The 57,671-nt window shown below is 61.8% G+C and carries 41 protein-coding genes, 5 tRNA genes and 2 pseudogenes (1 of these 48 running past the window's edge); 18 read left to right on the top strand and 30 right to left on the bottom strand.

Annotated features, from left to right (window positions below; all coding sequences use genetic code 11):
• A protein-coding gene (gene rne / locus ACIPZG_RS23890) for a ribonuclease E (protein WP_400717478.1) crosses the window boundary here: on the top strand, positions 1-1,154 show its 3' portion. It extends 2,122 nt beyond the left edge of the window; only the last 1,154 of its 3,276 coding nucleotides appear in the window; the start codon falls outside the window, past its left edge; it ends in the stop codon at positions 1,152-1,154.
• Between the two features lie 234 nt (positions 1,155-1,388).
• Here rne and murB read toward each other — a convergent pair whose 3' ends face one another.
• The 8 genes from murB to ACIPZG_RS23850 all read right to left on the bottom strand — a co-directional run bounded on the left by murB (position 1,389) and on the right by ACIPZG_RS23850 (position 8,230).
• A complete protein-coding gene (gene murB, locus ACIPZG_RS23885; protein WP_400717476.1) occupies positions 1,389-2,408 on the bottom strand; it encodes a UDP-N-acetylmuramate dehydrogenase in 1,020 nt (339 codons plus the stop codon).
• Positions 2,405-2,869: a low molecular weight protein-tyrosine-phosphatase gene (locus ACIPZG_RS23880; RefSeq protein ID WP_400717474.1), complete on the bottom strand. Its 465-nt coding sequence runs from the start codon at positions 2,867-2,869 to the stop codon at positions 2,405-2,407. The genes murB and ACIPZG_RS23880 overlap by 4 nt, the downstream gene beginning before the upstream one ends.
• The gene (gene kdsB, locus ACIPZG_RS23875) at positions 2,869-3,633 is read right to left on the bottom strand and encodes a 3-deoxy-manno-octulosonate cytidylyltransferase (RefSeq protein ID WP_400717472.1); all 765 of its coding nucleotides are present in this window, start codon (positions 3,631-3,633) and stop codon (positions 2,869-2,871) included. Before kdsB ends, ACIPZG_RS23880 begins: the two co-directional genes overlap by 1 nt.
• A complete protein-coding gene (locus tag ACIPZG_RS23870) occupies positions 3,630-3,815 on the bottom strand; it encodes a Trm112 family protein (protein ID WP_003247142.1) in 186 nt (61 codons plus the stop codon). The genes kdsB and ACIPZG_RS23870 overlap by 4 nt, the downstream gene beginning before the upstream one ends.
• A gap of 44 nt (positions 3,816-3,859) precedes the next feature.
• Positions 3,860-4,867 carry a tetraacyldisaccharide 4'-kinase gene (gene lpxK / locus ACIPZG_RS23865; protein ID WP_400717470.1) on the bottom strand — a complete coding sequence of 336 codons (1,008 nt, stop codon included), beginning with the start codon at positions 4,865-4,867 and terminating at the stop codon, positions 3,860-3,862.
• A complete protein-coding gene (locus ACIPZG_RS23860; RefSeq protein WP_008096452.1) occupies positions 4,867-5,301 on the bottom strand; it encodes a biopolymer transporter ExbD in 435 nt (144 codons plus the stop codon). The genes lpxK and ACIPZG_RS23860 overlap by 1 nt, the downstream gene beginning before the upstream one ends.
• Positions 5,298-5,933, bottom strand: coding sequence for a MotA/TolQ/ExbB proton channel family protein (locus tag ACIPZG_RS23855; protein WP_400717538.1), 636 nt, complete (start codon positions 5,931-5,933; stop codon positions 5,298-5,300). The genes ACIPZG_RS23860 and ACIPZG_RS23855 overlap by 4 nt, the downstream gene beginning before the upstream one ends.
• A gap of 68 nt (positions 5,934-6,001) precedes the next feature.
• Positions 6,002-8,230, bottom strand: coding sequence for a DNA internalization-related competence protein ComEC/Rec2 (locus ACIPZG_RS23850; protein WP_400717468.1), 2,229 nt, complete (start codon positions 8,228-8,230; stop codon positions 6,002-6,004).
• 142 nt (positions 8,231-8,372) lie between these two features.
• Here ACIPZG_RS23850 and ACIPZG_RS23845 point away from each other — a divergent pair.
• Positions 8,373-8,870: pseudogene (locus tag ACIPZG_RS23845) on the top strand (DUF2062 domain-containing protein); the annotation flags it as partial.
• Positions 8,871-8,882: 12 nt separating this feature from the next.
• On the opposite strand, the gene ACIPZG_RS23840 reads toward ACIPZG_RS23845, so the two are convergent.
• From ACIPZG_RS23840 to ACIPZG_RS23830, 3 genes are all read right to left on the bottom strand, one after another.
• Positions 8,883-9,662 carry an ABC transporter permease gene (locus ACIPZG_RS23840; protein ID WP_027919460.1) on the bottom strand — a complete coding sequence of 260 codons (780 nt, stop codon included), beginning with the start codon at positions 9,660-9,662 and terminating at the stop codon, positions 8,883-8,885.
• Positions 9,659-10,591, bottom strand: coding sequence for an ABC transporter ATP-binding protein (locus ACIPZG_RS23835; RefSeq protein ID WP_008096463.1), 933 nt, complete (start codon positions 10,589-10,591; stop codon positions 9,659-9,661). Before ACIPZG_RS23835 ends, ACIPZG_RS23840 begins: the two co-directional genes overlap by 4 nt.
• A gap of 135 nt (positions 10,592-10,726) precedes the next feature.
• Positions 10,727-11,350: a glutathione S-transferase gene (locus ACIPZG_RS23830; RefSeq protein WP_400717466.1), complete on the bottom strand. Its 624-nt coding sequence runs from the start codon at positions 11,348-11,350 to the stop codon at positions 10,727-10,729.
• 265 nt (positions 11,351-11,615) lie between these two features.
• Between ACIPZG_RS23830 and ACIPZG_RS23825 the strand changes: the two genes are divergently transcribed.
• Positions 11,616-14,063, top strand: a complete 2,448-nt coding sequence (locus ACIPZG_RS23825; protein WP_400717463.1) for an acyl-CoA dehydrogenase — start codon at positions 11,616-11,618, stop codon at positions 14,061-14,063.
• A gap of 89 nt (positions 14,064-14,152) precedes the next feature.
• Positions 14,153-14,563 (top strand): PA2817 family protein, encoded by a 411-nt coding sequence (locus ACIPZG_RS23820; RefSeq protein ID WP_400717461.1) that lies wholly within the window; start codon positions 14,153-14,155, stop codon positions 14,561-14,563.
• Positions 14,564-14,574: 11 nt separating this feature from the next.
• Here ACIPZG_RS23820 and ACIPZG_RS23815 read toward each other — a convergent pair whose 3' ends face one another.
• The gene (locus ACIPZG_RS23815; RefSeq protein WP_400717458.1) at positions 14,575-16,101 is read right to left on the bottom strand and encodes a hypothetical protein; all 1,527 of its coding nucleotides are present in this window, start codon (positions 16,099-16,101) and stop codon (positions 14,575-14,577) included.
• Positions 16,102-16,405: 304 nt separating this feature from the next.
• Here ACIPZG_RS23815 and ACIPZG_RS23810 point away from each other — a divergent pair, with 304 nt between their 5' ends.
• The 3 genes from ACIPZG_RS23810 (at position 16,406) to ACIPZG_RS23800 (ending at position 18,360) form a co-directional block, all read left to right on the top strand.
• Positions 16,406-16,951 (top strand): fimbrial protein, encoded by a 546-nt coding sequence (locus tag ACIPZG_RS23810; RefSeq protein WP_400717455.1) that lies wholly within the window; start codon positions 16,406-16,408, stop codon positions 16,949-16,951.
• Positions 16,952-17,016: 65 nt separating this feature from the next.
• Positions 17,017-17,742, top strand: a complete 726-nt coding sequence (locus tag ACIPZG_RS23805; protein WP_400717453.1) for a molecular chaperone — start codon at positions 17,017-17,019, stop codon at positions 17,740-17,742.
• Positions 17,743-17,820: 78 nt separating this feature from the next.
• Complete coding sequence (locus tag ACIPZG_RS23800) at positions 17,821-18,360, top strand: fimbrial protein (RefSeq protein ID WP_400717450.1); 540 nt, start codon at positions 17,821-17,823, stop codon at positions 18,358-18,360.
• A gap of 49 nt (positions 18,361-18,409) precedes the next feature.
• Here ACIPZG_RS23800 and ACIPZG_RS23795 read toward each other — a convergent pair whose 3' ends face one another.
• The 4 genes from ACIPZG_RS23795 to ACIPZG_RS23780 all read right to left on the bottom strand — a co-directional run bounded on the left by ACIPZG_RS23795 (position 18,410) and on the right by ACIPZG_RS23780 (position 29,549).
• On the bottom strand, positions 18,410-22,276 hold the full coding sequence (locus ACIPZG_RS23795) for a sugar-binding protein (protein WP_400717448.1): 3,867 nt from the start codon (positions 22,274-22,276) through the stop codon (positions 18,410-18,412).
• 75 nt (positions 22,277-22,351) lie between these two features.
• Positions 22,352-25,198, bottom strand: a complete 2,847-nt coding sequence (locus ACIPZG_RS23790; RefSeq protein WP_400717446.1) for a hypothetical protein — start codon at positions 25,196-25,198, stop codon at positions 22,352-22,354.
• A 1-nt stretch (position 25,199) separates the two neighbouring features.
• Positions 25,200-27,665, bottom strand: coding sequence for a hypothetical protein (locus ACIPZG_RS23785; protein WP_400717444.1), 2,466 nt, complete (start codon positions 27,663-27,665; stop codon positions 25,200-25,202).
• A 69-nt stretch (positions 27,666-27,734) separates the two neighbouring features.
• Complete coding sequence (locus tag ACIPZG_RS23780) at positions 27,735-29,549, bottom strand: hypothetical protein (RefSeq protein ID WP_400717442.1); 1,815 nt, start codon at positions 29,547-29,549, stop codon at positions 27,735-27,737.
• Between the two features lie 296 nt (positions 29,550-29,845).
• On the opposite strand from ACIPZG_RS23780, the gene ACIPZG_RS23775 reads away from it, so the two are divergent.
• From ACIPZG_RS23775 to ACIPZG_RS23760, 4 genes are all read left to right on the top strand, one after another.
• Positions 29,846-30,415: a hypothetical protein gene (locus ACIPZG_RS23775; RefSeq protein ID WP_400717440.1), complete on the top strand. Its 570-nt coding sequence runs from the start codon at positions 29,846-29,848 to the stop codon at positions 30,413-30,415.
• Positions 30,416-30,417: 2 nt separating this feature from the next.
• Positions 30,418-35,523 (top strand): RHS repeat domain-containing protein, encoded by a 5,106-nt coding sequence (locus ACIPZG_RS23770; protein ID WP_400717438.1) that lies wholly within the window; start codon positions 30,418-30,420, stop codon positions 35,521-35,523.
• 216 nt (positions 35,524-35,739) lie between these two features.
• Positions 35,740-38,256, top strand: a complete 2,517-nt coding sequence (locus ACIPZG_RS23765; RefSeq protein WP_400717436.1) for a fimbria/pilus outer membrane usher protein — start codon at positions 35,740-35,742, stop codon at positions 38,254-38,256.
• A gap of 45 nt (positions 38,257-38,301) precedes the next feature.
• Entirely contained in the window at positions 38,302-39,384 is a 1,083-nt protein-coding gene (locus tag ACIPZG_RS23760; RefSeq protein WP_400717433.1) for a fimbrial protein, read from the top strand.
• Positions 39,385-39,480: 96 nt separating this feature from the next.
• Here ACIPZG_RS23760 and ACIPZG_RS23755 read toward each other — a convergent pair.
• From ACIPZG_RS23755 to ACIPZG_RS23735, 5 genes are all read right to left on the bottom strand, one after another.
• Positions 39,481-39,556: transfer RNA gene (locus tag ACIPZG_RS23755), tRNA-Gly, on the bottom strand.
• A 54-nt stretch (positions 39,557-39,610) separates the two neighbouring features.
• Positions 39,611-39,686 (bottom strand) — tRNA-Gly (locus tag ACIPZG_RS23750).
• Between the two features lie 3 nt (positions 39,687-39,689).
• A tRNA-Glu gene (locus ACIPZG_RS23745) sits at positions 39,690-39,765 on the bottom strand.
• A 92-nt stretch (positions 39,766-39,857) separates the two neighbouring features.
• Positions 39,858-39,933, bottom strand: a tRNA-Gly gene (locus ACIPZG_RS23740).
• Between the two features lie 2 nt (positions 39,934-39,935).
• Positions 39,936-40,011, bottom strand: a tRNA-Glu gene (locus ACIPZG_RS23735).
• A gap of 318 nt (positions 40,012-40,329) precedes the next feature.
• On the opposite strand from ACIPZG_RS23735, the gene ACIPZG_RS23730 reads away from it, so the two are divergent.
• Positions 40,330-41,097 carry a hypothetical protein gene (locus ACIPZG_RS23730; protein WP_400717430.1) on the top strand — a complete coding sequence of 256 codons (768 nt, stop codon included), beginning with the start codon at positions 40,330-40,332 and terminating at the stop codon, positions 41,095-41,097.
• Positions 41,098-41,204: 107 nt separating this feature from the next.
• Here the strand turns inward: ACIPZG_RS23730 and ACIPZG_RS23725 are convergent, their stop codons facing one another.
• Both ACIPZG_RS23725 and ACIPZG_RS23720 read right to left on the bottom strand, forming a co-directional pair.
• Positions 41,205-41,687, bottom strand: coding sequence for a GAF domain-containing protein (locus tag ACIPZG_RS23725; protein ID WP_400642833.1), 483 nt, complete (start codon positions 41,685-41,687; stop codon positions 41,205-41,207).
• On the bottom strand, positions 41,688-42,575 hold the full coding sequence (locus tag ACIPZG_RS23720; RefSeq protein ID WP_400717428.1) for an ATP-binding protein: 888 nt from the start codon (positions 42,573-42,575) through the stop codon (positions 41,688-41,690).
• Positions 42,576-42,746: 171 nt separating this feature from the next.
• Here ACIPZG_RS23720 and ACIPZG_RS23715 point away from each other — a divergent pair, with 171 nt between their 5' ends.
• A complete protein-coding gene (locus ACIPZG_RS23715; RefSeq protein ID WP_400717425.1) occupies positions 42,747-45,104 on the top strand; it encodes a response regulator in 2,358 nt (785 codons plus the stop codon).
• On the opposite strand, the gene ACIPZG_RS23710 is transcribed toward ACIPZG_RS23715, so the two are convergent.
• The gene (locus tag ACIPZG_RS23710) at positions 45,094-45,582 is read right to left on the bottom strand and encodes a glutathione peroxidase (RefSeq protein WP_400717422.1); all 489 of its coding nucleotides are present in this window, start codon (positions 45,580-45,582) and stop codon (positions 45,094-45,096) included. The genes ACIPZG_RS23715 and ACIPZG_RS23710 overlap by 11 nt on opposite strands.
• A gap of 2 nt (positions 45,583-45,584) precedes the next feature.
• The gene (gene msrB, locus ACIPZG_RS23705; protein ID WP_400717419.1) at positions 45,585-45,986 is read right to left on the bottom strand and encodes a peptide-methionine (R)-S-oxide reductase MsrB; all 402 of its coding nucleotides are present in this window, start codon (positions 45,984-45,986) and stop codon (positions 45,585-45,587) included.
• A 168-nt stretch (positions 45,987-46,154) separates the two neighbouring features.
• Between msrB and ACIPZG_RS23700 the strand changes: the two genes are divergently transcribed.
• Together ACIPZG_RS23700 and htpX are read left to right on the top strand one after the other, a co-directional pair.
• On the top strand, positions 46,155-47,366 hold the full coding sequence (locus tag ACIPZG_RS23700) for a pyridoxal phosphate-dependent aminotransferase (protein WP_400717416.1): 1,212 nt from the start codon (positions 46,155-46,157) through the stop codon (positions 47,364-47,366).
• Positions 47,367-47,819: 453 nt separating this feature from the next.
• Complete coding sequence (gene htpX, locus ACIPZG_RS23695) at positions 47,820-48,707, top strand: protease HtpX (protein ID WP_317659123.1); 888 nt, start codon at positions 47,820-47,822, stop codon at positions 48,705-48,707.
• Positions 48,708-48,874: 167 nt separating this feature from the next.
• Here the strand turns inward: htpX and ACIPZG_RS23690 are convergent, their stop codons facing one another.
• Positions 48,875-49,522 (bottom strand): thiopurine S-methyltransferase, encoded by a 648-nt coding sequence (locus ACIPZG_RS23690; protein WP_400717414.1) that lies wholly within the window; start codon positions 49,520-49,522, stop codon positions 48,875-48,877.
• 101 nt (positions 49,523-49,623) lie between these two features.
• Here ACIPZG_RS23690 and ACIPZG_RS23685 point away from each other — a divergent pair, with 101 nt between their 5' ends.
• Complete coding sequence (locus tag ACIPZG_RS23685; RefSeq protein ID WP_400717412.1) at positions 49,624-50,391, top strand: DODA-type extradiol aromatic ring-opening family dioxygenase; 768 nt, start codon at positions 49,624-49,626, stop codon at positions 50,389-50,391.
• A 170-nt stretch (positions 50,392-50,561) separates the two neighbouring features.
• On the opposite strand, the pseudogene ACIPZG_RS23680 reads toward ACIPZG_RS23685, so the two are convergent.
• Both ACIPZG_RS23680 and ACIPZG_RS23675 read right to left on the bottom strand, forming a co-directional pair.
• Positions 50,562-52,281, bottom strand: a pseudogene (locus tag ACIPZG_RS23680) (DEAD/DEAH box helicase).
• 389 nt (positions 52,282-52,670) lie between these two features.
• On the bottom strand, positions 52,671-53,426 hold the full coding sequence (locus tag ACIPZG_RS23675; protein ID WP_400717410.1) for a spermidine synthase: 756 nt from the start codon (positions 53,424-53,426) through the stop codon (positions 52,671-52,673).
• Positions 53,427-53,544: 118 nt separating this feature from the next.
• On the opposite strand from ACIPZG_RS23675, the gene ACIPZG_RS23670 reads away from it, so the two are divergent.
• The gene (locus ACIPZG_RS23670; RefSeq protein WP_400717408.1) at positions 53,545-54,891 is read left to right on the top strand and encodes a class II 3-deoxy-7-phosphoheptulonate synthase; all 1,347 of its coding nucleotides are present in this window, start codon (positions 53,545-53,547) and stop codon (positions 54,889-54,891) included.
• Here the strand turns inward: ACIPZG_RS23670 and ACIPZG_RS23665 are convergent.
• Together ACIPZG_RS23665 and ACIPZG_RS23660 are read right to left on the bottom strand one after the other, a co-directional pair.
• On the bottom strand, positions 54,872-56,092 hold the full coding sequence (locus tag ACIPZG_RS23665; RefSeq protein ID WP_400717405.1) for a winged helix-turn-helix domain-containing protein: 1,221 nt from the start codon (positions 56,090-56,092) through the stop codon (positions 54,872-54,874). The genes ACIPZG_RS23670 and ACIPZG_RS23665 overlap by 20 nt on opposite strands.
• Before the next feature lie 191 nt (positions 56,093-56,283).
• Positions 56,284-56,502, bottom strand: a complete 219-nt coding sequence (locus tag ACIPZG_RS23660) for a DUF1127 domain-containing protein (RefSeq protein WP_008092683.1) — start codon at positions 56,500-56,502, stop codon at positions 56,284-56,286.
• Between the two features lie 96 nt (positions 56,503-56,598).
• On the opposite strand from ACIPZG_RS23660, the gene ACIPZG_RS23655 reads away from it, so the two are divergent.
• Positions 56,599-57,450 carry a LysR substrate-binding domain-containing protein gene (locus ACIPZG_RS23655; RefSeq protein ID WP_400642818.1) on the top strand — a complete coding sequence of 284 codons (852 nt, stop codon included), beginning with the start codon at positions 56,599-56,601 and terminating at the stop codon, positions 57,448-57,450.
• Positions 57,451-57,671 lie beyond the last annotated feature (221 nt).

Raw genomic sequence — 57,671 nt, 5'->3', positions numbered from 1 at the left:
AGCGAGCCCCGCGTGAAGAACGTGTAGCCCGCGAAGAGCGCGCCCCACGTGAAGAACGTGCACCTCGCGAAGAGCGCGCACCACGTGAAGAGCGTGCACCTCGCGAAGAACGCGAACCACGTGAAGAACGTGCACCTCGCGAAGAGCGCGCTCCACGCGAAGAGCGTGCGCCTCGCGAAGAACGCGCCCCACGTGAAGAGCGTGCTCCACGCGAAGAACGTCAACCGCGCCCGCCGCGTGCAGCCGAACAGGCTGACGAACTTGCCGAAGAGCAACTGCCGAACGAAGAGCTGCTGCAGGACGAGCAGGAAGGCGCCGATGGCGAGCGTCCACGTCGCCGCTCCCGTGGCCAGCGTCGTCGCAGCAACCGTCGTGAACGCCAGCGCAATGCCAATGGCGAACTGATCGAAGGCAGCGAAGACGAAGGTAGCGAAGAGCAGCCGCAACAGCACCAGGCCACCGAGCTGGGTGCCGAACTGGCTGCCGGCCTGGCCGTCACTGCCGCTGTCGCCAGCAGCAACATCAGCGCCGATGCCGAGGCGCAAGCCAACCAGCAGGCCGAACGCGCCACCGCCGAAACCGCTGTGACCGACAATAGCGAAGCCGCTCAGCCGGCCGAGCAGGTCGAAGTCGCCGCTCAGGTCGAGGAAGTCGCGATTGCACCAGTGGTCGAGCAACCTGCCTTTGAACCGGCTGTCGTGGTCGAAGCCAGTGTTGAGCCTGTGGTCGAAGTTGCACCACAGCCAGTGATCGAAGCTGAAGCTGCACCTGCCGCCGAGCCGGTTGTAGTCGCCGAAGCGCCTGTCGAAGCCCCAGCTGTAGAGGCCGGTGAAGTCGAGAAGGCCCCGGTTGCATTCGAAGCCGCGCCTGCCGCCCTGCCTGCGCCGGTCGTCGAAGCCCAACCAGAGGTGGCAATCGAGCCGGCCCCGGTCGCTGCCGAAGTGGCGCCGGTGGTTGCCGAGGCGGCCCCGGAAGAAGCTTCGGCAGTGGTCGAAGCCGCTACCGTCATGCTGCCAAACGGCCGCGCACCGAACGATCCTCGTGAAGTGCGTCGCCGCAAGCGTGAAGCCGAGGCGGCTGCCAAGGCTGCTCAGGAAGTCGCTGCTGAACCCGCACTGGAAACCGCCGATGAGCACAAACCTCATCACGGTTGATAGCAATGGCTGAATGAAAAAGCCCCGCCAGTGCGAACTGGCGGGGCTTTTTCTTGGCTGGCTGTTTTGTGCTGACTCTGGTGGCCTCATCGCTGGCAAGCCGGCTCCCACATGTACAGCTGCTTGCTTGAGAGCAGTGCAATAACCTGTAGGAGCTGGCTTGCCAGCGATGAGGCCGGCGCAGTACCTGTAGGAGCCGGCTTGCCGGCGATGAGGCCGGTGCAGGCCCAGCAATCAGTAGAGGTTAGGCTCCATCTCCAGCTCAACCCCAAACCGCTCCAGGATATCCGCCTGGATACGCCGCGCCAGGTCATGCATCTGCCCCCCACTCGCCTGGCCATAATTGACCAGCACCAGCGACTGCAGCCGATGCACGCCGGCATCGCCCTCGCGATAGCCCTTCCACCCCGCTCCCTCGATCAACCAGCCCGCCGCCAGCTTCACCTGCCCATCGGCCTGGGGATAGGCCACCACACCGGGATACTGAGCGCGAATACGATCCACAAGCTCAACTGCCACCACCGGATTCTTGAAGAAGCTCCCCGCATTACCCAGCTCGGCCGGATCAGGCAGTTTCTCGCGACGAATGCTGCAGATGGCATCACTGATCGCCTGCGCAGTCGGCTGCTCGACACCGTGCTCCAGCAAACGCTGACGCACCGGGCCGTAGTCCAGGTGCGCCTGCAGAACACGACTCAAGGCAAAACGTACCCGCAGGATCAGCCAACGGCCAGGGTTGTGCTTGAACAGACTGTCGCGGTAACCGAAGGCGCAGGCGTCCAGGTCAAAGTCGCGCAGCTCACCAGTCTCCCGGTCAAGCGCGGTCAGCCCGACGAATACATCCTTGATTTCCACACCATAGGCACCGACGTTCTGCATCGGCGCGGCGCCCACTGTCCCTGGGATCAGGCTGAGGTTTTCAAGGCCACTGAACCCTTGGCTCAGCGTCCACTGCACGAAGGGGTGCCAGGCTTCGCCGGCCTCGGCCTCGACCACCACCCGCTCGCCGTCATCGCTCAGTACACGACGGCCCTGGCTGGCCATGTGCAGCACCAGCGCGTCGACGTCCCGGGTCAGCAGCAGGTTGCTGCCACCACCGAGCACCAGCACCGGCACGTCCAACTGGCGCGCCAGTACCAACGCTTCACGCACTTCGTCGTCATTGTGTGCCTGGGTGAAATACCGGGCGCTCACATCGATGCCGAAGGTGTTGTAGGGCTTGAGCGATACCTGCCGTTGCCATCCCACAGTCATAACCGCCCCTTGATTTCCACTACCAGCTCACGACAGGCGGCCTCGATCAGATCCAGCACTTGCTCGAAACCGTCGGCACCGCCGTAGTAAGGGTCCGGCACCTCGTCGAGGGCGGCGCCATAGCGGCGCAGGAACAGGTCGAGCTCACCCTTGGCCGTGTGCGGGCGCATGGCACGCAGGTGGCCCAGGTTGCTTTCGTCCATGGCCAGGATCAGGTCGTACTCGGCAAAATGCGCCGCCTTGACCTGCTGCGCACGCTGCGCCGAAAGGTCGTAACCCCGCGCCAGTGCAGCCTTGCAGGTGCGGCTGTCGGGCGCCTTGCCGACATGCCAGTCGCCGGTGCCTGCAGAGGCCACGTGCACCCGCTCGGCCAACCCCGCGACTTGCAGTTGATGGCGCAGCACACCTTCGGCAGTGGGCGAACGGCAGATATTGCCCAGGCACACGAACAGAACGCGCATCAGGCCTCCAGCAAGCGCCGAACGCGCTCCAGGTCTTCCGGGGTATCCACGCCCACGGCTGGCGCCTCGATAGCGTCTTCCACATGGATACGCACGCCATGCCACAGGGCGCGCAGCTGCTCCAGCGCTTCGGTTTGCTCGAGCCAGCACGGGCCCCAGCTGACGAAGTCCTGAAGGAAGCCGACACGGTAGGCGTACATGCCGATATGGCGACGATACGGCACGCCCTCCGGCAGCTGGCTACGGTCCTTGGCGAATGCATCGCGCGCCCAAGGCAACGGCGCGCGGCTGAAACTCAAGGCCAGGCCGTGCTTGTCGCTGATCACCTTGACAGCGTTGGGGTTGAACACGGTTTCCGGATCATGGATCGGCTCGGCCAGCGTGGCGATACCGGCCTCCGGGTGAGCGGCCAGGTTGGCAGCCACCTGGTCAATGATTACCGGCGGAATCAGCGGCTCGTCACCCTGCACGTTGACCACGATGGCATCGGCGGGCAACCCCAGGTGCGCGGCCACTTCGGCCAGGCGATCCGTGCCCGACTCATGGTCGGCGCGGGTCATCAGCACTTCGCCGCCAAACGCCTGGCACGCCTCGACAATGCTGGCGTCGTCGGTGGCAATGACCACGCGACTGGCACCACTCTTGCGGGCCTGCTCCCAGACGTGCTGGACCATCGGCTTGCCAGCGATCAACTGCAACGGTTTGCCCGGCAGGCGCGTGGAGCGCAGCCGAGCAGGAATCACCACGGTGAAGTCGACACTCATTTGTCCAGGCGCTCGTCGTCAGTCAGGGTACGTGCCTCGCTTTCCAGCATCACCGGGATGCCGTCGCGAATCGGGTAGGCCAGGCCTGCGCCCTTGCTGATCAGCTCGGTCTTGTCGGCGCTGAGCTTGAGCGGGCCCTTGGTGATCGGGCAGGCCAGGATGTCGAGCAGTTTGGTGTCCATGGAAAGCTTCCTTGAGGCCAGGTGGCCGGAAAATGAAAACAGGCTCAGGGCTTGCGCTGCGCCAGCAGGCGTTGCAGCTGGCTGTCGAACCAGGCGACGAAGGCCGGCGTGGGCTGCGCCTCGACGGCCAGGTACCACCAGTCATCGGCGGCGAAGACCCGGCATTTCACCGCATCCTTCTCGGTCATCACCAACGGCAGCGGCGGACTGAACGCCAGGCGCTCGGCGCTGAACTCGGCGTGGTCGGCGAAGGGATGCGGCACCGGCTGCCAGTTTAGCCCCAGCAGGGTGTTGAAGAAACGTTGTGGGTTGCCGATGCCGGCGACCGCGTGCAGGCGCTGGCCCGCCGGGAAGAAGTCAAGCGTGCGCCGCTCGCCGCTGCGCAAGTTGACCAGGGCGCTGGGCTGCAGGCGGAACGCGAAACCATCGGGGCGATCGGCGTCGGCGCCATTGAACAGCACCGCATCGGCTTCCTGCAGGCGCTCGGCCGGCTCACGCAACGGCCCGGCCGGCAGGCAGCGGCCATTGCCCAGACCACGGGCAGCATCGATCAGTACCAGCTCCAGGTCACGCGCCAGGCGATAGTGTTGCATACCATCGTCACACAGGATCACGTCCAGCGGCTCGCTGGCCAACAGCGCCTGGACGGCACGGGAGCGATCAGGGTCGATCATCAGCGGCACGTCGGTGCGCTGGACGATCAGCAGCGGTTCGTCGCCCGCCTGTTCGGCAGGCTGCTGCGCCTCGACGCGCCATGGCAACTGGGGTGGCTTGGCGCCATAACCACGGCTGACCACGCCGACCTTCAGCCCCTGCCGACGGCAATGCTCGATCAGCCAGAGGATCATCGGCGTCTTGCCGGTGCCGCCAATGGTGATGTTGCCCACCACGATGACCGGCACCGGAGCGCGATAGCTGGGGCTTTCACCCCTGAGAAAGCGTGCACGCTTGCGCGTGACCACACGGCGATACAAGGTCTCGAGGGGGCGCAGCAGGGCCAGGGCTGGATGCCCGGCATACCAGGCAGCCAGCAGACGGTCGGCGAGCGCCATCAAGGTGTCCCCTGGGCCGCCTCGACGGTGGTCATGCGCAGGTGGCTGAAACCGAGCTTGCCGGCGGCATCCATCGCGGTGATCACGGCCTGGTGCGGGGTCTTGCCGTCGGCGCTGATCGCCAGGGGCAGTTTGTTGTCACCACCGGACTCACGCTCGATGGCTTCGGTCAGGGTGGCCAGGTCGCTCTTGGGCAGCAGGTGATTGTTCACCGAATACACGCCCTCTGCACTGATGGTGACTTCCACCAGCTTGTCCTGGTCCGCTGGCGGCTGCTCGGCGCTGGCGGCCTCGGGCAGTTCGACGCGCAACTGGGTCTCGCGGGTGAAGGTGGTGGTGACCACGAAGAACAGCAGCAGGACGAAGACCACGTCGATCAGCGACGCCAGGTTGATGTCGACGTTCTCCCGCTGGCGATTGCGCCGGAACTTCACGCCTTGCCTCCGGACACTTCCACTTCGCGGTCGCCCTGGATGACTTCCACCAGCTTGATCGCCTCCTGCTCCATGCCCACCACCAGCTCATCGATGCGGCGCAACAGGAAACGGTGGAAGAACACGGCAGGGATACCGATCATCAGGCCGGCCGCAGTGGTAACCAGGGCCTTGGAGATACCGCCCGCCAGCACGGCGGCATTGGCGGTCATCTGCGAACCCATGAAGGCGCTGAAGATGTCGATCATGCCCAGCACGGTGCCCAGCAGGCCCAGCAGCGGGGCCATGGCGGCGATGGTGCCGAGCGTGCTGATATAGCGCTCAAGCTCGTGAATGACCCGCGAGGCAGCTTCTTCGATGCACTCTTTCATGATCTCGCGACCATGGCGCGAGTTGGCAAGGCCCGCAGCCAGGATCTCGCCCAGCGGCGAGTCGGCGCGCAGGGCCTTGAGCTTGTCACTGGTGAGCTGCTTGTCCTTGATCCACATCCACACCTGGCCCAGCAGGTGCGGTGGGGTGACGCGGCTGGCGCGCAGGGTCCACAGGCGCTCGACGACGATAGCCATGGCAACGATGGAGCTCAGAATGATCGGCAGCATCATCCAACCACCGGACTTGACCAATTCCCACACAGTAAACGCCCCTTCGGAAAAAGGCCGCCACTCTACCATACGCACGCTGGGGGCTCATCTGCCGAAGGTCAGGGAATTGGCGCCCGCTCACGCCAGAAACGTCGCTGCCCACGCACGCCCTCGACCGCGCCCTGGCTACCCAGCAGCAAACGCAACGCCCCCTCCACCGCCGTATCATGAATCGCCAGCCCATGGCGCCGATAGCGCGCCATTACCTGCTCGTGGGGGTGGCCAAAGCCGTTGTTGCGCCCCCGTGAAATCATTACTCCGCGTGGGGCCGTGGCGCGCATGAAGGCCTCGGTCGACGAACTGCGACTGCCATGGTGCGGCGCCTGCAACCAATCGATGCTGGACGTGCCGTGCTCTGCCAGCCAGGCCCGCTCGGCGCCGGCCTCCATGTCACCGGCCAGCAGCAAGCGTTCGCCCCGCGCCTCGACCAACAATACGCAGGAGCGGTCATTACTGCCCTGCCCGTCAGCCCAGTGCCACAGCGAAAAACGCACGCCATCCCACTCCCAGCCGTCATGACTGACACACGGCTGCGCCGACAACGGCGCGGCAAGCGCCTGCGCTTCGCCACTGAGCACCCGCGTTACCGGCAACCCGCGGGCTACGGCCAACGCGCCACCTGCATGGTCGCTGTGGGCATGGCTGATCAACATCCGGTCCAGCTGCCGCACGCCCAGCTTGTGCAAGGTAGGCAACACCACTCGCTCGCCAAAATCCGTATCACCCCGCGCCGGGCCTGCGTCATAAAGCAGGGTGTGATGTCGCGTGCGCAGCAGCACCGCCAGCCCTTGGCCAACATCAAGCTGCCACACCTCCACCAGCCCGTGCGGCACGGGCTCCCTGGGTACCCACAGGGCCAGCAGCATCACCCCGCCCAGGCCACGCAGTGGTATTCCGCGCGGCAGCAGCACCAACAGCGCGCCCAGGCATACCAGCAGCCAGGCCCAAAGCGGCAACGCTGGCGGCATCCAGGCCGGGCGCCAGCCCGCCACTGCCTCCAGCACCCGCAGCAAGCCATCGAGCAGGCCGCCAGCCAACCACAGCAACGTTTCGCCAACACCCGCCAGCGGCAGCAACAAGGTGCCGAGCAACGCCAGCGGCAATACCGCCAGGCTGATCCAGGGCACGGCCACCAGGTTCGCCAGCGGCGCGCTCAGGCTGACCGGCAGCCCCGTGGCCAGCAGCACCGGCAGCAAACCCACTGCGATCACCCACTGGGCGCGGGTCCACGCCTGCCAGGGGCGCCAGCCGCCAAGGCGAGCACTGAAGCAGTAGACAAGCGTCGCCACTGCCGCGAACGATAACCAGAAACCCGGCAGCAAGGCGGCCAGAGGCTCGGCGATCAGCACCAGGTTCAGCGCCACCAACAAGGGAAAGAACGCCCCAAGCTGGCGAAAGCGCAAGCGCCAGAGCAGCACCACCGCCAACATCAGGCAAGCGCGCTGCACCGGCACCCCGGCGCCGGCCAACCAGCCGTAGGCCAGGGCCGCCGCCAGCGCCAAACCACACGCCCAGGGCAGCCAGGGTAACTGCCGAGGCCACAGGCCCCAGCGCGCCAGGCCAGCCACCAGCGCATAGAGCAAACCGGCCACCAGGCCGATGTGTTGGCCCGAGATCACCAGCAGGTGCACCGTGCCCGTGGCCTGCAGCACTTGCCAATCACTGCGCGCCAATCCGGCACCGTCCCCAAGCACCAGCGCCACCAACGCCGCTTCCCGCCCCTTGGCATCGATGGCCAGCAGGCGCTGGCGTATCGCATCGCGCCAACCTGGCCCCTGGGCATCCAACACGTGGCCCGCCTTGACCGTGCCGGTTGCGCCCACCCGGCGCGCCAGCAATTGCGCTTCCCTGTCAGCTCCATGGGGATTCAGCAATCCTGAGGGCCGCTGCAAGGTCACCGCCAGGCGCCAACGTTCGCCTGCCCGCACCGGCGGGCCCTCGAACCAGCTCAACTGCAGGCGCGAGGGAAGTTCGGCGCGGCGTGAACGGGGTTGCTCCAGAACAAAGCGCACGCCCTGCCCGGTTTGGCTCGGCAGCCCGACCACCTTGCCTTCCAGCCACAGCGTGCGGCCATCGAGTTGTGGCGCCAGGCGGTCGTCCAGCGCCTGCTGCGCCGACCAGCAGGCCCAACACAATCCAAGCAGGAAGCAACCCACCGGCCAGCCCCGCGAGCACAGGCAAAGCAGCCCGCCACAGAGCAAAAGCCATAGCCACCCGACCGACGGCAATGCAGGTAAAAGACCCAGGCACAACAGCCCGAGCGCCAGCGCAAGCATCCCTGTGCGCATGAGGTAGAGCTCCAGAAGCAAAATCGCTTACTGAGGCTTAGCTGAAATGCCGCCCTGACTCGCTCAACAATTGTCACAAACTCTGAACGAGCCTGAGATGGAATCAAGGCATACTGCCCCGATCAACGCGCCAGGAGCCTACATGCCGCGCCGACTTTTCAAACGGTACATGCCGGATCCAACCAGCATTCGGGAACACAAGTCCCTACGCTTTTTCGGCAAGCTGCTGCATGACCCGAACCTCTGGCACCTGAACCGCCATTCGGTGGCGCGGGCCATGGGCGTGGGCCTGTTCGCGGCGTTGATCCCGATCCCCATGCAGATGCTACTGGCGGCGGCGCTGGCCATCCCGGTGCGCGGCAACTTGCCGATTGCGGTCAGCCTGGTCTGGCTGACCAACCCGCTGACCATGCCACCGGTGTTCTTCGTCACCTACATGACCGGTGCCTGGCTGATGCAGGTCCCGCCCCGGACGCTGCCCGACGAACTGACCTTCGAATGGATCACCGACCAGCTGGCCACGCTGTGGCAGCCCTTTCTGCTGGGTTCGGTGGTATGCGGGGTGGTGCTGGGCATCGTGGCCTACTTCACCACCATGCTGTATTGGCGCTGGTGGGTCGGCCGGCAGTGGCGCCGGCGCAAACACAAGGCCTCAGGCGCGCATGCCGCGGCCGCTGACCAGCAGGCGAACGCACAGCACATAGAGCACCGCGGTGGCCACCAGCATGAAGGTGATCGCCGTGCCAATACTGATATCCGACACCCCTAGGATGCCGTAGCGGAACGAGTTGACCATGTGCAACACCGGGTTGGCCAGCGACACGGTCTGCCAGAACGGCGGCAGCAGGTTGATCGAGTAGAACACCCCGCCCAGGTAGGTCAGTGGGGTCAGCACGAAAGTCGGGATGATCGAGATATCGTCGAAGTTGCGCGCGAACACGGCGTTGACGAAGCCCAGCAGCGAGAAGATGGTGGCGGTCAGCAGCACCACGACCACGGTCACGCCCAGATGATGAACCTGCAGGTCGGTGAAGAACATCGACAGGATGGTCACGATCACCCCAACCGCCAGGCCGCGCAGCACGCCGCCCAGCACATAGCCGACGAGAATGGTGTGCGGTGATACCGGCGACACCATCAGCTCTTCGATCGAACGCTGGAACTTGCTGCCGAAGAAGCTCGACACCACGTTGCCGTAGGAGTTGGTGATCACCGACATCATGATCAGCCCCGGCACGATGTACTGCATGTAGGTGAAGCCACCCATGTCGCCGATCTGCCGGCCAATCAGATTACCGAAGATCACGAAGTACAAGACCATGGTGATCGCCGGCGGCAGCAAGGTCTGCGGCCAGATGCGCAGGAAGCGCCGCACTTCGCGGTAGACGATGGTATTCAGGGCGACCCAGTTGGTGCGCAGCTCCACACTCATACGGCCACCTTCGACAGGTTTTTTTCCACCAGGGACACGAACAGCTCCTCGAGTCGGTTGGTCTTGTTGCGCAGGCTCTGCACTTCGATGTTCTGCAGCGCCAGCTGGCCGAACAGCGCGGTGATGCCAATATCTTTCTCCACCTGCACTTCCAGGGTGTGCGGCGTCAGCAGGCGGCACGGATAGCCCTGAAGGATCGGTGCCTGGGCCAGGTCCTGCTTGAGGTCAAGCACGAAGGTCTCGACATGCAGCTTGCCCAGCAGCTTGCGCATGCTGGTGTTCTCGACGATGGTGCCGTGGTCGATGATGCCGATGTTGCGGCACAGCTGCTCAGCCTCTTCCAGGTAGTGGGTGGTGAGGATGATGGTGATGCCTTTCTGGTTGAGCTCGGTGAGGAAGCTCCACATCGAACGGCGCAACTCGATGTCGACCCCGGCGGTCGGCTCGTCGAGGATCAGCAAGCGCGGCTCGTGGATCAGCGCACGGGCGATCATCAGTCGGCGCTTCATGCCGCCGGACAGCGAGCGCGACTGCACGTCGCGTTTATCCCACAGCCCCAGTTGGGTCAGGTACTGCTCGGCACGTTCCTTGGCCAGCTTGGGCGGGATGCCGTAGTAACCGGCCTGGGTCACGACGATGTCGAAGGTTTTCTCGAACTGGTTGAAGTTGAATTCCTGTGGCACCACGCCAAGGCAGCGCTTGAGCGCAGAAGGCTCGCGGTCCAGGTCATGGCCGAACACGTTCACCGTGCCGCTGGTCTTGTTGACCAGGGTCGAGAGGATGCCGATGGTGGTGGACTTGCCGGCGCCATTGGGGCCGAGCAAGGCGAAGAAGTCACCTTCGGCGACATCCAGGTCGATGCCCTTGAGGGCCTGGAAGCCGTTGCCGTAGGTCTTGGTCAGCTGTCGGATGGACAGGGCGGAACTCATAGCGGGTCACGTACCGAATAAAGAATGGTTCAGGACACGCCAGGCGAAATCACTGGCGCAGTGAGTGCGGCCATGGTGCAAGGCCGGGCCGCACAAGTACAGTCACATCTATTGATAATGACTATCGAAGCAGGGTCAGGTCAGCGCGGTCATTACCGCTGCCTGGTAGGCCGGGCGCTGCTTCAGGCGTTCGTACCAGGCTTCCAGATGGTGCATGGCCGGGCGCTCGATAGGCATTTCGAACCAGGCATAGACGAAACTACCCAGTGGGATGTCGCCCATGCCGATCTGGTCACCGGAAAGATAGGGCTGGTGCGCCAGGGTGGCGTCGGCGATGGACAGCAATGCGGCGCACTGCTTGTGTGCGGCGTTGATCGCTACCCAATCGCGCTGCGCCTCGGGCGTGCGCAGCAGGCCCCAGAACAGCGGGCGGAACGGGGTGGCGAAGGACGAGGTGGTCCAGTCCATCCATTTGTCGGCCAGGGCGCGCTGACGCGGGTCATCCAGGTACCAGCCCTGCTCGGCGCCGTATTCGGCACACAGGTAGCGGACGATGGTGTTGGATTCCCACAGCACCAGGTCGCCATCTTCGAGCATGGGCACCAGGCCATTGGGGTTGAGGGCACGGTAATGCGGCTCGTTGACCACGCCGAAGGCGCCACCGGCGTCGATGGCTTCGAAGTCCAGGCCCAGCTCGTGGGCGATCCACAGCGCCTTGCGCACATTGCTTGAATTCTTGCGGCCCCAGATCTTCAGCATGGCAACGTCCTTATGAAATGCGGAGGGGTGAGTCTACTCCAGACCTGCTTCGCCTGTACCGGCCTCATCGCGGCTAAAGCCGCTCCTACAGACCGGCGCAGCCCTTGTAGGAGCGGCTTTAGCCGCGATGAGGCCGGTACAGGCAATACAAAAACATGCCACCACAAATCAATCAGAACTCCCGCCCGCTCACCCTGTCACTGAAACAGATGCCGTCTAAGCTCTGTGGGACGGCCCAAGCCCCTGGTTCCAAGGAGGACCGATTATGTTGCTGTTGTGGTTGGTAGTGCTGGTGATCGGCGCGGCATACCTCACGCACCGGCGCCTGGCGCCCTTGCAGATTCTCGGCATCATGGCAGCCTACGTGCTGCTCATGGGTATCTTCAGCAGTGCCCCCGGCTGGCTGCTGACCCTGATCTGGATCGTCCTGGCCGTGAAAATCGCCCTGGTGGCGCTGCCTGAATGGCGACGCAAGGTGTTCACCGGCCCGGTGTTCAAGTGGTTCCAGCGCACCCTGCCGCCCATGTCGCAGACCGAGCGCGAAGCGATCGACGCCGGCACTGTGTGGTGGGACGGCGAGCTGTTCAGCGGCCGCCCCGACTGGCGCACACTGCTCGCCTACCCGGCCCCCAAACTCACAGACGAAGAGCAGGCCTTCATCGACGGCCCCACGCAAGCCCTGTGCGCCATGGTCAGCGACTGGCAGATCGGCCAGGACCTGGACCTGCCGCCTGAAGCCTGGCAGCACATCAAGGACAACGGCTTCTTCGCCCTGATCATTCCCAAGGAGTACGGCGGCAAAGGCTTCTCCGCCTACGCCCACTCCCAGGTAGCAATGAAACTGGCCACCCGCAGCGGTGACCTGGCGTCCACGGTGATGGTGCCCAACTCCCTCGGCCCGGCCGAGTTGCTGCTGCACTACGGCACCGACGAACAGCGCAACCATTACCTGCCCCGACTGGCACGCGGCGATGAGATCCCCTGCTTCGCCCTCACCGGCCCGTTGGCCGGTTCCGACGCCGGTGCCATGCCCGACACCGGCGTCATCTGCAAAGGCCAGTGGCAAGGCGAAGAAGTCATCGGCCTGCGCCTGAACTGGGAAAAGCGCTACATCACCCTGGGCCCGGTCGCCACCCTGCTGGGCCTGGCGTTCAAGGCCTACGACCCAGACCATCTGCTCGGCGAGGAAGAAGAGCTGGGCATCAGCCTGGCGCTGATCCCCACCGACACCCCCGGCGTGGAGATCGGCAAGCGTCACCTGCCGCTGGGCGCGGCGTTCATGAACGGCCCCAACAGCGGCAAGGACGTGTTCGTGCCGCTGGACTTCCTGATTGGCGGCCAGGCGATGCTGGGCAAGGGCTGGATGATGCTGATGAACTGCCTGTCGGTGGGCCGTTCGATCTCCCTGCCCGCCGTGGGCACCGGCGCCGCCAAGTACACCAGCCTGGTCACCGGCCAGTACGCCAACATTCGCGAGCAGTTCAACGTGCCGCTGGCAGCCTTCGAAGGCATCCAGGAGTCGCTGGCGCGCATCGGCGGCAACGCCTGGCTGATGGACAGCGCCCGGCTGCTGACCGCCAAGGCCGTGGACCTGGGCGAGAAACCGTCGGTGCTGTCGGCGATTCTCAAGTACCACCTGACCGAACGTGGCCGCGAATGCATCCAGCACGCCATGGACGTGCATGGCGGCAAAGGCATCATCATGGGCCCGAACAATTACCTGGGACGTAACTGGCAAGGTGCGCCGATCTTCATCACCGTCGAGGGCGCCAACATCCTTTCGCGCAATCTGATGATCTTCGGTCAGGGCGCGATCCGCTGCCACCCGTTCGTGCTCAGGGAAATGGCCCTGGCCGGGCGCGAGGATCGCGACCAGGCGCTCAGGGAGTTCGATGAACTGTTGATGAAGCACATCATGTTCGCCGCTGGCAACGCCGCCAGTACCTTGATCTTCGGCCTGGGCCTGGGCCGCCTGGAAAGCGTGCCGGGGGACGCCTTGAGCCAGGGCTACTTCCGTGCCTTGAACCGCCAGGCAGCGGCCTTCGCCCTGCTGGCAGACCTGTCGATGATGCTGCTCGGCGGCGCACTCAAACGCCGGGAACGGCTGAGCGCACGGCTTGGCGATGTATTGAGCTACCTGTACCTGTCCTCTGCCGCACTCAAGCGCTACCACGACCTGGGCTCGCCGGAACATATGCGACCGTTGCTGCGCTGGGCCATGGAGGAGAGCCTGGGCCAGGCGGAGCGCGCACTGGACCGCCTGCTGGATAACTTCCCCAACCGCTTTATGGGCTGCGCGCTACGGGTGCTGGTGTTCCCCTTCGGTCGTCGTCACACCGGGCCGAGCGATGAGCTGGATGCCGAGGTGGCCGCGCTGATCGGCCGGGCCAAAGGCGACCCGGCACTGGAGGAGTTGCTGGCGGGATGCTTCCGCCCGCAGGCCGAAGGCGATCCGGTGGCGGCACTGCAGCGGGCCAGCGATTTGCTGGATGAAGCCGTGCCGCTGCACAAGACACTTCGCCAAGCTATCAAGGATGGCAGGCTGCAACCGACGCCGGGCCAGTCAGTGATCGAAGCAGCGGTTGCAGCGGGCGTGCTCCAACCGGGTGAAGGCCAGCGCCTGCAGGAGGCGGAAATCGCACGCCGGGCGGTGATCGATGTGGATGCCTTCGACAAGGCGCAACTGTTGCCGGAGTCAGGCAAAGTGCGCTGATAACGGGGCCGCCGTGCAGCCCCCTTCCCCACCCCAACCTCAACGGGCGTATACTCCGCGCCCGTTTCCATCACCCCGAGGACCCCTCCATGGCCAACCCCAACCTGGAATACCACCTGCAACTGCTCCACCACCTGCGCACCATCCTGGTGGCGCTGGGTGAGGCCGAACAGGTACCGGAGGAAAGCCACGCGTTGTTTCTCGAACGCTTTGACGAGTTGCTGACCCTGCTGCCGCAGGATCCCCTGCAAAGCCAATACCTGGGCCAGGACCTGATCTGCCAGGTGATTCAGCGCTACCCGCAAATCGCCCACCTGGTCCCGCGCGATCTCTTGTGGTTCTTCGGTGGCGACTGCTTGCATTTCATGCCTGACGAAGAGCTGGCCCTGTACCAGCAACTCGAGGAACGTCGCTACGAGGCCGAGCGCAACGACGAACCGTTCGACTGGCATCAGGAAAAGCAGTTGCTGGCCCAGACACCGCCAACGACTCGACACTGACCCGGCCTCGCTCAACGCGAGTAAAAGTCCACCAGCGTATCGATGTCGAGTATCGGCAGGGCAATGATCGTCAGCCCCCACCGCCACTCATCCTGCCTGGTCTCGTCCACCCCTCTGACGACGGAGTAAGGGCTCGGGTTCTGCGCGGCTGGCTTGAAAATGCCGGAAACTACCGAGCCATTGCCCGCTACCACCTGCCAGGATACCTGCGAGTCCGGAACCGCTTGCTCTTGCTGAGAGCGGTTGAGGAAAAACAGTGAAAGCTTGAGCCCGCTGGTTTGCTTGGCAACCCTGATGAAATGCGTCGGGTGCACCCATCGGATCACGAATGTGGAATAGGTGGTTTCCCCCCCTGAGGTAACCTTGATGATATCGGTGGCTGTCGGCGTATCGATGGAAGCGCGGTAGGCGGCTGGTATGAAGGTGTCACCGCTCTGATTGAACCGCACCTCTGGATTTATTGATTTCGGTGGTTCGTAATAGTGCTTGCCCTCCTGTAGAAGCAGCTTGCCACGCTCTGGTTCTTCCAACTTCCACGTGGCTTGCGCCCCCGCCGGCATGAGTTCAACCTCTTCCGGACGACCACCACGATCGCAAAAGGTAACCAGTGGAGAAAGCTGCAGTCCCTGTGCAGTGTTAGCTGGAATGGCCTGCGCCTGCGCAGCGCCAAGCGCCTTGTAAGCGCCGAGGTAATACTCCATGGGGGGAATGTAGCCGCCAAGCCCCCAGGTCAATGACCCACTGGGTGCGAAAAGCCCGATTACCCAGTTTTTGTCCGCCGGAGGCAGTTGGGTCAAGGTGACCGGGAATGTCAGGACATGAAAGGCCACCGCCGCGTCTTCGCCTTCAGATGCCTGTAACTGGCCTGACCCGGCAGCCGTTTGGCGAGGCTGGCTGAAAACATAAGATCGCGTCTGCTCATTGTCATGTTCAAAGTAAACCCAGGCGTCAGCGAGCGCTGCAGATACTGGCTTTGTCAACGTGGCCAGCTTGATTCGCTTCAGCGGCTCGTAGTGCTGCTTGAACCGGTCTGCACTCACTCGATCGCCTTCTATCTCATAGGTAGCGGGGTTCGACCAGTGCAGGCGAACCTCGCTGCCCTGCTGCTTGTGGTATTGCGCATGCAGGTCGCTCGAGTCCAGGGTAACCTCGAGCACCTTGCCACTGGCGCCCGATTGTTCGATCCGAATAGCCTGCCGGGCAGGCATGCCATTGGGCTTGCTCAGCTCCAGCCGCAGGTCTGTCAACAGGTTCTTGCACAGCTTGAGTTTGCGTCCTCCGGTCTCGAACTCCAACTTCGGATAGCCCAGATTTACCACGCTCAACTCCCAGGTGGTTGCATTCATCTCGCGCTCGGCAACAACCGATTCCCCCCCACTCAGGTCATGACCGCTGCGCGCGTAACGCTCTGCCCATAAACGGTTAAGCTCAGGTGTATCGATATAACCGATGACGCAGGCCACAGGTTCATTTTCGACCCCAGAAGCATCCTGCGATCCTGAATCCTGACATTCGTTGCCTTTTTTATGAGTACCCATAACCCTGTCTTCCATCTGACTGAGTGCTCAGTGCAGCGCAATAAGAGAACCTTGAAAACTGGCATTTTTATCAGTTGTTTTAACTATCCACTCAGCACTTAATGAAGGTGTGCTCGCCAGCCCTCAGAACATGATTTTGACAAGTCCAATTGTTAAGACTTTCCCTGGCATTCATCGGATTTTTCCTACGCACATTAAGTTTTTATCGGCTTACTCTTCGCGCTCCCCTGCCGGCCAGTTGTTCGGCAGAAATTCAAAGGACGAAAAACGTCCCGCCCACAACTGTTCAACAGTGGAGTTCAATATGAAGAAGTCGCTTATCACCCTTGCTGTCGGGCTTGGCCTGGCCAGCAGCGCAGCATTCGCCAACACCGGTTCGATCAACTTCTACGGCCAGGTCCATGCCGGCACCTGCCCGATCGAAATCATCGACCCATCGACCGGCCTGCCGGTGGCCCGTGTCAACATGGGTAACGTCAGCGTTTCGCAGTTTGCGGACGTTGGCGACGAAGCCGCGTCGCGCGCCTTTGGCATGCGTATCACCCCAGGTGCCGGCTGCGTCGTCGCCCCTGGCAGCAATGCCAAGGTCACCTTCACTGCCGCCTATGGCGGTGCGGGTGCAGGTGGTGCGCTGTATGCGCTGGAGCCAGGTGGGGCCAATGACTTGGCCTTGACCATCAAGGACAATGCCGGTACGCCGGTGGCCAACGGCACTGCCTCCAAGGACTACCCGCTGCACGTCACGAATCCCACCACCATGATCTTCTCCGCGGCCTACAAGTCCATTGGCACCTCCGTGGGCCCGGGCCGCGCCAATACCGATGTGCAATTCCTTGTCGACATCCCATGAGAAAGCACCCCGGGCGGACTGGAGCCGCCCGGGGTTATCTCATCCCTTTCTGAAGGTATCGCCAGATGAACATTCACTTGCGCCGCCTTGCCTTGGGTATTTGCCTCGCAGCCATCCTGCAACCCGCACAGGCAGCGCTGACCGTCAACACCACACGTATCGTTTTCGACAGCGACAAACGCAGTACGTCAGTGGTGATCGCCAACCCCAGCCCGCGCCCCTACGCCGTCCAAAACTGGATCAATACAGCCAAGGACGATACCGATACAGCCGTCCCTCTGGCGACCTCGCCAGGGTTGTTCCGACTGGACCCTGGCAAAGAGCAGATGGTGCAGATCAACCGCCTGCCCAACACGCTGCCGGAGGATCGGGAAACACTGTTCTACCTGAATGTCCAGGAAATTCCCGAGATAACGCCTGAGGATGTAAATGTACTCAATATCGCACTGCGTACGCGCCTCAAGCTGTTCTACCGCCCCAGCCAATTGAAAGACCGCCCCACCGACCGCATCGGTGACCTTAAATGGTCCGTGCGTCAGGGCTCCGGGCGTGTCCAGCTGGTGGTAGACAACCCGACGCCCTACCACTACACGTTCGGTCGCCTGGAAGTCACTTCTGCCGGTAGCACCGAGGCTATCCAGGCCATGGCCATGGCTCCGCCGTTCGGCCAGCAGGTGTACGACCTTGCACGCATCAAGGCCGTCAACGGCTTGCAGCTGACCTTTACCACCATCAATGACTACGGGGTCGCCACCCCGGCGGTGCAGAAGTCACTGTCGAGCCGTCCCTGAGCATGCCCACCGAATGCCTGCGAACGAGCCCTCTGGGCTCGTTCGCTGTTGCGATTCACAGACGTCAAGGAACCTACCATGAAGCCCCTACTCATTGCCTTTGGACTCGCCATGGCCAGTCAACAAGCGCTGGCAAATACCGGCTCGATCAACTTCTTCGGCATGGTCGACAGCGGGACCTGCGCGATTGAAGTCATCGATCCTTCGACCGGCCTGCCCGTCAGCAGAATCTACATGGGCAACGTGAGCGCCAGCCAATTCAAGCAGGCCGATGACGAAGCAGCGAACCGCGCATTCGGCTTGCGCCTTACCCCCGGCAACGGCTGCATACTGGTGCCCGGCGCCATTGCCAGCGTCACCTTTACCGGAAATTACGGCGGCGCAGGTGCCAGCGGCACGCTGTATGCCCTGGAGCCGGGTGGCGCCAGCGGCCTGGCCTTGATCATCAAGGACAATGTCGGCGCACCGGTCGACAATGGGATAGCCTCCAAGGACTACCCCCTGCATGACAGCAAGCCTACCGACATGCTGTTTTCCGCCGCTTACAAAGCGACCAATACCCAGGTAACCGCCGGCTACGCCAACACTGATGTGCAATTCAGGGTGGACATACCGTAAGCCCCCGCAAAAAAATCGGGCCTCACGGCCCGATTTTCATTTCAACGCTTCATGCATCCTGGCCTGCCAGTCTGTCCAAAGGATCGTAGCTATAGCCGCTACCGTCGTAGCTGCTCAAGCGGCCCAGGGCGTCATACGTCAACCCCTTGCCTTTGTCGTCGAGCTTCAGGTTGCCATCATCGTCGTATTCCAGCGTAAAGTCGGCGTAATCAGCGTGCGTGTTGGTCACGCCTGTCAATTGCGCAGGGTCTTCATTTTCGAACAGGTAGGTGGCCTCGTTAGCGCCCTTGCTACCGTCCTCTTCCTCAAAATCGGTCAGTACCCAGGTAATGTTATCGAGTGCATCAAACTCGAAATACTGCTGACGGATGGTCTTTCCAGCCGGGTCTTTCGGACTATGGGAAAGCAGCCCTGCACAGATGTACTCATCCAGACGGCCGCGCAGGTCATACTTGTACGTTTCCTCACGCAAGACACTGCCATTTTCGCTCAAGCTTTTCGACGTGATCTGGTCAAGCACAGTGTATGCCTGAGTCAGTTCCTGAACACCCTGCACCAGCAGCCCGGCCTCCTCAACAAGCGCCTGCACGTCTTCATTGGCGAACTCGAAGCCTTCGATCGGCGCCTCGACCAAGGTATTCAAGAATACGAACCGACGCAGGCTTTCCCGCCCTTGATGGTCATACTCCAGTTCCGTGGCCAGCCCTTGGGTTCCATCCAGGGTAAGGATGCATTGGGTATTGCTCAGACCGTCATAGAAGAACCGGCTGCTGGTGCTCCCCAACGTGGTCAGCTGCAACAGGCCACTGGCATAGTAGTCGTAGGTCTGCATCTGGCCGAGGACATCCTTGTAGAACAACTGGCGCCCCAGCAGGCTGGTGCCATATTCCATGGACCAGCTCTCGTCCCCGATCGTGCGGGTTTCCCCTTTGATTTCGCCCGTGCTGAAATAGGCCCGGGACAGCTCCTCCCCCTCCTCCTTGCACCAGGTAAGCCGTGCATTATGCGGATCGTACTGGTAATCCGCCTGTTTACCCGGAATGCGCCGCACTTCAGGGTCCTCCCCCAACTGCGGAAGGTAGTCATACTCGATGACGTTGCCAGCGGCCGTTTTCACTTTGCTCGGCCTGGTCTGGCCCGGCTCATAGTGCATGTGCCGTGGCCGCCCGCCGGTAATGGAGGTGATCATGCGGTTCAGACCGTCGAACACCTGCTCCCCCAACACGGTGCCTGCGACGCTGATACTGATCGGCAGGTCTTCGCTACTGTGCCCGGCATATTCCCGGTGGACCACGGACCTGTCCGCCAGCGTCTGATCGACCAGGCGGCCGAAGGCATCATAAGAAGAGCGGGTAACCGCATTGCGCGCATCGACTTCCCGCACATTACGTCCCAGCCCATCGTAGAAATACTCATGCTTGCCGTACAGCTTGTCCGCAAGGTCGAACCGCCGAACCAGGGCAGGCTGCTCGAAGAGGTTCAACCAGGTGATGGTCTTGCCCAGGCTCAGCGCGCCATCGGCGGACTCGCTCCAGCGGGTCTGGGTTGGCAGGAAGCCCGCAGGGTCGCTACCAGCAGGGTTGGAACCGATCGGATCATCCACCTGGAACTGCTTGACCCCATCCGGCCCGGTCTCGCAGGACTGCTGGCCCCAATCGTCGTAGTCATACTGGGTGGCCAGCGGCAGTTGCTGATCGCCTTTCCAGTCGTATTCGATCGCTTCGGTCAACTGGCCAAGTTCATCGTAGGTAAATGCGTTGCGGGGGCGGAAGACCTGATGCAGCCGGGTATCTTCAGCGTCCGCATCGTGACGCTCCTCGCTGGCCACGCGCCCCAGGCCGTCGATCAACGAGCGGATGGCAACCTCCTTGACGTCCACCCGGGTTTGCGACGCCTGCTCGCCTGGCCCGCTCACAAGCCCGTACTCATACGTGCGCGATGCCTTGTAGGTGTCGTCATTGGGCGATACCGTCTCGCGAATTACCCGGCGCAACGCATCGTACGCGTATTCGATTTCGACATCGTTGTCGTCGCGATTGAGCAGCGGTTCGCCAATGAGGATCGAATCCTTGAGCGTGATCATCTTGCAAACATGCCGAGGCTGGCCGCTTTCGGGGTCGGTAACCCCATGGTCGAAACCGGTCACCTGCTGCTCCGTCACCAGCACAGGATGCCCGTCGAGGGATTCCTTGCTGTAAGTAAAATCGGTCTTGGTAGTTTTCCCCCCCATGAGCAGGGTTTGCAGCAACGGTCGACCATGGCGCAGCAGATCGTCAGGCTCGTCGATCGACTGGGTCGTGGTGACTTGCAGTGCAGCGTGCTCTACCTCGCCCACCACTTCGCAGAGGCTTTCCTGCGTCGGGACCAGCCAATCGAGTGCGGGCGGTTTAGACGAGGCATCTGGGTAGCGAACCCTTGCGAGCGCGTCGTACTGGAAGCTTCTGCGCAATACAGGTGCAGGCGCGTCTCCACCCGCTGCAGGATACTCCGTCACGCTCTTCTGGTTGCGCACGAACCCGTCCGGGTCGGGCGGGCAGCCCTCGTCACCTTCGGCAGGGTAATACTCGATGACGGTTCGCTGCCCGGAGGGCAGGGTTTGTTCGATCAGATTGCCATGCAGGTCATACTCCGTCCTGCTGGCAGGCTCGTAGCGAACCCTGTCGGCATCATTTGTCAACGACCAACTCCGGGCTTGTTCAAGCGGTAGCTGGAAGTTGTTCAGCTGATTGTCGAATTCAGTTGCGGTATTACCGTGATAGGTCGTGTTGTTGGTAAGTTGGTTCACGCCTTGCACAACAACTTCACTCACCTGTAAGTGAAAACGGTTGTACACGCGCTGAGTGGTGCGCAGTATCTGGTCTTGACCCTCCGCGCCCTTGCCGCATTGATGAGCTGTGCTGGCATACAGGTAAGTGGAGCGGGCGCGATAAAGGTTGTCTTCGCCATCGTCACGCCAGCTGACGCCGCTGCCGTTACCTACAAAGTTGTGCGGCACCTCAATATTGTCTTCCTTGATGGTGTAGGTGTAGGTGGTTTTCATCGACGGCTGCCCGGCGCCAGGATTGACCACATGGGAGGTCACCCGGGGTATCGCTGCTCGCGTTCCGCCGCCTGGCAGCAGGTGGCCTGTATCGCCATTTTCCCCGTAGCGGATATCTTCCACGCTACCGTAGGGCGTCGAAACCTTGGCCAGGCAAGTCAGGCCAAAGGCGGTGGTATATTCGAAACGCCAGTTGCCACCCGCTTCGGCCGGCAAGGTAACCTCGCGCAATTGCTGATTGGTCAGGATGAGCTTGTATTGTGCCAGCGGCTTGTTGCCACCGTTGGCATTGGGGTGCAGATCGAGGGTCACTGTGTCGCCGTAGGTGATTTTCAGCAGCTCCAGACCCGTGCCGTCGACAATACGCTCCAGCCATTGGTCATCGGGTGTATAGCTCAGCAGAATGCGGTGGCCGGAAGCGGCGCGCACCTCGGAAGGTAACGCAACGGCATTTTCCTCGCTCCCGTATACGCTGAGGACCTCTTCCATATAGGACTTGTGAACGACCCGATACTGTTGCTTGTTGCCCGCACTGTCATCAAAAAAGCGGAAGTTTTCGACCTTTCTCTCTCGAATCGTTGGCTCCTCACCAGAGCCCGTGACCTTGTAGCTTTCCCCGGTGTGAAGACGCAGCATGCGCGTTCCGGGGACATACTGGGTGAGGTCGATGTACCAGCCGCGGCCAAAGCCGACGTTCTTGTCGCTGAACGGGTTGAACACCAAGCGAATCGGCAGATCAGGTCCGATCTGGTCATTACCGACCAGCGAGGGCATGTTGATACTCAATGCATACTGCCCGGTGCGTGGATCGACATTGTTTTGCACGAAGCCAGCGGCATTGAAAGCATTGGAATGAAGTACTGTCTCGATAGCCATGTTATTGAGCATCCTGATAGGTTGTATAACGAGCGGGCCTTGGCGCCACCTGGGCGCCAAGGCCAGACGCCGTGGTCAACGAAGGAAAAGTTTCAGCTTGTCGCGATCGGCCAGCCCTTCCTTGGCTTCGTCTCCGGTGACGCCATAGGCAAACGTCAACGGATGGAAGTTGCCTTCCACATCCAACAGCTCAAGGAGCAGCTCCTTTTCCAATGCCGGGGGGTAGGGGAGGTCCTGCTCAACGCTCCTGAACTTGAAGTCATCCACCCGGTGCAGGCTAAGCATCAACTGACCGGCGCCCGGCCCCTTGTCCGGCAGCAGTTTCGGCACTGTATGCGAGCGATGCTTCGCCATGCGGTAGAAGAGCCCATCGAACAACAACCCCTCATTGACGGTGCGGTCGGCCGACTGGAAGGAGAAGCCGGTGTAACTGGCGAAATGGTCGTCGTCCAGATGCGACGACCAGCGCACGCTCGATTTGATATCGGCTGCCTTGATGCCCAGGTGGGCAAACTTGGTCACCCTGCCTTCACTGATGACGTGTTCAAGCAGCCAGTAGTCGGTACTGTTGTCGACGTAAGCGAACTCATCACCATCGGACGGTGACTCATCCCCGGCCACGCGAGTGCGCTTGAACGAATAAGACTCCGAGGTGAAGGACGGTAGGTCCAGACCTTGCAGCTCGATTCTGCCTTGCTCACCCTTTTTCTCCGACAGCACCCATTGGCCTGTGTCGGTGTTCTGCATCGCCGCATACAGGGTAATTTTCCCAGGCTTGCGGGAGTGGATGTAGAACCTGCGCCTTCTGATCTCCCCCAAGCGCTCGCTCGATTCATCCCTCATTGGAACTTGCCGGTTGATCCGGTTCGGGGTGTTGTTGACCGCCCATTTATCTTCACTTGCAGCGTCCAGCGCTTCTTCATACGGTGCGAGGAAAGCTAGTTCCTTGTTGGTGCCCACCTCCAGAAACTTCAACGTCGCGAGATCCGCGTCGGAGATTTCGATCGGTTGACCGTTTTCATCGTCCGAAGCGGCCACGACCACCTCGACTTCGATCTGCTGCCAGCCGTTGGCGTAGCACTTGGGTGCACTGAGGGCTTTGAGTTCGAAGGTGCTGAGGTCCGTCCAGGACATCAAACCCGCCGAGGCCTTGCGGCCCTCGCTGAACTCTACGATGGCATAGCCGGTGCGGTCATTGCCGTCATCCGCGGCGACCACCGCAATGGGCAATTGCGGCGCGTCCGGTGGGGTATAGACGTCGCCGACGAACTTCCCCTCCCCATACACGGTCCAGGTCACCGGCCTGACGGACTCTACCGTGAACTGCGTGGGTTGTACCGATTGCCGCTGTGGCACATGGAACGGCACCGGGTGCAAGGACGCAACCCACCTGATCACCACCACCGCGCACTCAGCGCTTTCTCCGCTTTTCCGGTCGGTGCACCTGATTCGCTGGATACGAAGATCCGGGGTTTCTTTAGGGGGCGGATAAGGCGTGAAGATTGCCCGCCCATCGCCCAGGTCCTCAAGCTCGCCCAGCTCATCGTCAAGCGACTGGATACGTTGCTCACCCGCTGACAAACGCACAGCCCCCACCAGGCTCCACTCCAGCGTACCGTTGTCCGTGCTGGAGGCACGCAGCGCGATCGGCTCGTGACCTTGAACCCAGGTAGCGACACGCGGAGCGGCCAGCACCGCCCGGGCGCTTTCCATCACCAAGGCGTTCCGACGCCCCTCGCCACCCGCTTCGGGGAAGGTAGCGGTCACCAGCACCATCTGCTGGTCCTCGGCGAAACTGGCCACGGCACGCGGGCTGTAGGAAGCACCGTTAAAGGTGCCGGAAACCGCCGGACGCCTCAGGTTATTGGCCGACCATTGCACTGGTCCGGTTGCGCCTTGGGCTTTGAAAGCAATGGTTTGTCCCGAAACGACGGTGGCAAAACCGGGCTCAACACTGACGGTCTGTGCACCTTCTCGCCAAACACCGCCCAGTACCAGATCGACGCCTGGCTTTGAGTCATTGATGACAAACTCGTAGCCGCTGGCCAAGGTGAACGTCTTCAGCACATCCTGCACTTGTCCGGCGCCCAGGTCGCCGATATCTGGAACGAGGATCAAGGTACCCGGCAGGCCGTCCGCGTCCTCGGGGATCGGATAGGGGAAGTCGATGGTCGGGTCGGGCTGCCCCCCCGCGCGCAGGTCGATCCCCAGTTTCATGAAGACCAGCACGGCGCCATCGCCATGGCGCGGGCTGCCTTCATCCTGCCCCCAGGGTGCCGGCATGGTCCGCACGAGGAACTGCTCCGGGCTCAGCGGGTAATAATCGTCCATGCTGAAGCGGCCCAGGGAGTAGGTGCGCTGGTAAGCCCGCATGTAGCTGATCGCCTCTTGCAGGCGGCGGCCAATCATGATGTTGACATAGTCGTTGGGCCCCAGGTTGGTGGAAAACTTGTCAGCAGTGGCCAGGTCCAGCACCAGCGAGGTATATCGGCTACTCACCGGCCGCTCGGCCCGCACAGCCAACGGCGCTTCGACCCGATAGCCCATGGCTTCGCTGATGGTGAAGCTCTCCACGACGCGCGCGGGCTTGCCAGGGACATGCACCACCCGCCTATATTCCCCGGCGATGATGTTCATCCGCAGCATCATGTCCTGGCTGAAGCGTGTGGCGTTCTCGAAGCCGACCTGGGGCGCCCCCAGGATCAGCCCTTCCAACGCAACGCTGATTCGCCCCCCTTCGTCCAGGTCGGCCTCCAGGCTGATCGGGGGGGGGGCTCCGAAGTCACCCAGCGCTTCAAGAAACTGCTCACGCAGTCCGAGGTCGATGATCCTGCGGTCCAGGGCAAGCACGCCTCCCCAGCCAAGTCGTACCGAAGTGTCCTGGTTTTGTTGCGGCAGAGCCTGTGTGATGTCATTGGCCATGTCACACCTCCTTGATTGCCGGGCTGAGCAGATCGGCGTAGCGGTGACTGGTAATGAACGGCAAAGGCAAGATGACGTAGTCGTGTGTATCAGAGTCCTCTCCGTTATCGTAAAACGCCGAGACGATGGCGTACTGTTCATCAGCCCCTGCTTTGGGCGTGTACACGCGAGTAGCCTGATCGACCTCTCCACTGCCTTTTAGCACTGTCCATTCGACAGGCTCGGGAACATCGATCTTTTTACCGCCGCGGTCGAGCCGATAAAACGGCAGCGCCACGCTGCCATCTGCCTTGGCTTCAGGTTCCATCCAGTAGTTGGCGTTCTTAGGGCCAATGACCAGTATGTCGATGGTTGCTTCCGGGCCTCCCGCCGTCGGCCGAACGGTGATCGGGACCAGGCGCATCCCCATTTGGTAGAGCGGGTCTCCTTCGTTCCATTGAGGCAGCCTTGGCGGCGCGGTGTACTTGTAACCAAGCGGGTTCAAGGGGTCATCATCGGGTACTAAGGTGCCTAGCTCCGGCTCATCCCATGTCAGTGCGGCGCCATCCGGGGTACCTGCACTCAGCTTATGGCTTTTGCCCACCGCTAATGACGTTACCCACGGGTTTACCGAAACCTGGCTTTGCACCACGCTGACCAGTGCCTTGCTGACCCTATCCCCGTCCGTGGCCGTGACGATCACCCGACGCTGGCCTTCTTCACGCAGAGCATCATCGGAGGGGGCCGTGTATCGCCCTTTGGATGGATCTTTGAACTCCCCAGTGTCACCCGACTCGCCGGGGAGGTTTTGCACTTCCCAGATGACACTGCCGGTTGCAGACTCGGCCTTGAAATCGAACGTCTGACCGCTTGCCACGATCACTTCCGTCGGGCTGACGACCAGGGTGGTGCGCTTGGGTGCGAGGTTGCCGAGCAGGGTCAGGTCGGTTGGCAGGGCCACGTCGCGGGGCGCTACGACGTCTGCACTGCGGAACAGCAGATTGTTCAGACGCAAGGGGTCAATCACTAACGACATGCCCCTTAGCTCTTCCATTTTGGTGCGCACGAAAGGACGTACCTGCTCTTTCACACGAGCTAGCAATATCTCACCCATTTCCAGAATTGCCGGATGCGACCCCAGACCCTTAATACTCACCTCGTCAGTCGCATTGAAATTCTCAATCTCCAACTTTACCCGCTCGCTGCCGCCTTCACCGTCAACAATAACAAAACGATAAGAGGCTTGAACATTTACTGATACATGAACCTCAGGGTAAAGCGTAACAGGAGGAAGGTGCCCGCCACCGACCACGCTACCCCAACCACGGGATATTAATGGCAGGCTGCGCCAGTTTGCCTTCAGCATCCCGCCCTCAAATGTCCATTCGGAATCCTTAGCGAAAATATTGATGTCCACCCATTCAAGACTCAGTTTCGCTTCCCACCAATCAGCCCCCCCATTACCTCGGCTCTGCTCGAATCCCAACTGGAATCTAACATCGTTCGCTTGACTGGCAACCAATTTATAAAGGCCATCACCCAGGCGCTTACTGACAAACTTTCCTCGCAACCACTCCAGCTGGTCGAGACCCAGCGTAATGATTGTGTCCGCCAAAAACTTCTGCCCCAACACGATGTTAGCGGTGTAGGGCTCAACCGCCGCAGGCAGCATGTACAGCATCGAGGCATCATCATGTGGATAGTTCCCATTGTCACTTCCTCGCATGGCAATGAACACAACCACTGCGCCGTTACCATAGGCTTCACTGCCGAGCACGGTCGCCCCTGGCGCCGCATGGGTGCGAATACCGAAGACACCTGGCTGCACAGGCGATGCGTCGTCGTTGACCAGCTCGCTGAGCTCGAACTGTGTCAATGCACCGTTTTCCTTTTTCCACTGATCGAAAATCTCTTTGAAATACACTCCCAGCTCAATCCTCTCAAGCTCGGTCCCTGCCCCACTGAAAAGATGATTGACGCCTTTGCTCAAATCCAAGAGCACTTTGCCACTCTCGCTGACGGAGCCCGCTACTGCCTCCAGCCTGATATCCATTTGCAAGAAGTCACCGACAGCAGCGTTGAGTACCGAAAGGCGCGATATGCTCCTGACCGGTTCGCCATCATGGAAGGTTTCGATCACTTCCAAGTATTTGCCGCCCACCAGGCGCATCAGCATTTTGCCTTTGGATTCTTGGATGCTGGCATTCTCGAAAGAGAGCCGCGGTTTATCCAGCACCAGCCCGAGCATGACATGTTCGATGCCATTACCCGCATCCACCCTATCATCGGGCAGTTTCGGAAATTGCTTGTCGTCAATAGCGATCCGATCAATATATTCTTGCGCCAACAGGGTATTGGTGGCCGCCCTGTCGAACACCAGTAGCGCATCCCATTCCAGGGTTTTCGCACCCTTGGACATTTCTTCAAGAAAGTCTTCAAGCGATTGGGTGCCTGCTTCTTGAGTCGGTGTAAGCAACTTAATGTTCATCGATCTTCATCTCCAGTTTTCATGCAACCGGCATGGCCATACCTCCGTCATGACCGGTCGCGTCGTGGTTCAGCGTGACTTTCTTGGGGTAAGGCGCAGTGGGGTCAGCAAGTGCCAACTATCGCCCTGGTCGAAGCTGACTCGCCCGTTCACGGTGTACTGCGTGTTATCGCTCAACGCGTCGTAAACCGGCCGGCTCAACCACTGCTGTATCCGTGCATTTGCATGTTCCGTAGCGGTAACGGGCACTGCATTGCGTAAAACAGCGCCGTCCTCGATGGCCAGGGTGAAAAGCTGGCCTTGCGCTGCGAAGGGCCACAGGAGTGCCCCGGACACGTCGAGCATTGCACCGTTGGCCAGGAGCTTGGACTGGTAAAGATCGCCGTTGAATTCAGCTTGCAGGCAATTGATGGTGCTCTTCAGATCCACCGGTACGACACGCAGGCTCACGGCCGCAGAAGGCGCGGAGCGCACTCCATCCTTGTCGACGATGTGGTAGAACACCGTGAACCGCCTGCCTTCGACTTCCCCCGGTTGGTGCATGTTGGCGGCCACCACGTCTGGGTCGATCTTGTAGCGTCGGCCGCCTTCCTGGACTGGCGTAGCGGTAATCTGCCTCCCGCCCTTCTCATGACCCTGCCAGTGGACTTCAAAGTGCTCACCTGGGCGCAAGGGAACATCCGGCACCTGCACATAGGCCCCGAGAATCGCCCGCTCCGCTGCTAGCCTCTGCGTGCCCGGCGTATCTGCTTCGGTACGTTCAATGACTGGCGCGGCAAGGCTGCGCGAGGTTTCGAACTCGACGAGCAAGGCGCTGGAGGTCAACGCATGCCCCTTACGCGCAAACTGGTAGAACACCTCATGCTCGCCCGGCTCGAGCAGCTCGGCGCCTATCTGGAACACGACCTCGTCGGTATCCAGGCAGCTCACATCCATGCGTGCAAACTGCACCACAGGCTCGAGCTGGATAGGGCTGCGCCAGTGCAGCAGCAGGTAGTCGCCCACCTGGATACCCGGATACACAGGCACCCGAACGGTTACCCCATCGGGGAACTGGCCAGGGTCCAGCGGCGGCCCTTTGAAATCATCAACTGTGGGTTCGATCAAAGGGTCGACTGGGCTCGGCGCCCTTGCTACTGCAAATTCCTGCACCGGTGATTCAATTTCCTGCCCAGTGCCCGCCAGCGTGATGGTGTATTGGAACTCCACCCTGCCATCCTGGACACGAATGAAATGCGACTTGGCAACTTGCCACTGCAATGGCTCGCCGAAGTTGTCTTTGGTCACCTCATGAACTTCGCTGGCCGGCGGCGTTACTTCCTCGCCTGACGCGTTGAACTTGCGCCCCACCAGTTCGATGCGGTCGCCAATCTGCATTGCGCGGTAGCGTGGCGCCAGCAAGCGTACGCCCTCGTCCGCGGCGACAATCACGCGATCATGGGACTCACGGGCCTGCGCCACCGACAACGTTTCGGCACCACCACGGTCGCGTAACCCCAGGTAGCAAAAGACACGCATTGAATCCGGCGTGGACTCTTCTGCATCATCGACTTTATAAGATAGAAATGCCCACCCACCTTTGAAGGGCTCTACAAAACGGTTGCTGATGTAGGCTGTCATTTCTTTCGAAGTGTCGTATTCCACCGGCACTTCGACCTTCGCATCAAGCTCGTCGAAGGGTGTGCCATCGGCCGCCACACCGCGCCAGACAGGGAAGATAACTTGACCAAATCGGATATCCGCATCCTTGATGAGAAACGACAGATCTTGGCCATTCAAGGCTTCGACATCGATCTCACCCAACGCGTTTTGCATCGGAATTTCAGGGGCGGGATTAGGGGGGGATTGTTCAGCCCCGTACTCCACTGAACGTGTGGGCGCCATGAACGTACTCCTAGCGGGTTGAAGATGCCCCTAGTTTTACGGCGCCCTGCAAATACTGGCTACTGGCAGAAATGACAGGTAAGACACACCTGATAAATCTACCAGGTGACAACGCCAGTTAGATGTGCACAAAGTTGAAAGTTAACACCAAGCACTTACCGCACCTGTTAATTCTGACAGGTGCCACAACAGGGCAAGTTCAATAAGCTCTGAACGGACAATGCCTCGTTGTTTGACGCACGGCTCAGCCCAAGTTCTTTGTCCGATCAAGCCACCCAGAAAGGGAGCCCTATCACATGAAACCCCTACACTACCGCCTCTTTGCCATCACCTCACCCATTAAGCAGGTATTGTTGACCGCCCCCTTACTTATAACGGGTGCTGTCGCCCTTGCCGCCAGCAATACCGAGACAACCCACGCGGATCCGACGCCCGTGCTCGCCCTGTATCAAACCGTGGATAACAATACCGAGCCCGCTTGCGCGTTCGACCTGCCTGCACTGGGCAGCGGCACCACCGCGAAATTCTTTCCGAAGAAAACCTGTCCCGAGGTCGAGGACGACCCTATCGAGCCCCACGCAATACGCATTCGAAACATGCCGATCGCGTCGAAGTTTCTGCTGACCGACAACGAGCGTTGTGAAAAAACCGACAGCGCCTGGGTAGAGCTTGAAACGACCCGCGCCAACGCATCGCTGGAAAAACTGGGCATCGACAAGATCTGGACCTACTCGGGTTACTTGACCAACGCCGGTCTCGACAGCAATGCCCCTAGCCGCGGGTTCAAGGTCATCGCGAGGGGCAACCCGATCAAGCAAGGCGAACTTACCTGCGTCACAGTCTCCACCTCCGTCGGGAGCAAATAACCATGGCCAATTCAGCCGTAGTACACAGCAACGCCACCAACTTCCAGAGCTTCGTGCAGAACCATGTGGACCAACGCACCGGCCAGTACAACCTGGCCATCGACCTGCAAGCGCCGACCGGCAATGACCTGACCGGCCCCAACCTGCCCTTGCGCCTGTCGTTCAGTCCGTTCAACAACGCGGACTCAGGTTTCGGCAAAGGCTGGAATTTGGCCATGACCCAGTACGTGCCAGGCACCCGAATGCTGACCCTGCACACCGGGGAAAGCTACAAGGTGACAGGCACCGGCAAACAACCGTCCATCCGTGAAAAAAAAATTCACAGCTTCCATTTTTACGATGACAGCGAGGGCGACAAGCAAAAGTACCGTGTGGTGCACAAGTCCGGCCTTGAGGAAATTCTCACCCTGCATGGCGACCTCAACCCCATCGCCCTGCCCAAACACGTCAGGGCCCCTTCCGGCCATGCGATAACGCTCAGCTACGCCCCTGACAGCCAGCAGCTGGAAAGGATCGTCGATGACAATGGCACGCTTCTGCTCGAACTGAAGTACACCGAGGGCCGGGTAACGATCGATGCGCATCCCGGCGCTGGGGGCAATGGCCAGCCGTTCATGCGCTACATGCTGGAACTGACGAACCGGGCATTGGTCGAGGTAAAGCTGCCACCCGAGGTTGGCGGCAACTGGCGCTTCGGCTATACCACCGCCTTCGGCCTGACCTGCCTGGCGAAAATCTCTACCCCCCTCGGCGCCGTGGAGGAAATCCGCTACGGCGAGGATAACGACACAGGCCATGTACTGCCTGGCAGCCAACCGCGCAGGGTCTTGCCGCGAGTAACCAGCCATGTAGTCAAACCCCGCGCCGATCAGCCGCCGCTGAAAACGACCTACACCTACAAACACTGCGACCCGGAAAACAACCTCGAGGTGGATCACAGTTTTGTCGGCAGCAACAGCAATGTCAGCTGGCGCGACGACGGCGAGGACAACCTGTACCGAGCGCAATCCTCCTACCGCTATAGCGTCACCGCCCATTACTGGAAAGAGGGCCAGGTAGCGCGAAAACAGACGCAGACGTTCAACCGCTATCACCTGATGACCCTGCAAACGCTCGAGGAAGAGGGCCATATCGAAGAAACCGAAACCGTCTTCCATGAACTACCAGGCAACAGCTTCGACGATCAACCCCGCTTTTTCCAGCTGCCCAAGACCATCACCAAGCGCTGGAAGCTGCGCAAGCACCCCAGCATGCTTCACGAGGAAACCGCGACCACCCTCTATGACGATTACGGCAACGTCACCGAGGAGACCTCCCCCACGGGTGTGCGCGTCTGCTACGAGTATTACGGCGAGAATGGCGAAAAGGACGACGACACCTGTGCCTGCCCGCCCGACCCGCAGGGCTTTGTGCGCAACGTCAAGTGCAAGACGGTTTACCCCGTGCAAGGTCTGCCCGGCGACGCCCCCGTGCAACGCACCCGCTTGAAGTACAAGGCCTACCCGGCCCTGTCCAGCCTCGGCGAGAAGAGCGAATGGCTTGCGCCTTGCGAGGAAACGGTGGTGCAAGTGCTCAAGGCTGACGAGCCCGACGAGAGCGAACAACTGCTGATGAAGGTGGAACGGGCCTACCTGAACACGCCTGACAATGCCTTCCTGCATGGCCGCCCGGACCACCAGGTGACCACCCGCTATGGTGACGACAGCGCAAACCCCGTACGCCGGGCCATCCAAAGCCGCAGTGCACGTATCGAATGGGAATACCGCAAGGTCGTAGACGAGGAACATGGCCTGGAATACTGGACCGATGAAACCGTGTCCGGCTTCGACCTGGTGCAGAAAACCACCCGCCTGGCCGTCTCGGGCCTGCATGGCCAGACCGTGTACGAAGAAGATGACACCGGCAACAACATCCGTCGTCGCTACGACCCGCTCGCCCGCCTGGTGGAAGAAATCGTTGCGCCAGGCCAGGGCGTGGACGAGGCCAAGGTCACCCACGCCTACGGCTTGGTCACTCACCCAGAAAAAGGCGCTGCAGGGCTGGCCTCGCAGTCGGTAACCGGCAGTACGGGCGTAAGTACTTTCGTCACCTTCGACGGCTGCAGCCGGGTGGTGACAGAAGAGCGCGAAACGGAAGTTCGTAATGCCCCCGATGCCGCGCCGGGCGCTGAAAAAACACGGCAACGTAAAGTAGTTGCACGGCGCAAGTACGATGAACTGGGCCAACTGAGCAAAGAAACCACGTTCGACTACTACGACGACAAGACCCTGAAGCTGACCTCCACCTACGAATACGATGCCTGGAGCCAACTGTGCAAGACCACCTTGCCCAACGGCGCCACCCAGCACAGCAAGTACTCGCCGTTCGGTGAAACAGGTGACATCGTCACCCGCTGGATTGAAACGCCCGACAAACCGGGTGTTCGCCAGCAGCAGGAGGTGAGTGAGACCAATCGCTTCGACAAGCTGGAGGTTCAGTACCGTCTGGACGGTGCAGGCGAAACCGTTGGTCGCCACAACTTCAGTTACGATGGCCTAGGGCGTTGCATCAGCGAAGAACACGCCTTTAAACGGGCAGGCAGGCCGGTCAGTAGAATCAGCAAGTTCACGTACGATTCCGAGGGCCGGGTGACACGTACCGAACGTCCCGACCAGTCGGCCGTCCTCAGCCATTTCGCGCTGCACAGCGCTGCCCCGCTGGCCGAGCAACTGTTTGTCGAGCGGCGCAAAGGTGCTGAACCCACCCTCGCCTGGCAACGGGACTACGATGGCCTTGAGCGCCTGAAGTCGATGACAGCCGGCCGGCAAAAGGAGTCATACACCTACAAGAGCAACACCTCGCTGGTTGAAACGCGCACTACCGCAGCGCCACGCACCTTCACCTACCACTACCGCCCAGCACGTTCCGCACAACCCGAGCGTATCGAGGTGAACTCACAGACTGCAACGTTCGATTACGACCCCAGAACGGCTGCAATCAGTAGCGCCAGCGACGCACAAGGCAAGCACGCCTATACCTACACCGATCAAGGTTACCTGCTGAAAACCCAATGGGAGGATAAGGACGCCAAGGGTTTCCACTGCGACTACCGCAACTCGCTGCAGGGCCTGCCATTGGGCTATAGCGAAAGCGACGGCGTCCAGGTGTGCCACGCCTACAATGACCTGGGCCAGCTGGAACAAACCCGCCAGGGCGACCTGGTTGCCACATTCCAGTACGACACGGTTGGACGACTCTGGATAACCACAACCGAAGACCTGGCCAATAAGCAGGTCCTGTTGTGCGAGCAGACCTACGACGACCTTGGCCGGGAAAAGAAACGCGAACAGACCCTTACCCGGCACGATGGCTCCTCGCTCACCCAAAGCATCGAGCTGGAGTGGCAGGAAGATGACCAGCTGCGTAGCCGCACCCTCACCCGAGACGGCCAGCAATTGTTGCTGGAAACCTTCGCCTACGATGCACTCGACCGGCTGGAGGAACACACTTGCCAAGGCACCAGCCTGCCGCGAAGCGCTGCTGGGCGCGCTATCAAGAATCAGTATTTCGTCTACGACGAATTGAACAATCTTACCGAGTGCTACACCGATTTTGCCGACGGTGCATCGGACGAGGCTTTCTACACCTATGACGGCTTCATCCTGAAACTGGCAGAGCACTCGCTGCAACCCGATTACCCGGCCAGTCAGGATTTCGAACATGACGCCGACGGCAACCTCTTGAACGATGAGCAGGGAAACCGGCTGGTTTACGACGACCATGGACGCCTGATCGAAGTGCAGCGTGCCAGCGACGGGCAACCCCTCTACCGCTACCGTTACGACGGCCACAACGATCTGATCGGCGTACGCCATGAGCAAGCAGCGGAAGTGTCGCGACGCTACCAGGGTTACCGGGTGACCAGCACACGCGATGCCGACCTGCTCACCGAGTACCTGTACGCAGGCGAGCGCCCTCTGGGCTTGCAACGCCCGGCCCAAACGGCAGACAACCGATTGTTCGTGACGGATGCGGCAAACAGCGTGATGGGTGAATGCAGCCGCGACGAACTGCACGACAATGCGTATACCGCCTATGGTGATTCACCGGACAACGACAAGCTGGTGGGGCTGCTCGGCTTCAACGGCGAAGCCCGCGAACGGGCATTGGGCTGGTCGCTGCTGGGGCGTGGCTACCGTGCCTACAACCCAGGGCTGATGCGTTTCCTCAGCCCGGATTCGGCGGCGCCAGAACAGGCGGGTATCAACCCGTATGTCTACTGTGGCGGCAACCCGGTCAACTGGCACGACCCAAGCGGCCACTACGGCATGCGGCACAGCATGGAGGCGCCGTACGTTCCGCCCAAACCCCTGAAGCCCAAGGCTGACTGGCGATCCTGGCTTGGCGTGGCCCTGGGGGCGGTGTTTGCAGTGGTCAGCTTCATGATCCTGCCGCCAGTAGGCCTGACCATGGCCTTCGCCTTCGGCGCCGCCAGCCTCGCGATCGACGTGGCTGCCACGGCTGTCGCTGTGGGGGCGCTGGTGACAGGGAGCACTGCGGCTAATGACTGGGCGTTCTGGCTGGGGATTGCCAGTGCGCTGAGTACGTTGGGGATCATGGGGTATAGCAATTTGGGGGCGAAAGGGGCGAGCAGTGCCACCAGTGTTGGTACGCAGACAACTGAAAGTTCAACTTCGCTGAAGATACCGAGGGCGCGACTTCGCACAACCTTCGGCCCACGTAAATTGGGTGATCTTCCGTCAAGTGTTGGATCGGGAAGAGCAGGAGGTTCAATACCCATTAGGAGAGGAATCCATCTACCTGCGGCCAACGGCCCTTCTGCACAATCCTTGAACAGAGTGACCGTAAGTATCTCTGATGACATAACCATAATTCCAGCGCCAGATTATGGTTCGGTCAGTAGTGCTTCCTCCACAGCTTCAAACTCATCAATTGGTTCCTACAGACTGGAGGAATTATTTGCGGAGCCGATAAGCGCCACTTCACCGCCCACTCCTATTGCACAACCACCGCAAGCAAGCAACGGCTCTATATTGGGCTTCCGGAAAATCAATGGGAAATGGGTACCTGGCGGACCCAGCACCTACATCCCCGTCAACGTCAACTAAATGACAAGGCGGCCAATCTCTATTTTGGCCGCCTCTCTTACCGAACACTGCCAAGAACTGTTGAATTATTTAGGGTGAACATCGGATTTTTCCTACATGAATCATTCATCTAGGACCGTACTGTGCGCCCTGATTTTTCTCCAGATGAAGCAGTGAAATTCAATATCTGACAGAGAAAAGGCCCTCAAGCGACATTTACATTAACGGTGTCTGAGCATGTTTAAACCCACCCAGCGCCGGCATTTGCCGATTCGTCTTGGCGCACCCCTGTTTCTACCCATGGCAGGTTGCGGCCTATTGTTTCTGCTCACTGATCTGACCCTTGCTGAAGAACGCCCCCAGCAATTCAACCCCAACTTCATGCGTCAGACGCCTGGGCATTCCAGCGACGCCAGCGTCGCCGCCCTGAGCACCCTGGCTACTCAAGCTACCCTGGCGCCCGGCCGCTACCAGGTTGAAGTACTGGTCAACCTGGCCCCAGCGGGCAAGCATGAAATCGACTTCCGTGAGCGCAGCGACGGCAAGGGCCTGGAGCCCTGCCTCAGCGCCGGCCTGCTGCGCGAACTGGGCCTGCGTGAAGAGGGCCTTACCGAGCCACTGCCCGATGATGAGCGCTGCGTCGACCTGCCCGCCCTGGTACCCGATGCCACCTACGACCTGGACCCCGGCCAGCTCCAGCTGGCGCTGTCCATCCCGCAGATCGCCCTGCGCCGCGATGTGGCCGGCAGCGTCGCGCCCGAGCGCTGGGACAACGGCATCAACGCCGCTTTCGTCAGCTACCAGGCCTCCGCGCAACATTTCACCGGCGCCGCAGGTACCTCGAACAGCAGCCAGGACCTGAACCTCAACACGGGTATCAACCTGAACGGCTGGCGGCTGCGCAGCAGCCAGAGCTGGCGCGACGACGGCGAAGGCCAGGATTGGACGCACTTCAACACCTACGCCCAGCACGACCTGCCCGGCCAGTGGGGCACCGTCACCCTGGGCGAAACCTTCAGCAATGGCGATGTGTTCCGCAGTTTGCCCATCAAAGGGGTGCAGCTGGCCACCGACATGGGCATGCTGCCCGACGTGATGCAAAGCTACGCACCGGTGATCCGCGGCGTGGCCCAGAGCCGGGCCAAGCTCGAGGTGCTGCAGAACGGCTATCCGATCTACTCCACCTACGTTGCCCCGGGCCCATACGAAATCAACGATCTGGGTGTCGGCGGCAGCAGTGGCGACCTGGAGATCGTCCTCACCGAGGCCGATGGCCAGGTGCGCCGTTTCATCCAGCCCTACTCCACCCTCAGCAACCTGCTGCGTGACGGCGTTTGGCGCTACAACCTGGTTGCCGGGCGCTATGACGGCGCCGACGGCATCGACGCCCCCGCACTGTGGCAAGCCACCCTGGCCCGCGGCGGCAAGTGGGGCACCACGCTGTATGGCGGATTGCTCGGCAGCGAGTACTACAACGCCGCCAACCTTGGCATCGCGCGCGACTTCGGCACCCTCGGCGCGGTATCGCTGGACGTGACCCAGGCCCGTACCGACCTGGGCGACCAAGGCGGCCAGGTGCAGGGTCAAAGTTACGCTGTGCGCTACGGTAAAGCCTTCCAGACCGGCACCAGCCTGCGTTTCGCCGGCTACCGCTACTCCACCGAGGGCTATCGCGAGTTCGACGAAGCCGTGCAGCAGCGCAACGCATCCAGCCGCTACCAGGGCAATCGCCGCAGCCGCGTGGAAAGCTCGATCTACCAGGCGTTCGGCAACCGCAACTCGCTGAGCCTGACCCTGTCCCAGGACGATTACTGGCACACCAACCGCCAACGACGTCAGTACCAGTTCCAGTTCAACACCCAGTACCGCCGGGTCAGCTTCAACCTATATGCCTCGCAATCCTTGAGCGACGACAGCGGCAGCGACCGAATCGTTGGCCTGGGCGTCACCCTCCCACTCGATTGGGGCACTTCGACCACCGCCGGTTTCGACGTGCAGGAAAGCAACGGCCGCTTCAGCGAACGCGCCACCCTGAACGGCGGCTCCGAGGACAACCGCCTGAGCTACCTGGCATCGCTGGCCAACGATGAGCAACAGAACAAGACCGCTTCGATGTCGATGGGTTACCAGACGTCGAAGGTGAACGTGGGTGCCGGCTACACCGAAGCGAATGATTTCCGCAGTGTTTCCGTCAATGCCAGTGGCGCAGTGCTGGCGCACGCCGACGGCATCGTCCTGGGGCAATACCTGGGCGAAACCACGGCACTGGTGCATGTGCCCGACGTGCCTGGCGTGGGCGTCGACAACGTGCCCGGCGGCAGCACCGACAGCAACGGCTACATCCTGGCCCCCCACATGCGCCCCTACCGAGTCAACCAGGTGACCCTGCAAACCGACCAGCTCGGCCCGGACGTGGAAATCGAAAACGGCGCGACCCAGGTAGTTCCCCGCCGGGGCGCGGTCGCCCTGGCAGCCTTCAAGGCCCGCCAGGTCAGCCGCTTGATCTTGAACCTGCAACATGCCGACGGCCGCCCGCTGCCCTTTGGTACCCAAGTCAACGACCAGCAGGGCAATCACCTCGCGGTAGTGGGCCAGGCCGGTCAGGCGCTGATTGCAACAGAGGCCCAGGCCCAGACACTGGAAGCGCGCTGGGGCGAACGTGCCGAGCAGCGCTGTGTGTTGTCGATCGACCCGGCCAAGATGCCGGAAGAGCAAGGCTACCGCCTTCAGACTTTGCGCTGCCCTACCCCATGACCCAGCCCATGCGCCGACGCCGCATGCCTGCAAGAGGAACCGACCATGCTCCCTTTTTCACGCTTTTTCCTCAGCATCGCCACCGCCACGGCGATGCTGACATTGGCAAGCCCGGCCCAAGCGGACGCGCTTTGCGAGTGGCCAACGACCACAGGCCCTTTGCAGTTCACGCACAACCTCGCTGGCATGAAGTGGGTGGCACGCGACGCGCCAATTGGTAGCAAGATCTTCTCCGCAACTTCGACTGGGGTGGCCGGCCCCGGTTTTGCCTTGAAGTGTGACAACGACGGGTCGCGACGACTGACAGCCAACATGAGCACGCCATTGCCTATCGCTCCAGGCACCTTCCCCCCTGTCGACGGCAAGGATGTCACGGGCAAGGTGATGCAGACCAGTATTCCGGGTGTAGGCCTCTACATGGAATTAGGCGGCTTCCTCAACGGCACAGACAGCACCTCTTTCCTGCCAAACGACGGGGGCATTGGGGCCATCCCCTATATTGGTGAAAACCAACGGAACATGTCACCCTCGTTCATGCTGATGCGCACGCTCATCATCAAGTACATGGCCTTGATCAAGACCGGCCCCATCCCCGCTGGCATGCATTCGTTCAACCAGGAGGTCATCAGGGGCGTGGTCAGCGATGTGGGGGATGCCGTCAGGCTGAACCTGGGCGGCCAGGTTCAACAGGCCCAGTGCACGCTCAGAGCCAACGCCGTCAGCGCCAACCCGGTGCAACTTGGCCGCCACGACATTGGCGACTTCAAAGGCCAGGGCACTACAACCAACCCGGTTGATTTTTTCATCACCCTAAACGACTGCGAAGACGACCCGGCAGGCAGCGTTGCCCGCGCATTCATGCGCCTGGATGGCGTGCACGGCTCGGTACCAGTGGACCGGGACATGGGATTGTTCACTCTGAACAATGATTCGGACGCCAGCGGCATCGGCATTCAGGTCCTGCGCAGCGACAATACCCCACTGAAACTGGAGGAGTTCGTGGATATGGTAGCCCTTACCCCCGGTATCACGCGCCTTGACCTGCGGGCCCGGTACTATCAGACCGAACCAACGGTTACCCCGGGCGATGCCACGGGCTCATTGAACTTTACGATTGAATACCGCTAAGGGGGGCCGGCCATCGCTATCAAGCCTTGGCCTGACCATTTCGAATGGAAAAAAAAACGCCCCAAGGAATTCTTGATTCCTTAGGGCGTTTTGTATTGGAGCGGGAAACGAGACTCGAACTCGCGACCCCGACCTTGGCAAGGTCGTGCTCTACCAACTGAGCTATTCCCGCATTTGAAGCTTTTACAACCTACTACACCGTCATGAACGCCATAGTTTTAGAAACTGGAGCGGGAAACGAGACTCGAACTCGCGACCCCGACCTTGGCAAGGTCGTGCTCTACCAACTGAGCTATTCCCGCAAATGGCGTCCCCTAGGGGACTCGAACCCCTGTTACCGCCGTGAAAGGGCGGTGTCCTAGGCCACTAGACGAAGGGGACACACAACACTTTTCAGTGCACCAGAACATGAACCTCACGATTCAGCCTGGATTTTCTTTTCCTGCCACGCCGTTAAGCGCTGCCGGAGAAACTGGAGCGGGAAACGAGACTCGAACTCGCGACCCCGACCTTGGCAAGGTCGTGCTCTACCAACTGAGCTATTCCCGCATTGGCGTCCCCTAGGGGACTCGAACCCCTGTTACCGCCGTGAAAGGGCGGTGTCCTAGGCCACTAGACGAAGGGGACACGCTACAAGCATTACTGCTTGCTTTCACTCCCTGCCGCGTTTCGCTGTGTGCTTTACGCTGCAAGTGGCGCGCATTCTATGGATGCTGTGAAAGGTCGTCAACCCTTTTCTAGAAATTTATTTAAATCAATGACTTCGCTCTCTATATGGGCTGTTCGCAAGCACCGTCCAAGGATTGGCGTTGATTTTCTGACGGCCTCGTCGCAAAGTGCCATCACTGTAGAAACCACCCGACCAGCCGACACAGCGTGACGTGGCAAGCGGGCAGGCCTGTTCGCTACACTCTCAATGTAAAACTTCCTGATGAGGCGTTAACGGTGACACCACTTCTGATCACACTGCTCATCGTTGCGGGTATCGCGTTGCTGATCGTGATCGGCTACCTCAACAACGTGGTCGAGAACAGCAAACTGGAACGCGCGCGGCTGAAGATCGAACTCGCCGACCGCCTGCGCCGCTGTGGCGAAATCACCGAGACCTTCCCCGGCCAGTTCATGACCCCGGCCCTCAAGCTGCTGCTGACCCGCCTGGAGCTCAACCTCAACCAGCGGCAACTGACGCTGGACAAGCACAATGCCGAACTCAAGGCGCGCATCGCGGAACTCGAAGACCTCATCGCCCAGGGCGAGCGAATCCCGGTGAACAACCCACCGAGCCCGATCCAGACCGAGGTCAAGGCCAAGGACGTGCGCTTCCTGCTCGAGGCCTTGCATACCCAGATCGTCAAGGCCGCCCAAGAGAACGTCCTGCAAACGACCGAGGCCAAGCATTGGGTAAAGGAGATTCGTCACCTGCTGGTGCTGCTGCATATCGAGTTCTTCAACAACCTTGGCCAGCAAGCGCTGCAGCAAGAGCAGCCGGGGCAAGCGCGGCTGGCGTTCGAGCGGGGCGTGCAGTACCTGCGCAAGCAGCCTGAACCAAAGGTGTATGAAGAGCAGCTGACCTATCTGGAGAAATTGCTGGCGCGGGCCAATGCCCAGGTGCTGGACCAGATGGAGCCGGCGGAGAATGACGAGAATGCGTTGACCCAGGGCTTGAAGACCGATGAGGACGAGACCTGGAAAAAGCGAGTGATCTACGACTGATTTTTCAGCACCGGCCTCATCGCGGATAAATCCGCTCCTACAGGTTCATCGCTGAACGTGTAGGAGCGGATTTATCCGCGATGAGGCCGGCACAGGCAAAACAGCAATCAGCAGTCAGTCAACGCCAGAAACACCGCCACCAACCGCTCCAGCCCCACCTGATCCCCCTCACTGAACCGCGCCAGCTTCGGGCTATCCAGGTCCAGCACGCCAATCAGCCTGCCCTCCTTCACCAGCGGAATCACCAGTTCGCTGTTCGACGCACTGTCACAGGCAATATGCCCCGGGAAGGCATGCACGTCTTCCACCCGCTGGGTTTGCCGGGTAGCCGCCGCCGCCCCGCACACACCCTTGCTGAACGGAATGCGCACACAGGCTACCTGCCCCTGGAACGGGCCAAGCACCAGCTCTTCATTGCGATTGAGGTAGAACCCCGCCCAGTTCAGGTCGTCCACCTGGTTATAGAGGAACGCCGAGAACTGCGCGGCATTGGCGATAAAGTCGCGCTCGTCGGCAAACAGCGCCTGCACTTGCGCAGCCAGCAGGTCATAGCCGTCGAGGCCGGTGCCACTGGCATTGAGGTCAATCATTTACTTCTGCTCCAACAATTGCAGTCCGACCCAATAGCGGGCGAACTGATAGGCACAACGGCCATTACGGTTACCGCGGCCGGTGGCCCAGCGCACGGCGAGGATGTCGAGTGCTTCGGTACGTTGCCAGGCCAGCCCGGCAGTGCCGGCCAACTGGCCGATCCAGTGCTCGACCACATCGAGGAAGTGTTCCTGGGTGAAGGGGTAGAACGACAGCCACAGGCCAAAACGGTCGGACAAGGCAATCTTGTCTTCCACCGCTTCGCTGGGGTGCAGCTCGCCATCGACGCGCTTCCAGTTCTCGTTGTCGCTTTCCTTCTCCGGCACCAGGTGGCGGCGGTTGGAGGTGGCGTACAGCAGCACGTTGTCCGGCGCCTGCTCCAGCGAGCCGTCTAGCACGCTCTTGAGCACCCGGTAGTCGCCCTCCCCGGCTTCGAACGACAGGTCGTCGCAGAACAGGATGAAGCGCTGCGGCAGCTTCTGCAGCTGTTCGACCACCCGTGGCAAGTCGGCCAGGTGATCGCGCTCGATTTCGATCAGGCGCAGCCCGACGCCAGCATGCTCGGCCAGCAAGGCGCGCACCAGCGACGATTTGCCGGTGCCGCGCGAGCCCCACAGCAAGGCGTGGTTGGCCGGCAGGCCGTGGATGAACTGGTGGGTGTTGCGGCCCAGCTGGTCACGTTGCTTGTCGACCCCGATCAGGTCGGTCAGGCGGATGTCCAGGCTGACTTCCAGCGGCATCAGGTAGCCCGTGCGGCCGTCGCGCTGCCAGCGCGCGGCCAGGGTGGTGGCCCAGTCGATGGTCGGGCGTGGCGCCGGCAACAGCGGTTCGAGAAGTGCCAGCACCGATTCTGCGCGTTCCAGGAAAGCATTCAAGCGAGCGTCCATGAGGACTCCTTCGGACTTCAGTTCTTTGGGGCCGCTTCGCCGCCCATCGCCTGTAGGAGCGGCCTTGCGTCGCGAAAGGGTCGCAAAGCGGCCCCAGGGACCAGCCGCGTAGCTGAAATTGCCGGGGGCTGCCTTGCAGCCCTTCGCGACACAAGGCCGCTCCTACAGGCTATGCTTGCGCAGCGCAAGGGATGTGAAACCGGCTCGGGACCCATGGATATCAAGTTCACCAATCGCCTGTCATACAAGCAAGCCCGGTTGACAGTCCTGGTCGGCTTCATCCTGGGAACATTGCTCAGTCTCATCCAGATCGGCATCGATTATGCCAGCGTCGATGCATCCATCAACCGCGAAGTGCAGGCACTGCTGCAAGTCAGCCACACCCCGGCCTCGCGCATCGCCTACAACATCGATTCGGAACTGGCGCTGGAGCTGACCCGGGGCCTTCTGCAAGCGCCAGCGGTAATCCGCGCCCGGCTGATCGACAACAACGAAACCGTGCTGGCCGACGTCGAACGCCCACGCCTGCAGGACCGCTACCGGCCCCTGAGCGATTTTTTGTTCGGCGAGCAGCGCCAGTTCCAGGGCCGGCTGTTCCTGACGCACATGCCACAGGAATACCTCGGCACCCTCTACCTGGACATCGACACGTTCGCCTCTGGCACCCGCTTTCTCGACCGCGCCAAGGTCACGCTCCTCAGCGGCTTCATCCGCAGCCTGGTGCTGACCGGTATCCTCCTGGGGCTGTTCTACCTGATGTTGACCAAGCCACTGGTGACGGTGATCGCCGCACTCAGTGGCGGCGACCCGCGCCAGCCCCTGCAAAACCGCGTGCAATGCCCACCTGGCCACGAGCGCGATGAGATCGGCGTGCTGGTCAAGGTCGCCAACCAGCAGTTCGTCAGCATGGCCACCGAGATCCAGCAGCGGCGCAGCGCCGAAAACCGCCTGACCGAGTACCTCAATGAACTGGAAAACATCGTCTCGGCGCGTACCGACGAACTCAAGGCCAGCAACAGCCGCCTGAGCCAATCCAACCAGGAGCTGGAAGAAGCCCGCCAGCGCGCCCTCGACATGGCCCAGGCACGCGCGGCCTTCCTGGCCAACATGAGCCACGAGATCCGCACCCCGCTCAATGGCATGCTCGGCATGATCGCGCTGGCCCTGGACAGCCCGCTGGACAGCGAACCCCGTCAGCAACTGGCGATCGCCCACGACTCGGGCAAGGTGCTGGTGGAACTGCTCAACGATATCCTCGACCTGTCCAAGTTCGATGCCGGGCAACTGGAGCTGGAGCGCATTGCGTTCGACATGGGCGCGATGGTCGAGGACACCGCCAACCTGCTGTCACAGAATGCCGCGCAGGGTGTCGAACTCACCTGCCTGATTGCCAGCGATTTCCCAAGCTCGGTGCTGGGCGACCCGACCCGGGTGCGCCAGGTGGTCAGCAACCTGCTGTCCAATGCCCTCAAGTTCACCCGCTTCGGCCGCGTCGACATCCGCCTGGTGCGCATCAGTGGCGGCGTGCGCCTGGAGGTGAGCGATACCGGTATCGGCATCCCCGAGGAAGCCCAGGCGCGTATCTTCCAGCCTTTTACCCAGGCCGGTGCCGGCATCACCCGCCAGTATGGCGGCACTGGGCTGGGGCTGACCCTGACCCACAACCTGTGCAAGGCCATGCAAGGACGCCTGCATATCCAGTCCGAGACGGGCAAGGGCAGCCGCTTCAGCGCCGAACTGCCGCTGCCCACCCACACCGAGGCCATCGCCCCCACGCCGTTGCACGGCCAGGTGGTAGCCCTGAGCACCGCCTCCAGCGGCCTCAGCGAGCTGCTGCAGGGCCTGCTGCCAAGTTGGGGACTGAGCTACCGGCGCCACGAAAGTGTCGCCAGCCTGCCCAGCGACGGCATCGACCTGCTGATCACCGATGACCTCGACCACCTGCTGCAACTGCGCCCCGCACTCGAAGCGCCGATCCTGCTGGTGACCGCCTACGGCAACTTCCTGTCCGCCGAGCAGTCGGCGCAACTGGCGCCGCTGCACCAGCTGGCCCGCCCCTTGGCGCGTAATGCCCTGTACCAGACCCTGCGCCGCACCCTGCAGGGCCAGGCGCCGGAACACCCGCTGGCGGTCCCGGCGCCCAGCGCCAAAGACGGCCGCGCACGCATCCTGCTGGTAGAAGACAACCCGGTGAACCAGTTGGTGGCCAAAGGCATGCTGGCCAAGCTTGGTTGCCAGGTACAGCTCGCTACCCAAGGCGCCGAGGCCCTGGAACTGCTGGCGCAAGAAACCTTCGACCTGGTGCTGATGGACTGCAACATGCCGGTGATGGACGGCTACGAGGCCAGCCGACGCATCCGCCAGAGCGGCCGCTGGCCGGACCTTCCGATCGTCGCCCTGACCGCCAACGCCATGCCCGAGGAGCGTGAGCGCTGCCGCGCGGCGGGCATGAACGACTACCTGGCCAAGCCGTTTCGCCGCGAAGAGCTATTGGCGCTGATCGACCACTGGGTGCCGCTCAGCGGCTGAGCAGCCGCTCGATGTCGGCTTCCAGCGCCTGGGGCTTGGTGCTGGGGGCATAGCGCTTGACCTTGCCGGTTGCCGGATCGACCAGGAACTTGGTGAAGTTCCACTTGATCTTCTGCGACCCCAAAAGGCCCGGGGCACGCTGCTTGAGCTCGACGAACAGCGGATGGGCGCCTGCGCCGTTGACCTCGATCTTGCGAAAGAGCGGGAAGCTCACACCGAAATTGAGCTCGCAGAACTGTGCAATCTCACGCGCATCCCCCGGCTCCTGCTTGCCGAACTGGTTGCAGGGGAAGCCCAGCACCATCAGGCCGCGCGCGTGGTAATCCTGCCACAGCTGCTCCAGGCCCTTGTACTGCGGGGTGAAGCCGCACTGGCTGGCGGTGTTGACCACCAGCAGCGCCTTGCCGGTGAAGTCGCCCAGCACCTTGTGCTCGCCGCCAAGGGTCACACAGGGGATGTCCAGCATCGATGTGGCCATGATCAGGCTCCGTCGTGGGGTTTGAAGTCCAGGCACACCGAGTTGATGCAATAGCGCAGGCCAGTCGGCGGCGGGCCGTCGGGGAACACGTGGCCCAAGTGGGCATCGCACTGGGCGCAGGTGACTTCGGTGCGGATCATGCCGTGGGTGGTGTCACGGATCTCGACCATCGCGCTTTCTTCAATGGGCGCATAGAAGCTCGGCCAGCCGCAGCCGGAGTCGAACTTGGTCTGCGAATCGAACAGTGCCAGGTCGCAGCAGATGCAGTGGTAGACACCGGCGCGGCGCTCGCTGTTGTACTTGCCGCTGAACGGCCGCTCGGTGCCTTTCAGGCGGCACACCTGGTACTGCGCCGGGTCGAGCATCGCACGCCATTCTTCCAGGGTTTTTTCGATCTTTTGCATGTGGGGACCTCGGCAGGCTGAATTTCACCTCGCGCCGTCTTTTCCGTAGCGCGGGTGGCACGTATATTAGTTGGCTTCGTGTGCAAGGCCTCAAGTCTGGCACCCGCGCCCTGCCCTTTCAAACCTTTCGACGGCGGCGCACCGCGTATTCTCAATCGGGATCACATCATGCAGTTCAGCAAATCGAACAAGCTCGCCAATGTCTGCTACGACATTCGCGGCCCAGTGCTCAAGCACGCCAAACGCCTGGAAGAGGAAGGCCATCGCATCCTCAAGCTGAACATCGGCAACCCGGCGCCGTTTGGCTTCGAGGCGCCGGACGAAATCCTCCAGGATGTGATCCGCAACCTGCCCACCGCCCAGGGCTACAGCGACTCCAAGGGCCTGTTCAGCGCGCGCAAGGCGGTGATGCAGTACTGCCAGCAGAAGGACATCGAGGGCGTCACCATCGAGGACATCTACCTCGGCAACGGGGTGTCCGAGCTGATCGTCATGTCGATGCAGGCGCTGCTCAACAACGGCGACGAAGTACTGATCCCGGCCCCTGACTACCCGCTGTGGACCGCCGCCGTGAGCCTGGCCGGCGGCAAGCCGGTGCACTACCTGTGCGACGAGCAGGCTGACTGGTTCCCAGACCTGGAAGACATCAAGGCCAAGATCACCCCGAACACCAAGGCCCTGGTGATCATCAACCCGAACAACCCGACCGGCGCCGTGTACTCCAGGGAGCTGCTGCTGGGCATGCTGGAGCTGGCCCGTCAGCACAACCTGGTGGTGTTCTCCGACGAGATCTACGACAAGATCCTCTACGACGAAGCCGTGCACATCAGCACCGCCTCGCTGGCACCTGACCTGCTGTGCCTGACCTTCAACGGCCTGTCCAAGTCGTACCGGGTCGCGGGTTTCCGCTCTGGCTGGCTGATCATTTCCGGGCCCAAGCACCATGCCCAGAGCTACATCGAAGGCATCGACATGCTGGCCAACATGCGCCTGTGCGCCAACGTGCCGGCCCAGCATGCCATCCAGACCGCCCTGGGCGGCTACCAGAGCATCAACGACCTGGTGCTGCCGCCGGGCCGCCTGCTGGAGCAGCGTAACCGCACGTATGAGCTGCTGAACGAAATCCCGGGGGTGAGCTGCGTGAAACCGATGGGGGCGCTGTATGCCTTCCCGCGTATCGACCCGAAGGTCTGCCCGATTCTCAACGACGAGAAGTTCGCGCTGGATCTGCTGCTGTCCGAGAAATTGTTGATCGTTCAGGGCACGGCGTTCAACTGGCCTTGGCCAGACCACTTCCGCGTGGTGACCTTGCCGCGGGTGGATGACCTGGAAGCGGCGATTGGGCGTATTGGTAACTTCCTGCGGACTTATTCGCAGTAAGGTTCGACTCGGGCCTTGTGGTGGCGCGTAGATCGAGCGCCGCCCGCGCGGCGCATCGCGGATGAATCCGCTCCTACATTTGTTGCAACGTGCCTATGCCTGATAGGCCATGGTTGCCAGCCTTGGGGGTACGACTCGATATCTCGGCGGACGCTAAAGGCGAACAACCATGGCCTGACAGACCGTGGCACGTTGCAACAAATGTAGGAGCGGATTCATCCGCGATGCGCCGCGCGGGCGGCGCTCGATCTCAAACGCGCCAAAAATTCCCTGGCGAACCCTTTCAGAGCATTTTCTTACATCCTGCAACGCTCTATCTCACAGCCCCCGCAAGATCCTCTGCCATACTCCGCCGTACACAGTTTGTAATAGTCGCCCGATTGAATCGGCACGTCCGGCCCCTTATATACCCCGCATACGCAACAACTCATCCGTCAGGAGAACGTAACAACCATGATGCGCATTCTGTTGTTTGTAGCCACCAACCTTGCGGTGGTGCTGGTTGCAAGCATTACCCTGAGCCTGTTCGGCTTCAACGGGTTCATGGCCGCCAACGGGGTTGACCTCAACCTCAGCAGCCTGCTGGTGTTCTGCGCCGTGTTCGGCTTCGCCGGCTCCCTGGTCTCGCTGTTCATCTCCAAGTGGATGGCGAAGATGACCACCGGCACCCAGATCATCAGCCAGCCGCGCACCCGCCACGAGCAATGGCTGTTGCAAACGGTCGAAGAGCTGTCGCGCGAAGCCGGCATCAAGATGCCCGAGGTGGGTATCTTCCCGGCGTACGAGGCCAACGCCTTCGCCACCGGCTGGAACCGCAACGACGCCCTGGTAGCCGTTTCCCAGGGCCTGCTCGAGCGCTTCTCGCCCGATGAAGTACGTGCCGTGCTGGCCCACGAGATCGGCCACGTGGCCAACGGTGACATGGTCACCCTGGCGCTGGTGCAAGGCGTGGTGAACACCTTCGTGATGTTCTTCGCCCGCATCATCGGCAACTTCGTCGACAAGGTGATCTTCAAGAACGAAGAAGGCCAGGGTATCGCCTACTACGTGGCGACCATCGTCGCCGAGCTGGTACTGGGCATTCTCGCCAGCATGATCGTCATGTGGTTCTCGCGCCGCCGCGAGTACCGCGCCGATGAAGCCGGCGCGCAACTGGCCGGTACTGCCGCGATGATCGGCGCCCTGCAGCGCCTGCGCGTGGAACAAGGCCTGCCGGTGCACATGCCTGACACCATGAAGGCCTTCGGCATCAATGGCGGCCTCAAGCATGGCCTGGCCGGCCTGCTGATGAGCCACCCGCCGCTGGAAGAACGCATCGAGGCGCTGCGCCGCCGCGGTTGATCCACAGGTAAAGGAAAGGGCGACTTCGGTCGCCCTTTTTCGTTTGTCTGTACCGGCCCTATCGCCGGCAAGCCGGCTCCCACAGTGACACCACTGCTCTCAGGCTCAGTGGGGTACCTGTGGGAGCCGGCTTGCCGGCGATAGGGCCAGAACAGACAACCCAAACATCAGAACCGTACGCGATAGACCCGCTCAACCAAGCGCTTCACCCCCGCCTGCAGGAACTTCGGGCTTTCCCCAATCACATCCACAGCCTCCACCTCCCCCACCTGCCAACCGGCAAACCCGCGCCGCACTTCCTCATCCGTCACCGAGAACGGCGGCCCGGCCAGCAATTCCTGCTGGTAGTCCAAAGTCACCAGAAGCCCACCACCCGAGGGCATCAGCTGTGAAAGCAAACGCATGTAGTCCGCCCGCATCTCCGGCGGCAGTGCGATCAACGCCGCACGGTCATAAAGCCCCGCACAGTCCGCCACATCCTCTACCCGCAAGGTAAAGAAATCCCCGCACCACAGCTCCACCTCACCACTGCGCCAAACCTCGAATGCCCCGTGTTGCGAGACCTGCGCCTGCAGCCCCTGCTCGTGGAAGAAGTCTTCCACCGCCCGCCGCGACAGCTCGACACCCCGCACGCGATACCCCTGCCCCGCCAGCCAGACCAGGTCCAGGCTCTTGCCGCACAACGGCACCAGCACCCGGCTACCGGCGGCCAGGCCAAGCGCCGGCCAGTAGCGTTGCAGATAGGGGTTGGCCTGGGCCTGGTGAAAACCGATCTGGTTGTCGGCCCACTTTCGATGCCAGAACGCCGGCTCCATGTTTCCTCCTGGTTTTTCGATGGTTTGGGCAAAAATCTTATATTGGATGTCGATCGGTAACTGATCGAAGATGGCTGCATCTTAACCTTCAGGACCTCACCATGCTGCCCAGCCTGTTCATTTCCCACGGTTCCCCCATGCTTGCCCTGCAACCCGGTGCCAGTGGGCCGGCGCTGGCCGGCTTGGCCAATGCCCTGCCGCGGCCGAAGGCGATCGTGGTGGTGTCGGCGCACTGGGAAAGTCGCGAGCTGCTGGTGACCGGAAATCCAGCGCCTGAGACCTGGCATGACTTCTACGGCTTTCCGGCAGCGCTGTATGCCGTTCAATACCCCGCACCGGGCCAGCCGCAACTGGCGACGAACGTCAGCGAACGGCTGAACGCCGCCGGCCTGCAGGCTCGCGTGGATGCCCAGCGGCCATTCGACCATGGCGCCTGGGTGCCGATGTCGTTGATGTATCCCGATGCGAGCATCCCGATGATTCAGGTGTCACTGCCAAGCCAGCTGGGGCCTGCACTGCAGGTCAAGGTCGGCCAGGCACTCGCCGGACTGCGCGAGGAAGGCGTTCTGCTGGTCGGGTCCGGGAGCATTACCCATAACCTGGGCGAACTTGACTGGCATGCCGGACCAGAGGTGATCGAGCCCTGGGCGCTGGCGTTTCGCGATTGGGTGGTGGAGAAGCTGGGCGAGGATGACCAGGCTGCACTGCTGGACTTCAAGCGGCAGGCGCCGTTTGCGTTGCGCAACCATCCCAGTGATGAGCATTTCCTGCCGTTGTTCTTTGCCCTGGGGGCTGGAGGCAAATTTGGCATCGTTCATCAGGGGTTTACCCTGGGGGCGTTGGGGATGGATATTTATCGGTTCGACTGAAGGGCGCCTGGGGCGCTTTGCGCCCCTTTCGCGACACAAGGCCGCTCCTACAGCGGATCGCATTTCTCTGTAGGAGCGGCCTTGTGTCGCGAAAGGGCTGCATAGCAGCCCCAGAAATGCAGACAAAAAAATCCCCGACCTAGGCCGGGGATTTTTTCATTGCGCCAGGATCAATCCTCGCGGTACCGACGCAGCTTAAGCTGCTTGCCAGCCACGCGGGTGTCCTTGAGCTTGGTCAGCAGACGCTCCAGGCCATCTTCCGGCAGCTCGATCAGGCTGAAGCTGTCGCGCACCTGGATACGGCCGATGGCGTCACGCGCCAGGCCACCCTCGTTGAGGATCGCACCCAGCAGGTTCTTGGCAGCGATACCATCACGGGCACCCAGGGCAGTACGGCAACGCACGCGGCCTTCAGCCAGTGGCATCGGCGCACGACGCTCGCGATCGCGGTCACCACCCTCGCGGCGCTCGCCACGGTCAGCACGTTCGGTGCGCTCACCACGCGGGGCGAAGCTCGGCACCAGCGGCTGCTCGCGCTCTACGGCACCCAGGTCCAGCGCCTGGCCATTGGTGGCCTTGCGCAGCAGGGCCGAAGCCAGGGCACGCGCGCTGCAGCCAAGGTCAGCGGTCAGGCGGTCGAACAGCTCACCATGGGTAGCTTCCGATTCGGCTACCAGCGGCGCCAGGCTCATGGTCAGCTTCTTGATGCGTGCGTCCAGTACAGCCTGGGCATTCGGCAGGCGTGCTTCGGCAACCTTCTGCCCAGTCACGCGCTCGATGACCTGCAGCATGCGGCGCTCACGCGGGGTGACCAGCAGCAGTGCACGGCCTTCGCGACCCGCACGGCCGGTACGGCCGATACGGTGCACGTAGGATTCCGGATCGTACGGCATGTCCACGTTGAACACGTGGGTGATGCGCGGTACGTCCAGACCACGGGCAGCGACGTCGGTGGCGACGACGATGTCCAGACGGCCATCCTTGAGCGAGTCGATCACGCGCTCACGCTGGTTCTGGGCGATGTCACCGTTCAGCGCAGCAGCCTTGTAGCCCTTGGCTTCCAGCGCGGCGGCCAGGTCCAGGGTGGCTTGCTTGGTACGCACGAAGGCGATCAGCGCGTCGAACTCTTCCACTTCCAGCAGACGCAGCACAGCCGGGATCTTCTGGTCAGCGTGGACCATCAGGTGAGCCTGGTCGATCGCGGTGACGGTCTGGGTCTTGCTCTGGATCTTGACGTGCTTGGGTTCACGCAGGTGACGTTCGGCGATCGAACGGATCGACGACGGCAGGGTTGCGGAGAACAGCACGGTCTGGCGCGAGGCAGGGATGGCGTCGAAGATCACTTCGAGGTCGTCCATGAAGCCCAGCTTGAGCATTTCGTCGGCTTCGTCCAGTACCAGGTACTGCACGGTGGACAGGACTTTCTCGTCACGACGCAGGTGGTCGCACAGACGGCCCGGGGTGGCCACGACGATTTGCGCGCCGTTGCGGATTGCGCGCAGCTGTGGGCCCATCGGGGCACCACCATAAACGGCCACTACATTAACGCCTGGCATCTGCTTGGCGTAGGTTTCGAAAGCGGTGGCTACTTGCAGCGCCAACTCACGGGTTGGCGCAAGGATCAGGGCTTGCGGTTCGCGCTTGCTCACATCGATCTTGTTGAGGATCGGCAGGGCGAAGGCAGCGGTTTTGCCGGTGCCAGTCTGCGCCTGGCCGATCATGTCGTGACCGGCGAGGATGATCGGGATCGATTGTTGCTGAATGGCGGACGGCTCTTCATAGCCGGTAGCCAGAACGGCAGCAACAATATTCGGATTAAGATCGAGAGCGGCGAAGCCGCCGGTTTCCTGGGTCATGGGTCTGCCTCTAGGTGCATCCGCAAAGACCCATGCTCCAAAGCTGCACATGCCTTGAAAGACCAGAAGGTCACCCAGGCAGCTTTGGCGGCGGGGATTTGCGAAAACGATTGAAAAAGAAAACTTGGGAAGGTCCGCCTAGCGGACGTGCAGCCGAAGCTGGACTCGGAGGATTTGCACCACCTGATTTTGAGGTCCGCTAAAAGACCGGCGCGTACTATACCCGAATTAACAGAAGGAAGTGAGGAATATTTTCGAGGTTAGCGGCCAGTATCGGGCCATCAGCGATGAGCGGCTGAAACGTTACTTCTTTAGTGGTTTTACGGGCCCTATCGCCGGCAAGCCGGCTCCCACACAGACACCACCGCCCCCCTGTGGGAGCCGGCTTGCCGGCGATAGGGCCACAAGCCCCAGAGCAGGTCTTCAGGTAGCCGGCCGAATCTCCCGAATCAACCCCTCAAGACTATACCCCAACTGCGGCGCCAGCGCCTCGGCCCGCACCCGCACCTCCTCCAGGTCCAACCCCTGATCCAGGTCCGCGGGCACCAGCAGGATCACATTGCCCTCCTTCACCGGCAGTTCCCAGTAATGCCGGTGGTACAACCCGCGCAACAGCGCCGCGCCCAAGGGCCTGCCGTCATCGCTGGCCCACTGATTGATCACCAGCCAACCGCCGGGGTTGAGCTGCTTCTGGCAGTTTTCCAGGAAGGTCCAGGCCAGGTGCCCGACGCCCGGCCCGTGGTCGGTGTACAGGTCGACGAACAACAGGTCGGTCTTCTCCGCCGTGGGCAGCAGTTCCAGGGCGTCGCCAATGCGCACGTACAGCCGCGGGTCGTCATCCAGGCCCAGGTATTCCATGGCCAGGCGCGGCACGTCCGCGCGCAGCTCGATCGCCTCGATGTCTTCCAGTGGCAGGAACTTCATGCAGGCCTGGGTCAGGGTACCGGCCCCCAAGCCAAGAAACAGCGCGCTCTCCGGCTGCGCATGGCACAACGCCCCGACCAGCATGGCGCGGGTGTAATCGTACTCCAGCCAGCTGGGGTCGGCGGTAAACACGCAGCTCTGCTCGATGGCATCGCCGAATTCAAGGAAGCGGTAGTCGTCCACCTCGTACACGCTGATCACGCCAAAGGCATCCTCGACCCGGGCCAACAGCCGCTCTTCCCGCTCCGTCGCCATGTACCTGCCACCTGCCCGCGCAAAAACGCGCATTGTCCGCCAACACCCTCGATGCAACAAGCTCAGCGGCAACTGTTACCATGGCAGGCATGCCCAAACCGACCATACCGAGCCTGTGATGAACCGACCGTGGAGCCCTGACAGCTGGCGTGCCCTGCCGATCCAGCAGCAACCGACCTACCCCGATGCCGAGCACCTGCTCAAGGTCGAGCAGACCCTGGCCAGTTACCCGCCGCTGGTGTTCGCCGGGGAAGCGCGTGAGCTGCGCCGGCAGTTCGCCGAAGTCACCGAAGGCCGCGCCTTCCTGCTGCAAGGCGGCGACTGTGCAGAAAGCTTCGCCGAGTTCTCGGCAGCGAAGATCCGCGACACCTTCAAGGTGCTGCTGCAGATGGCCATTGTCATGACCTTTGCCGCGGGCTGCCCGGTGGTCAAGGTCGGGCGCATGGCCGGGCAGTTCGCCAAGCCGCGCTCCTCCGGCGACGAGACCCTCGGCAACGTCACCCTGCCGGCCTACCGTGGCGATATCGTCAATGGCATCGGCTTCGACGAAAAAAGCCGCGTGCCGGACCCGGACCGCCTGCTGCAGGCCTACCACCAGGCCACTGCCAGCCTCAACCTGCTGCGCGCCTTCGCCCAGGGCGGTTTCGCCGACCTGCACCAGGTGCACAAGTGGAACCTCGACTTCATCGCCAACTCGGCGCTGGCCGACAAGTACCACCAACTGGCCATCCGCATCGACGAAACCCTGGCTTTCATGCGCGCCTGCGGCCTGGACAACGCCCCGCAACTGCGCGAAACCAGCTTCTTCACCGCCCACGAAGCGCTGCTGCTCAACTACGAAGAAGCCTTCGTGCGCCAGGACAGCCTGACCGGCGACTACTACGACTGCTCGGCGCACATGTTGTGGATCGGCGACCGTACCCGCCAGCTCGACGGCGCCCATGTCGAGTTCCTGCGCGGGGTGCACAACCCGATCGGGGTCAAGGTCGGCCCGAGCATGAACCCTGACGAGCTGATCCGCCTGATCGACACCCTCAACCCGGACAACGACCCCGGCCGCCTCAACCTGATCGTGCGCATGGGCGCCGGCAAGGTCGGCGATCACCTGCCTGGGCTGATCCGCAGTGTCGAGCGCGAGGGACGCAAGGTGCTGTGGAGCTCCGACCCGATGCACGGCAATACCATCAAGGCCAGCAGCGGTTACAAGACCCGCGACTTCGCGCAGATCCTTGACGAAGTGAAGCAGTTCTTCCAGGTGCATCAGGCCGAAGGCAGCCATGCGGGCGGTATCCATATCGAAATGACCGGGCAGAACGTGACCGAGTGCATCGGTGGCGCCCGTCCGATCACCGAAGATGCGCTGTCAGACCGCTACCACACCCACTGCGACCCGCGCATGAACGCCGACCAGTCGCTGGAGCTGGCGTTCCTGATCGCCGAGACCCTCAAGCAAGTGCGGCGCTGAGCAACGCCCGGCGCAACTGGCTGCCCTCCTCGCGCGGGCAGTTCAGTTGCACCCGCTCAAGGCCCAGCCACTGGGCAAGGCGCAGCAACTGCGCCGCGAGCGCCTCATACCCCACCTCGCCCAAGCCGTCTGCCTCGGCATGCACGGCGTGCACCGCCAATTGCCCCAGCGCCCGCTCGGCGCGCAAATCCACGCGTGCGGCGATGCGTTCATCGAACAGGAATGGCAGCACGTAATAGCCATACACACGCTTGTGGGCGGGCGTGTAGATCTCCAACCGGTAGCGGAAATCGAACAGGCGCTCGGTGCGGTTGCGTTCCCAGACCAAGGAATCGAAGGGCGACAGCAAGGCGCTGGCCTCGATTCGCCGGGGGATGCGTGGCGTGCCTGCGCAGTAGGCGGGTTGCTTCCAGCCCTGCACCTGTACCGCTTGCAGGCGGCCATCGGCGATGAGTTCGGCCAGTGCCGCCCTGCCCTGCGCAGGTTCCAGGCGGAAGTAGTCGCGCAGGTCGCGCTCGGTCGCCACGCCCAAGGCGGTGGCGGCGTGCAGCATCAGGCCCTGGTGAGCTTCGGCCTCGCCAGGCTGGGGCTGATCGAGGATGGCCCGTGGCAGCACGTTGTCCGGCACATCGTAAAGCCGCTCGAAGCCCCGTCGCCCCGCCACTGTCACCTCGCCTGCGGCGAACAGCCATTCCAGCGCATGTTTTTCCTCGCTCCAGTCCCACCAGGGGCCGGCCCGTTGCTGGCGCGTCGACAGGCTGCCGGCGCCCAAGGCCCCTTGTTCGCGCACCGCCGCCAGCACCCGGGCGATCACGCCCTGGCGTTCGCGGCCGAATTGCGCGAGCTGGCGGTAGATGCCACGGCCGTCGGCAGCGTGGGCCATGCGCCAGCGCAGCATGGGGTAGAGACTCAGCGGCAGCAGCGAGGCTTCATGGCCCCAGTATTCGAACAGCTGGCGTTGGCGGCCACGGCCCCAGGCGAGCTGGTCGAGCATCTCGGGGGCGTAGCCGCCCAGGCGGGAGAACAGCGGCAGGTAGTGGGAGCGGACCAAGGCGTTGACCGAGTCGATCTGCAGCACGCCCAGGCGTTGCAGCATGCGCTTGAGGGCAGGCAGCGTCGGGGGGGATTGAGGCTGTTTGCCGAAGCCCTGGGCGGACAGCGCCAGGCGCCGGGCCTGGCGGGTGGACAACTCGAGAGGCAAGCCAGATCTCCTTGGGGTGTCTGATCCACTGCATTCGCGGGGCAAGCCCGCTCCCACAGGTAATCCACTGTTCTCAAGGCAGTGGGGTACCTGTGGGAGCCCAGGTACTCCCCAGCTCTCAAGGCAGTGGGGTATCTGTGGGAGCGGGCTTGTCCCGCGAAGAGGCCAGTGAGTACACAGACAAACTTAGCCTACTTGCGCAGCGGATCATCCCAGAAATGCCGATCTGCCTCTTGCTGGATATCCGCCCGGCTCAACCCCAGGTCGTGCAATGTCGCATCGCTGAGGCTGGCCAGCTCACGGCGTTGACGGTACAGCTCGTACCAGCGCAGCGACCGCCCAAGGGCGACGTGCAAGAGATGGTTCAGGGAAAAGGCAGGATGCTGGATGCTGCTGACATGACCTTTCATCGTGAAGCCCTCCGTGTTGATGGCTCCAGTCTCACGCCAGGCTTAAGATCAATCCAACGAATGTTTCTGATGCCATGCATCTCGGAGATTGATGCAATGTCCCAGTACCAGAGCCTCGATGCCGACGTGCTGCGCACCTTCGTCGCCATCGCCGAGCAAGGCGGTTTCACCCGCGCCGGCGAAGTGGTCAACCGCACCCAGTCGGCTGTCAGCATGCAGATGAAGCGCCTGGAGGAAGACATCCTGCAGCGCCAGCTGTTCGAGCGCGACGGCCGCCAGGTGCGCCTGACCGCCGAAGGCCAGGTGCTGCTGGGCTATGCCAGGCGCATCCTCAAGCTGCATGGCGAAGTGTTCAATACCCTGCGCATGCCGCACATGGTCGGAATGGTGCGCATTGGCACCCCCGACGACTACGCCATGCGCTTTCTCCCGACCATCCTGTCCAGCTTTGCCAAGGCCTACCCGTTGGTGCAGGTAGAAGTGCATTGCGATTCGTCGAAGCAGCTGATGCTGCGCCAGGACCTGGACCTGACCATCGTCACCCGCGAGCCGGGCAACGAGATAGGCCAGCTGCTGCGCCAGGAGCGCCTGGTGTGGGCCGCTGCCGAAGGCTTCTGTCCGCAGGAACAACGGCCGATACCACTGGCCCTGTTCAACACCGACTGCTTCTGCCGCGCCTGGACCTGCAATGCCCTGGAAGCCCAGGGCATCGAGTACCGCATCGCCTACACCAGCCCCAGCCTGGCGGCGATCTTTGCCATCATCACTGCGGGGCTCGCGGTGACGGCGCAGTTGCAGAGCTTGATTGGCGGTAATATCCGCATCCTTGGCGAGCAGGATGGGTTGCCGCAGTTGCCGGTGGCCAATGTGATGCTGTTGCGCAATACGCAGACCCAATCGCCCATTACCGATTGCATGGCTGATTACATCGTCGAAGGGTTTCAGTGAAACAGGGGGGCGCTTCGCACCCCTTTCGCGACACAAGGCCGCTCCTACAGGTATCGCGCGCCCCTGTAGGAGCGGCCTTGTGTCGCGAAAGGGCCGCAAAGCGGCCCCAAAATCGGGACTGTCAGTTTTTTTGTGTGCGGGCCGGTAAGGGCCTGCCGCTAGGCAGGCCCTGATTTTACCAGGTCGGCCTGATGAACCGATCCCCGTACAGAATCGCGAAT

The sequence above is a fragment of the Pseudomonas sp. NPDC089395 genome (genome assembly GCF_044749525.1).
GTDB lineage: Bacteria > Pseudomonadota > Gammaproteobacteria > Pseudomonadales > Pseudomonadaceae > Aquipseudomonas.
This window is presented reverse-complemented; position numbering and strand designations above follow the sequence as displayed.

What these genes read in the sequence shown, in the direction of transcription:
- ACIPZG_RS23825 (WP_400717463.1), top strand. Translation starts at nt 11,616, where the DNA reads ATGTTGCTGTTGTGGTTGGTAGTGCTGGTGATCGGCGCGGCATACCTC.
- ACIPZG_RS23770 (WP_400717438.1), top strand. Translation starts at nt 30,418, where the DNA reads ATGGCCAATTCAGCCGTAGTACACAGCAACGCCACCAACTTCCAGAGC.
- ACIPZG_RS23660 (WP_008092683.1), bottom strand. Translation starts at nt 56,502, where the DNA reads ATGAAAGGTCATGTCAGCAGCATCCAGCATCCTGCCTTTTCCCTGAAC.
- ACIPZG_RS23785 (WP_400717444.1), bottom strand. Translation starts at nt 27,665, where the DNA reads ATGAACATTAAGTTGCTTACACCGACTCAAGAAGCAGGCACCCAATCG.
- ACIPZG_RS23780 (WP_400717442.1), bottom strand. Translation starts at nt 29,549, where the DNA reads ATGGCGCCCACACGTTCAGTGGAGTACGGGGCTGAACAATCCCCCCCT.
- ACIPZG_RS23720 (WP_400717428.1), bottom strand. Translation starts at nt 42,575, where the DNA reads ATGGACGCTCGCTTGAATGCTTTCCTGGAACGCGCAGAATCGGTGCTG.
- ACIPZG_RS23870 (WP_003247142.1), bottom strand. Translation starts at nt 3,815, where the DNA reads ATGGACACCAAACTGCTCGACATCCTGGCCTGCCCGATCACCAAGGGC.
- ACIPZG_RS23760 (WP_400717433.1), top strand. Translation starts at nt 38,302, where the DNA reads ATGCTCCCTTTTTCACGCTTTTTCCTCAGCATCGCCACCGCCACGGCG.
- ACIPZG_RS23685 (WP_400717412.1), top strand. Translation starts at nt 49,624, where the DNA reads ATGCTGCCCAGCCTGTTCATTTCCCACGGTTCCCCCATGCTTGCCCTG.
- ACIPZG_RS23810 (WP_400717455.1), top strand. Translation starts at nt 16,406, where the DNA reads ATGAAGAAGTCGCTTATCACCCTTGCTGTCGGGCTTGGCCTGGCCAGC.
- ACIPZG_RS23840 (WP_027919460.1), bottom strand. Translation starts at nt 9,662, where the DNA reads ATGAGTGTGGAGCTGCGCACCAACTGGGTCGCCCTGAATACCATCGTC.
- ACIPZG_RS23675 (WP_400717410.1), bottom strand. Translation starts at nt 53,426, where the DNA reads ATGGCGACGGAGCGGGAAGAGCGGCTGTTGGCCCGGGTCGAGGATGCC.
- ACIPZG_RS23670 (WP_400717408.1), top strand. Translation starts at nt 53,545, where the DNA reads ATGAACCGACCGTGGAGCCCTGACAGCTGGCGTGCCCTGCCGATCCAG.
- ACIPZG_RS23880 (WP_400717474.1), bottom strand. Translation starts at nt 2,869, where the DNA reads ATGCGCGTTCTGTTCGTGTGCCTGGGCAATATCTGCCGTTCGCCCACT.
- ACIPZG_RS23830 (WP_400717466.1), bottom strand. Translation starts at nt 11,350, where the DNA reads ATGCTGAAGATCTGGGGCCGCAAGAATTCAAGCAATGTGCGCAAGGCG.
- ACIPZG_RS23800 (WP_400717450.1), top strand. Translation starts at nt 17,821, where the DNA reads ATGAAGCCCCTACTCATTGCCTTTGGACTCGCCATGGCCAGTCAACAA.
- murB (WP_400717476.1), bottom strand. Translation starts at nt 2,408, where the DNA reads ATGACTGTGGGATGGCAACGGCAGGTATCGCTCAAGCCCTACAACACC.
- ACIPZG_RS23805 (WP_400717453.1), top strand. Translation starts at nt 17,017, where the DNA reads ATGAACATTCACTTGCGCCGCCTTGCCTTGGGTATTTGCCTCGCAGCC.
- ACIPZG_RS23850 (WP_400717468.1), bottom strand. Translation starts at nt 8,230, where the DNA reads ATGCGCACAGGGATGCTTGCGCTGGCGCTCGGGCTGTTGTGCCTGGGT.
- ACIPZG_RS23700 (WP_400717416.1), top strand. Translation starts at nt 46,155, where the DNA reads ATGCAGTTCAGCAAATCGAACAAGCTCGCCAATGTCTGCTACGACATT.
- ACIPZG_RS23835 (WP_008096463.1), bottom strand. Translation starts at nt 10,591, where the DNA reads ATGAGTTCCGCCCTGTCCATCCGACAGCTGACCAAGACCTACGGCAAC.
- ACIPZG_RS23765 (WP_400717436.1), top strand. Translation starts at nt 35,740, where the DNA reads ATGTTTAAACCCACCCAGCGCCGGCATTTGCCGATTCGTCTTGGCGCA.
- ACIPZG_RS23820 (WP_400717461.1), top strand. Translation starts at nt 14,153, where the DNA reads ATGGCCAACCCCAACCTGGAATACCACCTGCAACTGCTCCACCACCTG.
- ACIPZG_RS23725 (WP_400642833.1), bottom strand. Translation starts at nt 41,687, where the DNA reads ATGATTGACCTCAATGCCAGTGGCACCGGCCTCGACGGCTATGACCTG.
- ACIPZG_RS23710 (WP_400717422.1), bottom strand. Translation starts at nt 45,582, where the DNA reads ATGGCCACATCGATGCTGGACATCCCCTGTGTGACCCTTGGCGGCGAG.
- ACIPZG_RS23715 (WP_400717425.1), top strand. Translation starts at nt 42,747, where the DNA reads ATGCTTGCGCAGCGCAAGGGATGTGAAACCGGCTCGGGACCCATGGAT.
- htpX (WP_317659123.1), top strand. Translation starts at nt 47,820, where the DNA reads ATGATGCGCATTCTGTTGTTTGTAGCCACCAACCTTGCGGTGGTGCTG.
- ACIPZG_RS23690 (WP_400717414.1), bottom strand. Translation starts at nt 49,522, where the DNA reads ATGGAGCCGGCGTTCTGGCATCGAAAGTGGGCCGACAACCAGATCGGT.
- ACIPZG_RS23775 (WP_400717440.1), top strand. Translation starts at nt 29,846, where the DNA reads ATGAAACCCCTACACTACCGCCTCTTTGCCATCACCTCACCCATTAAG.
- ACIPZG_RS23790 (WP_400717446.1), bottom strand. Translation starts at nt 25,198, where the DNA reads ATGGCCAATGACATCACACAGGCTCTGCCGCAACAAAACCAGGACACT.
- msrB (WP_400717419.1), bottom strand. Translation starts at nt 45,986, where the DNA reads ATGCAAAAGATCGAAAAAACCCTGGAAGAATGGCGTGCGATGCTCGAC.
- lpxK (WP_400717470.1), bottom strand. Translation starts at nt 4,867, where the DNA reads ATGGCGCTCGCCGACCGTCTGCTGGCTGCCTGGTATGCCGGGCATCCA.
- ACIPZG_RS23795 (WP_400717448.1), bottom strand. Translation starts at nt 22,276, where the DNA reads ATGGCTATCGAGACAGTACTTCATTCCAATGCTTTCAATGCCGCTGGC.
- ACIPZG_RS23815 (WP_400717458.1), bottom strand. Translation starts at nt 16,101, where the DNA reads ATGGGTACTCATAAAAAAGGCAACGAATGTCAGGATTCAGGATCGCAG.
- kdsB (WP_400717472.1), bottom strand. Translation starts at nt 3,633, where the DNA reads ATGAGTGTCGACTTCACCGTGGTGATTCCTGCTCGGCTGCGCTCCACG.
- ACIPZG_RS23655 (WP_400642818.1), top strand. Translation starts at nt 56,599, where the DNA reads ATGTCCCAGTACCAGAGCCTCGATGCCGACGTGCTGCGCACCTTCGTC.